This window comes from Actinomadura sp. BRA 177 (assembly GCF_013372625.1).
GTDB lineage: Bacteria > Actinomycetota > Actinomycetes > Streptosporangiales > Streptosporangiaceae > Spirillospora.
This window is the reverse complement of the sequence record NZ_JABXFD010000078.1, coordinates 1-54277: the sequence shown is the minus strand read 5'-3', so window position 1 is coordinate 54277 and position 54277 is coordinate 1. Positions and strand designations below refer to the sequence as shown.

At 70.1% G+C, this 54277-nt stretch carries 60 protein-coding genes and 2 pseudogenes (1 of these 62 cut by a window edge); 37 read left to right on the top strand and 25 right to left on the bottom strand.

Annotation, left to right across the window (positions count from 1 at the left end):
* Nucleotides 1–314, bottom strand: a pseudogene (locus HUX53_RS01610) (M24 family metallopeptidase); its annotated part reaches 268 nt to the left of the window's first position; the annotation flags it as partial.
* Between the two features lie 71 nt (nt 315–385).
* Nucleotides 386–2233 carry an ATP-dependent DNA ligase gene (locus tag HUX53_RS40620; protein WP_176401380.1) on the bottom strand — a complete coding sequence of 616 codons (1848 nt, stop codon included), beginning with the start codon at nt 2231–2233 and terminating at the stop codon, nt 386–388.
* Nucleotides 2234–2325: 92 nt separating this feature from the next.
* Between HUX53_RS40620 and HUX53_RS01600 the strand changes: the two genes are divergently transcribed.
* Nucleotides 2326–3090, top strand: a complete 765-nt coding sequence (locus tag HUX53_RS01600; protein ID WP_176401379.1) for a hypothetical protein — start codon at nt 2326–2328, stop codon at nt 3088–3090.
* 338 nt (nt 3091–3428) lie between these two features.
* Here the strand turns inward: HUX53_RS01600 and HUX53_RS01595 are convergent, their stop codons facing one another.
* Nucleotides 3429–3893, bottom strand: a complete 465-nt coding sequence (locus HUX53_RS01595; protein WP_255204812.1) for a diiron oxygenase — start codon at nt 3891–3893, stop codon at nt 3429–3431.
* Here HUX53_RS01595 and HUX53_RS40615 point away from each other — a divergent pair.
* Both HUX53_RS40615 and HUX53_RS01590 read left to right on the top strand, forming a co-directional pair.
* Nucleotides 3870–4223 (top strand): hypothetical protein, encoded by a 354-nt coding sequence (locus HUX53_RS40615; RefSeq protein ID WP_255204820.1) that lies wholly within the window; start codon nt 3870–3872, stop codon nt 4221–4223. The two genes, HUX53_RS01595 and HUX53_RS40615, sit on opposite strands and share 24 nt — an antisense overlap.
* Entirely contained in the window at nt 4216–4467 is a 252-nt protein-coding gene (locus HUX53_RS01590) for a hypothetical protein (protein ID WP_176401377.1), read from the top strand. The genes HUX53_RS40615 and HUX53_RS01590 overlap by 8 nt, the downstream gene beginning before the upstream one ends.
* A gap of 8 nt (nt 4468–4475) precedes the next feature.
* Here the strand turns inward: HUX53_RS01590 and HUX53_RS01585 are convergent, their stop codons facing one another.
* On the bottom strand, nt 4476–5339 hold the full coding sequence (locus tag HUX53_RS01585; RefSeq protein ID WP_176401376.1) for an SDR family NAD(P)-dependent oxidoreductase: 864 nt from the start codon (nt 5337–5339) through the stop codon (nt 4476–4478).
* 41 nt (nt 5340–5380) lie between these two features.
* Nucleotides 5381–6487, bottom strand: a complete 1107-nt coding sequence (locus HUX53_RS01580; protein ID WP_176401375.1) for a ferritin-like domain-containing protein — start codon at nt 6485–6487, stop codon at nt 5381–5383.
* A 107-nt stretch (nt 6488–6594) separates the two neighbouring features.
* Here HUX53_RS01580 and HUX53_RS01575 point away from each other — a divergent pair, with 107 nt between their 5' ends.
* Nucleotides 6595–7272, top strand: coding sequence for a TetR/AcrR family transcriptional regulator C-terminal domain-containing protein (locus tag HUX53_RS01575; RefSeq protein WP_309236994.1), 678 nt, complete (start codon nt 6595–6597; stop codon nt 7270–7272).
* On the opposite strand, the gene HUX53_RS01570 is transcribed toward HUX53_RS01575, so the two are convergent.
* Nucleotides 7208–7864: a TetR/AcrR family transcriptional regulator gene (locus tag HUX53_RS01570; RefSeq protein WP_309236993.1), complete on the bottom strand. Its 657-nt coding sequence runs from the start codon at nt 7862–7864 to the stop codon at nt 7208–7210. The two genes, HUX53_RS01575 and HUX53_RS01570, sit on opposite strands and share 65 nt — an antisense overlap.
* Before the next feature lie 83 nt (nt 7865–7947).
* Here HUX53_RS01570 and HUX53_RS01565 point away from each other — a divergent pair, with 83 nt between their 5' ends.
* Nucleotides 7948–9411 (top strand): NAD(P)/FAD-dependent oxidoreductase, encoded by a 1464-nt coding sequence (locus HUX53_RS01565; protein ID WP_176401373.1) that lies wholly within the window; start codon nt 7948–7950, stop codon nt 9409–9411.
* A 42-nt stretch (nt 9412–9453) separates the two neighbouring features.
* Here the strand turns inward: HUX53_RS01565 and HUX53_RS01560 are convergent, their stop codons facing one another.
* From HUX53_RS01560 to HUX53_RS01545, 4 genes are all read right to left on the bottom strand, one after another.
* Nucleotides 9454–10101 (bottom strand): TetR/AcrR family transcriptional regulator, encoded by a 648-nt coding sequence (locus tag HUX53_RS01560; protein WP_176401372.1) that lies wholly within the window; start codon nt 10099–10101, stop codon nt 9454–9456.
* A 101-nt stretch (nt 10102–10202) separates the two neighbouring features.
* The gene (locus HUX53_RS01555; protein WP_176401371.1) at nt 10203–10871 is read right to left on the bottom strand and encodes a TetR/AcrR family transcriptional regulator; all 669 of its coding nucleotides are present in this window, start codon (nt 10869–10871) and stop codon (nt 10203–10205) included.
* Between the two features lie 35 nt (nt 10872–10906).
* The gene (locus HUX53_RS01550) at nt 10907–11743 is read right to left on the bottom strand and encodes a lytic transglycosylase domain-containing protein (protein WP_176401370.1); all 837 of its coding nucleotides are present in this window, start codon (nt 11741–11743) and stop codon (nt 10907–10909) included.
* Nucleotides 11744–11815: 72 nt separating this feature from the next.
* Nucleotides 11816–12388 (bottom strand): MarR family winged helix-turn-helix transcriptional regulator, encoded by a 573-nt coding sequence (locus HUX53_RS01545; protein ID WP_255204811.1) that lies wholly within the window; start codon nt 12386–12388, stop codon nt 11816–11818.
* A gap of 282 nt (nt 12389–12670) precedes the next feature.
* On the opposite strand from HUX53_RS01545, the gene HUX53_RS01540 reads away from it, so the two are divergent.
* From HUX53_RS01540 to HUX53_RS01495, 10 genes are all read left to right on the top strand, one after another.
* A complete protein-coding gene (locus tag HUX53_RS01540) occupies nt 12671–13474 on the top strand; it encodes an ABC transporter permease (protein WP_176401369.1) in 804 nt (267 codons plus the stop codon).
* Complete coding sequence (locus HUX53_RS01535) at nt 13474–14328, top strand: ABC transporter permease (RefSeq protein WP_176401368.1); 855 nt, start codon at nt 13474–13476, stop codon at nt 14326–14328. Before HUX53_RS01540 ends, HUX53_RS01535 begins: the two co-directional genes overlap by 1 nt.
* On the top strand, nt 14325–15401 hold the full coding sequence (locus tag HUX53_RS01530) for an MlaD family protein (RefSeq protein WP_176401367.1): 1077 nt from the start codon (nt 14325–14327) through the stop codon (nt 15399–15401). Before HUX53_RS01535 ends, HUX53_RS01530 begins: the two co-directional genes overlap by 4 nt.
* Nucleotides 15398–16477, top strand: coding sequence for an MlaD family protein (locus HUX53_RS01525; protein WP_255204810.1), 1080 nt, complete (start codon nt 15398–15400; stop codon nt 16475–16477). The genes HUX53_RS01530 and HUX53_RS01525 overlap by 4 nt, the downstream gene beginning before the upstream one ends.
* Nucleotides 16477–17499: an MCE family protein gene (locus HUX53_RS01520; protein WP_176401366.1), complete on the top strand. Its 1023-nt coding sequence runs from the start codon at nt 16477–16479 to the stop codon at nt 17497–17499. Before HUX53_RS01525 ends, HUX53_RS01520 begins: the two co-directional genes overlap by 1 nt.
* A complete protein-coding gene (locus HUX53_RS01515; RefSeq protein WP_176401365.1) occupies nt 17500–18522 on the top strand; it encodes an MCE family protein in 1023 nt (340 codons plus the stop codon).
* Entirely contained in the window at nt 18522–19577 is a 1056-nt protein-coding gene (locus HUX53_RS01510; protein WP_176401364.1) for an MlaD family protein, read from the top strand. The genes HUX53_RS01515 and HUX53_RS01510 overlap by 1 nt, the downstream gene beginning before the upstream one ends.
* Nucleotides 19577–20872 (top strand): MCE family protein, encoded by a 1296-nt coding sequence (locus HUX53_RS01505; RefSeq protein ID WP_176401363.1) that lies wholly within the window; start codon nt 19577–19579, stop codon nt 20870–20872. Before HUX53_RS01510 ends, HUX53_RS01505 begins: the two co-directional genes overlap by 1 nt.
* Before the next feature lie 24 nt (nt 20873–20896).
* Entirely contained in the window at nt 20897–21880 is a 984-nt protein-coding gene (locus tag HUX53_RS01500) for a hypothetical protein (RefSeq protein ID WP_176401362.1), read from the top strand.
* Nucleotides 21881–21981: 101 nt separating this feature from the next.
* Complete coding sequence (locus HUX53_RS01495) at nt 21982–22461, top strand: MarR family transcriptional regulator (RefSeq protein ID WP_309236992.1); 480 nt, start codon at nt 21982–21984, stop codon at nt 22459–22461.
* Here the strand turns inward: HUX53_RS01495 and rpsD are convergent.
* The gene (gene rpsD / locus HUX53_RS01490) at nt 22458–23063 is read right to left on the bottom strand and encodes a 30S ribosomal protein S4 (RefSeq protein ID WP_176401360.1); all 606 of its coding nucleotides are present in this window, start codon (nt 23061–23063) and stop codon (nt 22458–22460) included. The two genes, HUX53_RS01495 and rpsD, sit on opposite strands and share 4 nt — an antisense overlap.
* A 66-nt stretch (nt 23064–23129) precedes the next feature.
* Between rpsD and HUX53_RS01485 the strand changes: the two genes are divergently transcribed.
* Together HUX53_RS01485 and HUX53_RS01480 are read left to right on the top strand one after the other, a co-directional pair.
* Nucleotides 23130–23891, top strand: coding sequence for a DUF2470 domain-containing protein (locus HUX53_RS01485; RefSeq protein ID WP_176401359.1), 762 nt, complete (start codon nt 23130–23132; stop codon nt 23889–23891).
* Between the two features lie 325 nt (nt 23892–24216).
* Entirely contained in the window at nt 24217–25398 is a 1182-nt protein-coding gene (locus HUX53_RS01480) for a PLP-dependent aspartate aminotransferase family protein (protein WP_176401358.1), read from the top strand.
* Here HUX53_RS01480 and HUX53_RS01475 read toward each other — a convergent pair.
* Nucleotides 25395–26537 carry a DUF5925 domain-containing protein gene (locus tag HUX53_RS01475; RefSeq protein ID WP_176401357.1) on the bottom strand — a complete coding sequence of 381 codons (1143 nt, stop codon included), beginning with the start codon at nt 26535–26537 and terminating at the stop codon, nt 25395–25397. The genes HUX53_RS01480 and HUX53_RS01475 overlap by 4 nt on opposite strands.
* A gap of 42 nt (nt 26538–26579) precedes the next feature.
* Nucleotides 26580–27353: a 1-acyl-sn-glycerol-3-phosphate acyltransferase gene (locus tag HUX53_RS01470; protein ID WP_176401356.1), complete on the bottom strand. Its 774-nt coding sequence runs from the start codon at nt 27351–27353 to the stop codon at nt 26580–26582.
* Nucleotides 27354–27488: 135 nt separating this feature from the next.
* Between HUX53_RS01470 and HUX53_RS01465 the strand changes: the two genes are divergently transcribed.
* Nucleotides 27489–28349 carry a hypothetical protein gene (locus HUX53_RS01465; protein ID WP_176401355.1) on the top strand — a complete coding sequence of 287 codons (861 nt, stop codon included), beginning with the start codon at nt 27489–27491 and terminating at the stop codon, nt 28347–28349.
* On the opposite strand, the gene HUX53_RS01460 is transcribed toward HUX53_RS01465, so the two are convergent.
* Nucleotides 28346–29023, bottom strand: a complete 678-nt coding sequence (locus HUX53_RS01460; RefSeq protein WP_176401354.1) for a uracil-DNA glycosylase — start codon at nt 29021–29023, stop codon at nt 28346–28348. The genes HUX53_RS01465 and HUX53_RS01460 overlap by 4 nt on opposite strands.
* Nucleotides 29024–29286: 263 nt before the next feature.
* Between HUX53_RS01460 and HUX53_RS01455 the strand changes: the two genes are divergently transcribed.
* The gene (locus tag HUX53_RS01455) at nt 29287–30732 is read left to right on the top strand and encodes a wax ester/triacylglycerol synthase family O-acyltransferase (RefSeq protein ID WP_176401353.1); all 1446 of its coding nucleotides are present in this window, start codon (nt 29287–29289) and stop codon (nt 30730–30732) included.
* Here the strand turns inward: HUX53_RS01455 and HUX53_RS01450 are convergent.
* Nucleotides 30719–31771 carry a transcriptional regulator gene (locus HUX53_RS01450; protein ID WP_176401352.1) on the bottom strand — a complete coding sequence of 351 codons (1053 nt, stop codon included), beginning with the start codon at nt 31769–31771 and terminating at the stop codon, nt 30719–30721. The two genes, HUX53_RS01455 and HUX53_RS01450, sit on opposite strands and share 14 nt — an antisense overlap.
* Before the next feature lie 210 nt (nt 31772–31981).
* A complete protein-coding gene (locus HUX53_RS01445; protein WP_176401351.1) occupies nt 31982–32890 on the bottom strand; it encodes an NAD(P)/FAD-dependent oxidoreductase in 909 nt (302 codons plus the stop codon).
* 64 nt (nt 32891–32954) lie between these two features.
* On the opposite strand from HUX53_RS01445, the gene HUX53_RS01440 reads away from it, so the two are divergent.
* Together HUX53_RS01440 and HUX53_RS01435 are read left to right on the top strand one after the other, a co-directional pair.
* Complete coding sequence (locus HUX53_RS01440; RefSeq protein WP_176401350.1) at nt 32955–33527, top strand: helix-turn-helix domain-containing protein; 573 nt, start codon at nt 32955–32957, stop codon at nt 33525–33527.
* A gap of 70 nt (nt 33528–33597) precedes the next feature.
* The gene (locus HUX53_RS01435; protein ID WP_176401349.1) at nt 33598–34812 is read left to right on the top strand and encodes a nitrate/nitrite transporter; all 1215 of its coding nucleotides are present in this window, start codon (nt 33598–33600) and stop codon (nt 34810–34812) included.
* 1 nt (nt 34813) lies between these two features.
* Here HUX53_RS01435 and ddaH read toward each other — a convergent pair whose 3' ends face one another.
* Complete coding sequence (ddaH, locus tag HUX53_RS01430) at nt 34814–35656, bottom strand: dimethylargininase (protein ID WP_176401348.1); 843 nt, start codon at nt 35654–35656, stop codon at nt 34814–34816.
* Nucleotides 35657–35918: 262 nt separating this feature from the next.
* Here ddaH and HUX53_RS01425 point away from each other — a divergent pair, with 262 nt between their 5' ends.
* The 3 genes from HUX53_RS01425 (at nt 35919) to HUX53_RS01415 (ending at nt 37632) form a co-directional block, all read left to right on the top strand.
* The gene (locus HUX53_RS01425) at nt 35919–36545 is read left to right on the top strand and encodes a DedA family protein (protein ID WP_176401347.1); all 627 of its coding nucleotides are present in this window, start codon (nt 35919–35921) and stop codon (nt 36543–36545) included.
* 76 nt (nt 36546–36621) lie between these two features.
* Nucleotides 36622–37188 (top strand): DUF2157 domain-containing protein, encoded by a 567-nt coding sequence (locus HUX53_RS01420; protein ID WP_176401346.1) that lies wholly within the window; start codon nt 36622–36624, stop codon nt 37186–37188.
* A 21-nt stretch (nt 37189–37209) separates the two neighbouring features.
* On the top strand, nt 37210–37632 hold the full coding sequence (locus HUX53_RS01415) for a hypothetical protein (protein WP_176401345.1): 423 nt from the start codon (nt 37210–37212) through the stop codon (nt 37630–37632).
* On the opposite strand, the gene HUX53_RS42395 is transcribed toward HUX53_RS01415, so the two are convergent.
* Nucleotides 37622–39142 carry a helix-turn-helix domain-containing protein gene (locus tag HUX53_RS42395; RefSeq protein ID WP_176401344.1) on the bottom strand — a complete coding sequence of 507 codons (1521 nt, stop codon included), beginning with the start codon at nt 39140–39142 and terminating at the stop codon, nt 37622–37624. The genes HUX53_RS01415 and HUX53_RS42395 overlap by 11 nt on opposite strands.
* A 132-nt stretch (nt 39143–39274) precedes the next feature.
* Between HUX53_RS42395 and HUX53_RS01405 the strand changes: the two genes are divergently transcribed.
* The 6 genes from HUX53_RS01405 to HUX53_RS01380 all read left to right on the top strand — a co-directional run bounded on the left by HUX53_RS01405 (nt 39275) and on the right by HUX53_RS01380 (nt 44117).
* Nucleotides 39275–40528 carry an FAD-binding oxidoreductase gene (locus HUX53_RS01405; protein ID WP_176401343.1) on the top strand — a complete coding sequence of 418 codons (1254 nt, stop codon included), beginning with the start codon at nt 39275–39277 and terminating at the stop codon, nt 40526–40528.
* Between the two features lie 86 nt (nt 40529–40614).
* Entirely contained in the window at nt 40615–41520 is a 906-nt protein-coding gene (locus HUX53_RS01400) for a DUF2637 domain-containing protein (protein WP_176401342.1), read from the top strand.
* 54 nt (nt 41521–41574) lie between these two features.
* A complete protein-coding gene (locus tag HUX53_RS01395) occupies nt 41575–42177 on the top strand; it encodes a hemerythrin domain-containing protein (protein ID WP_176401341.1) in 603 nt (200 codons plus the stop codon).
* A gap of 93 nt (nt 42178–42270) precedes the next feature.
* Entirely contained in the window at nt 42271–42723 is a 453-nt protein-coding gene (locus HUX53_RS01390; protein ID WP_176401340.1) for a helix-turn-helix domain-containing protein, read from the top strand.
* Nucleotide 42724: 1 nt separating this feature from the next.
* On the top strand, nt 42725–43291 hold the full coding sequence (locus HUX53_RS01385; protein ID WP_176401339.1) for a PIN domain-containing protein: 567 nt from the start codon (nt 42725–42727) through the stop codon (nt 43289–43291).
* A gap of 259 nt (nt 43292–43550) precedes the next feature.
* The gene (locus HUX53_RS01380; protein ID WP_176401338.1) at nt 43551–44117 is read left to right on the top strand and encodes a hypothetical protein; all 567 of its coding nucleotides are present in this window, start codon (nt 43551–43553) and stop codon (nt 44115–44117) included.
* Nucleotides 44118–44163: 46 nt separating this feature from the next.
* Here HUX53_RS01380 and HUX53_RS01375 read toward each other — a convergent pair whose 3' ends face one another.
* The 3 genes from HUX53_RS01375 to HUX53_RS01365 are packed head-to-tail and all read right to left on the bottom strand — an operon-like array spanning nt 44164 to nt 45403.
* Nucleotides 44164–44343, bottom strand: coding sequence for a DUF397 domain-containing protein (locus tag HUX53_RS01375; RefSeq protein WP_176401337.1), 180 nt, complete (start codon nt 44341–44343; stop codon nt 44164–44166).
* Nucleotides 44340–44552 (bottom strand): DUF397 domain-containing protein, encoded by a 213-nt coding sequence (locus HUX53_RS01370; RefSeq protein ID WP_255204809.1) that lies wholly within the window; start codon nt 44550–44552, stop codon nt 44340–44342. The genes HUX53_RS01375 and HUX53_RS01370 overlap by 4 nt, the downstream gene beginning before the upstream one ends.
* Complete coding sequence (locus tag HUX53_RS01365) at nt 44549–45403, bottom strand: helix-turn-helix transcriptional regulator (protein ID WP_176401336.1); 855 nt, start codon at nt 45401–45403, stop codon at nt 44549–44551. The genes HUX53_RS01370 and HUX53_RS01365 overlap by 4 nt, the downstream gene beginning before the upstream one ends.
* Nucleotides 45404–45548: 145 nt before the next feature.
* Here HUX53_RS01365 and HUX53_RS01360 point away from each other — a divergent pair, with 145 nt between their 5' ends.
* Nucleotides 45549–45962 (top strand): ATP-binding protein, encoded by a 414-nt coding sequence (locus HUX53_RS01360; protein ID WP_176401335.1) that lies wholly within the window; start codon nt 45549–45551, stop codon nt 45960–45962.
* A gap of 154 nt (nt 45963–46116) precedes the next feature.
* Here HUX53_RS01360 and HUX53_RS01355 read toward each other — a convergent pair whose 3' ends face one another.
* From HUX53_RS01355 to HUX53_RS01345, 3 genes are all read right to left on the bottom strand, one after another.
* Nucleotides 46117–46656 carry a hypothetical protein gene (locus HUX53_RS01355; protein ID WP_176401334.1) on the bottom strand — a complete coding sequence of 180 codons (540 nt, stop codon included), beginning with the start codon at nt 46654–46656 and terminating at the stop codon, nt 46117–46119.
* A 75-nt stretch (nt 46657–46731) separates the two neighbouring features.
* On the bottom strand, nt 46732–48135 hold the full coding sequence (gene lpdA, locus HUX53_RS01350; protein ID WP_176401333.1) for a dihydrolipoyl dehydrogenase: 1404 nt from the start codon (nt 48133–48135) through the stop codon (nt 46732–46734).
* Nucleotides 48136–48249: 114 nt separating this feature from the next.
* Nucleotides 48250–48420, bottom strand: coding sequence for an Arc family DNA-binding protein (locus HUX53_RS01345; protein ID WP_176401332.1), 171 nt, complete (start codon nt 48418–48420; stop codon nt 48250–48252).
* A gap of 50 nt (nt 48421–48470) precedes the next feature.
* Here HUX53_RS01345 and HUX53_RS01340 point away from each other — a divergent pair, with 50 nt between their 5' ends.
* The 3 genes from HUX53_RS01340 to HUX53_RS01330 all read left to right on the top strand — a co-directional run bounded on the left by HUX53_RS01340 (nt 48471) and on the right by HUX53_RS01330 (nt 51962).
* The gene (locus tag HUX53_RS01340; protein ID WP_176401331.1) at nt 48471–49676 is read left to right on the top strand and encodes an RNA-guided endonuclease TnpB family protein; all 1206 of its coding nucleotides are present in this window, start codon (nt 48471–48473) and stop codon (nt 49674–49676) included.
* Nucleotides 49677–49947: 271 nt separating this feature from the next.
* Nucleotides 49948–50511 carry a hypothetical protein gene (locus HUX53_RS01335; protein WP_176401330.1) on the top strand — a complete coding sequence of 188 codons (564 nt, stop codon included), beginning with the start codon at nt 49948–49950 and terminating at the stop codon, nt 50509–50511.
* 74 nt (nt 50512–50585) lie between these two features.
* A complete protein-coding gene (locus HUX53_RS01330) occupies nt 50586–51962 on the top strand; it encodes an MFS transporter (RefSeq protein ID WP_309236991.1) in 1377 nt (458 codons plus the stop codon).
* Nucleotides 51963–51969: 7 nt separating this feature from the next.
* Here HUX53_RS01330 and HUX53_RS01325 read toward each other — a convergent pair whose 3' ends face one another.
* Nucleotides 51970–52107, bottom strand: a complete 138-nt coding sequence (locus tag HUX53_RS01325) for a hypothetical protein (RefSeq protein ID WP_176401329.1) — start codon at nt 52105–52107, stop codon at nt 51970–51972.
* 283 nt (nt 52108–52390) lie between these two features.
* Here HUX53_RS01325 and HUX53_RS01320 point away from each other — a divergent pair, with 283 nt between their 5' ends.
* The 3 genes and pseudogenes from HUX53_RS01320 to HUX53_RS01310 all read left to right on the top strand — a co-directional run.
* The gene (locus HUX53_RS01320) at nt 52391–53833 is read left to right on the top strand and encodes a family 2B encapsulin nanocompartment shell protein (RefSeq protein ID WP_176401387.1); all 1443 of its coding nucleotides are present in this window, start codon (nt 52391–52393) and stop codon (nt 53831–53833) included.
* Complete coding sequence (locus HUX53_RS01315) at nt 53820–54053, top strand: hypothetical protein (RefSeq protein ID WP_176401328.1); 234 nt, start codon at nt 53820–53822, stop codon at nt 54051–54053. Before HUX53_RS01320 ends, HUX53_RS01315 begins: the two co-directional genes overlap by 14 nt.
* A 14-nt stretch (nt 54054–54067) precedes the next feature.
* Nucleotides 54068–54277: pseudogene (locus tag HUX53_RS01310) on the top strand (polyprenyl synthetase family protein); the annotation flags it as partial.

Sequence of the window (54277 nt, the reverse complement as noted above, 5' to 3'; positions counted from 1 at the left end):
TCCACCGCCTCGGGCGTCGCACCCGGCCGGACGGCCTCGCACGACGCGCGCTGCGCCTCCTCCAGCACCGCGTAGTAGGCGGCGTAGTCGGCGGGCGGCTCGCCCACGCAGTAGTTGCGGGTGGAGTCCGAGCAGTAGCCGCTCGGCATCGTCCCGCCGATGTCGACCACGACGGGCTCGCCGGGCCGGATCACGCGGTCCGACAGCTCGGCGTGCGGGTTGGCGCCGTTCGGGCCGGAGCCGACGATGACGAAGTCGACGCGGGCGTGGCCCTCGGCGATGATCGCGTCGGCGATGTCGCGGCCGACCTCCCGCTCGGCCCGACCAACGACCCACCCTGACCACCACGTCCGGCGTCGCCCGGGACCCTGCCCGTACCGTCGCGCTAGTCCAGCACCGGGGCGACGGCGCGGACGGTGTCGATCGTGTCGGCCTCACTGGCGGACTTGTCGGGCCGGTACCGCAGCACGCGCGCGAACCGCAGCGCGATGCCGCCCGGGTAGCGCGGGCTGTGCTGGACGCCGTCGAACGCGATCTCCACCACCAGCTCCGGCCGGACGTGCACCGTCCAGTCGTCCTCCCGGACGGCCAGCTCGCGGAGCTTCTCCGTCTGCCAGGCGAGCAGCTCGTCGGTGAGCCCCTTGAACGTCTTGCCGAGCATCACGAACCCGCCCGTCTCAGGATCACGCGCGCCCAGATGCAGGTTGGACAACCACCCCCTCCGGCGCCCATGCCCCCGCTCAACGGCCAGCACCACAAGGTCAAGCGTGTGCCGCGGCTTCACCTTGATCCACCCCGCCCCACGCCGTCCGGCCGTGTAGGGCGTGTCGAGCGACTTGACCACCACGCCCTCGTGCCCCTGCGCGACGGCCTCGTCAAAGACCTCCTTGGCCCGCACCGGATCGTCCGTGACCACCCGAGGCATCCGCAACTCCTCCGGCACGACCCGCACCAGAGCCGCGTTCCGCTCCACCCCCGGCACATCGAGCAGGTCCCCGGGCTCGCCGCCCAAAACCGACCCACCACCAATGTCCTGAGGACTTCCGGTCGCCCTCCCGACATCGACTGGTGATTGTTCAGCGCCATCTGCGCCGACCGGACCATTCGAACTCGACCGGTCCTGTCCGGTTGAGGCGTCTGCGGCCGAGTCTGAGGGGGCCGGCCGTGTTGAGTTCGATCGGGCCTGCCCGCGCAGGATCTCCGTGGCGGTCGGGCGTTCTGAGGGCGGTCCGTCCACACCGCCCGGCTTGTCTGAGGTCGCGTCTAGGACGGCCGGGCGGTCCTCGGCGTTGCCTGGGGTGTCTGCGCTGATCGGGGCTTCGTCGAGGTAGAGGACGTCGAAGAGGAAGACGCTTAGGGGGACCGGGTCCGTGTTCTTTGTGGTGCGGGTGGCCGTGCGGGCGGCGGTCACCTGGAAGGGGTGGGGACGGCCGTCGGGGCGCAGGGCGATGAGTTCGCCGTCGAAGACGGCCGCGCGGACGGGCAGCGCACGGACGGCCTCGACCACCTCGGGGAGGCGCGAGGTGATCTCGTCCAGGGTGCGGGTGAAGATGCGCACCGCGTCGCCGGCGATGTGCACCTGGGCGCGGATGCCGTCGAGCTTCCACTCGACCGCCGCCTCCGCCCTGAGCTTGGCGAAGGCGTCGTCGATGGACGGGGCCGAGGCCGCCAGCATGGGCTTGATGGGGCGGCCGACCTTCAGGGTGAAGGCGCGCAGGCCGGCGACGCCGTCGGTGAGGGCGGCGGTGGCGACCGGGCCCAGGGAGCCGCGGAGCATGAAGGCGCGGCGTACTTCGGCGGGTTTCACCTCGGCCGCCGCGGCGATCGCCTCGGCCATCACGCCGTCCAGCGCGCCCTGGCGCAGTTCGCCCGCGAGCAGGCGGATGAGGAAGTCCTGCTCGGCGTGGGTGGCGCGGGCGAACAGTGCGGCGAGCAGGTCGCGGCGGCGGGCTACCGAGCCGGGGCCGGAGACCGCGCCGATCTCGGTGAAGGCCGCGTCCACCTCCGGGACGGTCAGGGACGGCTCGGCGGCGGGCGGCGGAACGTCGCGCAATGCGGCGTATCCGACCCCGATCTGGCGTTGCGGCAGCTCACCGGACAGGTAGGCGACCACGATGGCCGCCTCGCCGGCGTCGGCCCGGCGCAGGCACTCCGCGAGCGCGGTTACCTTGGCCTTCCGGCCCGAGGTGCCCGCCACCGCCCCCGACGTCCGCGCGATGTCAGCGATCAGCACCCCTCCAGTGTGACCCCGGGGTCTGACAATCAGTACTGCCAGGGGGCCTGGTCAGGGGCGGCGCGCCTGACTACGTTGACGGGAGGCGGGCCATGACGCGACGGGGGAGTGAGGAGCGGGACGTGGGGCTGCAGCGTCCGGTCGAACCGTTCCACCGGCCGTACGCCGGGCCGGAGCCGCCGTCTCCGGCCAGGCGGCCGAGGCGGCTGCTGGCGGTGCTGGTGGCGGCCGCTGCGTTCGCCGCGGCGGCGGTGGCGGTGTTCCTGGTGGCGCCGGGCAAGGGCGGCGGCACCGACCGGGCCGCCGTGACGCCGAGCCGGAGCACGCCGCAGACCGCGTCGTCCGAGGCCGCGCAGCAGATCGTCCGGGCGCTGCCGCCGCCGTGCGGGACGGTGTCGGACGGCACCGTGGCGAAGGCGGTTCCCAAGGCGGCGAAGCGGCAGAGCGCGAACTCGACGCTCACCACGTGCACGTACTCCTCGACGGGGTCGGCGTTCCGCTGGCTGCGGGTGGAGGCGCGGCTGTACGCGCCCGCGAACACCGCGACGCCGGTGCGGGACGCCGAGGGCTACTACGACGCGCAGTGGGCGCAGGCGCACGACGCCCCGCTGACCCGGACGATCGCGCTGGAGCGCGAGGGCGGTGTCGGGGACGAGGCGTACCGCTGGTTCAAGGCCGACGAGGGGCAGCCGACCGTGGTCGGGCAGGTCACGGCCCGGGTCCGCAACGCGGTCTTCACGGTCAGCTACAGCGAAGAGGCGCCCGCGCGGGCGAAGCAGGCGGAGCGGGAGCACGCGATCCTCGCCACGGCGACGTCCGCCGCCCGCGAAGTGCTCACCGCGCTAAATGATTTCTGACCTGATTCGGCCGATCATGGCCTATTTCCTGTCAAGACCTTCTAAGGTGATTCGGTAAAGGGGAGGCGGTATGTCGATCATGCTCCCGCGCCAGGCACCCGATCGGCATGCTGGAAACGCCTGGGAGGAGGAGGCGACGACGTGACCGTGCAATCGGTTGGAGTGTCCTGGGTGTGAGATAACCCCAGGCAGGCGCAGTGTTCGTCGACGGGCCGCGGAGTGGACCCCGCTCCGCGGCCCTTTCCGTTGCCGCCGTCCGGACCAATGCGTCCGGCATTGGTGAACTGAATTCTAAAAGCGTTTCGACGTCAAGATAATGGCTGTGAAAGTAGAACCGGTTACGATTCCAGCAGGCCCGCGCGGAGCCACACGTCACGCGCCCGGCCGTCCAGGAAACCGACCTCGTCGAAGAACGCGGTGCACTTGCGGAACGCCCACGCCATCGTCGCCCGCCGGTGCGGGCTGCGCGCCGCCACCCGCCGCGCGAGCTTCGGGTCCAGCCCCACCGCCGTGTAGCAGGACGGGTGGATCACCTGCGTCGCCATCAGCCGCGTCGCCTGCGCCATGCCGTAGGCCGCCGCCCGCCGCCGCACCGCGGGGATCTCCGCGACCAGCCGTTTCATTTCCTCCCGCGCGTACTTGATGTGCCGCGCCTCCTCGATCACGTGGATCCGGGTGACCTGCCGGATCATCGGCTGGACGTCCTCGTCCGGGAACGTCGGTGGAGTGTCAGAGGGGGCGGCTATCCTGGCCACAGGCCACGAACGGAAGGGTGTCGCATGGTCGCGCAGCGTGACGGGCATGAGGAGGAACTGATCCCCATGCCGGAGTTGACATGGCCCGCGCTCCGCAAGGCGGTGGCGATCGTGGCTCCGTCGCGCCTCCCCGAGTTGTTCGAGGACATGCAGACCGCGTTCGGGGCGGCCAGTGAGCAGAACAGTGTCAACCCGATCCGATTCTTCTTCCTGCACTGGGGGATGGTGGTCGAGATAGAGCGGCATCCTGAGACCGCTCGGAGGTTCCACGCGGCCGAACAGGCCATGGCCAGCTACGAGGACGAGGTCCGGGATCGGGCCATCCGGGAGATCGGTGACATCGTCCGTGCGGCCAACCGAGCGGTCGCCGGTGAGTGACTGGAGTTGGGAGTACGAGCCGGACGACCTTCTGGACGGGCTACCACCCGAGGTGATCGCCGAGGTGGAGCAGATCGCCCGCGAGTTGGCCGTCCGGGACTCGATGCTTTTCCCTGATGGGATCGCACATGCTGGGGACACACCAGGGCTGCGGCGTGTCGAACGACCGTCGCTCATGCTGTACTACCTGACGGACGTCCGACAGGAGAGAGTCGTCATCACTCTGGTGAACTGGCTCGGTTAGCGGGGGCGTCAGCCCTGGGGGGTGGGGATTCTGGCGAGGAGGCGGACGGAGGCGGGGGAGATCCTGGACAGGGCGTGCAGGAGGTGGCCCTCGAAGTTGACCGGGACCACGGCCTTGTTCTTGATGATCGCGTTGACGACCCGCTCGGCGACCTTCTCCGGCGGGTAGTTGCGGAGCTGGATGGCCTTCTGGCCGCGCTGCCGCAGCTTCTCCGGGGAGCCGATGTTCCCCTCGACGTAGGTTCCGTTCTTGACGATGTCGGTGCTGACGAAGCCGGGGCAGACGGCGGTGACGCCGATGCGGGAGCCGGCCAGCTCGGCGCGCAGGCATTCGCTGAGCATCAGGACGGCCGCCTTCGTCGTGCAGTAGGCGGGCATCACGCGCCACGGCGCGAACGCGGCGGCGGACGCGATGTTGACGATGTGGCCGCCGAAGTTCGGCTTGTCGGGCTTGTTGGGCAGGGCGTTGACGCGGTCGCGCATCTGCCGTCCGAACAGCCGGGACCCGTGGATGACGCCCCACAGGTTGACGCCCATGACGCGGTCCCAGTCGTCCAGTTCGGTGTCCAGGAGATCACCGGCGACCGCGATGCCGGCGTTGTTCACGACGATGTCGGGGACGCGGTGCGCGTCCTTCACCTCGGCGGCGAACGCCTCCATCGCGGCGGCGTCCGCCACGTCCACCTGGTAGGCGGTGCCGCCCGTGCCGACGGCCTTGGCCTGCGCGATGGTCCGCTCCGCGGCGGGCAGGTCGATGTCGGCCGCGATGACGCTCGCGCCGCTCTCGGCCAGCCGGAGCGCGATGGCGCGGCCGATCCCGCTGCCCGCTCCGGTGACGACGGCGAGCGCTCCATCGAAATGCGCGAGTGGCATCAAGACCTCCGAGGTGTGCGGATCGAGTGGTCCAAACGTACTCAGCCCGTCGCGGCGTCCGCGATGACGGCGTCGACCTCGGCCTTGCGGGCGGCCTCCTCGGCGGCGAACCGCTCGGTGTCGAGCTTGTCGGCGATCTCCTCGTCCTGGTTCATCAGCGCGTCCAGGTCGGCCTTGGACATGTCGAGGACGCCCATGTCGTCGTAGGTCCGCTGGACGCGCTCGCTCCACAGCCCGATGTCCTTCACGCAGGGGACGATCCGGCTGAACAGCAGGCTCTGGAACATCCGCATGTAGGGGGAGTTCTCCACCATCTCGTCGACCTCGGCGGGGTCGATGCCGAAGTTGGTCCAGATCTCCCGGCCGCGGATGCGGTCGCGCATCAGGTAGCAGCCCTCGATGACGAAGTCCTCGCGTTCGCGGAGCTCGGCCGGCGAGAGCTGCTTGTAGTAGTCGCGCAGCGCGAGGCGGCCGAACGCGACGTGCCGGGCCTCGTCCTGCATGACGTAGGCGAGGATCTGCTTCGGCAGCGGCTTGGTCGTGATGTCGCGGATGACGCCGAACGCGGCGAGCGCGAGGCCCTCGATGAGCACCTGCATGCCGAGGTAGGGCATGTCCCAGCGGGAGTCGGTGAGGGTCTCGTCCAGCAGGTCCTGCAGTTTGGTGTTGATCGGGTAGACCATCCCGACCTTCTCGTGCAGGAACCGGGTGAACAGCTCGACATGCCGCGCCTCGTCCATCGTCTGGGTGGCGGAGTAGAACTTGGAGTCGAGGTCGGGCACCGACTCCACGATCCGGGCGGCGGTGACCATGGCGCCCTGCTCGCCGTGCATGAACTGGGAGAACTGCCAGGACGTGGAGTGCCGCCGCAGCTCGCCGCGCTCCTTTTCTGACAGCTTGTCCCAGTACTTCGTCCCGTAGATGGCGAGGGACTGGTCGGGGACGCCGAGGACGTTGTGCGGGTCGACCTCAAGGTCCCAGTCGATGCGCTTGACGGAGTCCCACTGCTTGTCCTTGCCCTTCTGGTAGAGGGCGAGGAGGCGGTCGCGGCCGTCGTCGTACTCCCAGGTGAACCTGGTGTCGCCGGCCATCGGCACGGTCCAGGTCCCGGCCGGGACGGGGTCGGTGTAGAGGTCGTGTGTCGACAAGGGCACTCCTCCCCGAAGCGCGGACGTACGGTGTACGTCTCACGTACAATGTACGTACGGTGTCATGGGACACTTACCGGTGTCAACGACGCAGAGAGGAGCGGCGGGTGACGTCCGGCACTCCCCGTCCCGCGCTGACCCGGGACCGCATCGTCCAGGCGGCGGTGGCGCTGATCGAGCGGGAGGGCGCGGACGCGCTGTCCATGCGCCGCGTCGCGGCCGAGCTGGACGTCGCCGTGATGTCGCTCTACAACCACGTCCCGAACAAGACCGCGCTGCTCGAAGGCGTGGCCGAGCACGTCGTCGCCGGCCTGGACCTGGGCCATGACCCGGCCGTCTCCTGGCAGGAGGGTGCGCGCGCCCTCGTCCGCGCGTTCCGCAAGGTCGCGCACGAGTACCCGCGCTGCATGACGATCGTCCTCACCCACAAGGTCGACACGGCGGCGGGGCTGCGGCCGATGGAGCGCGCGCTCGCGCTGGCGGACGCGGCCGGCTTCGACGCGGAGGCCGCCGTGCGGATCATGCGGGCGCTGCTCGCCTATGCGATCGGCGCCCAGATGCGCGAGGCCGGCATGGAGAAGATGCTCGGGCACCTGGAGGAGACCGGCGTCGAGTCGTGGAACCACCTCGACGCGGACGAGTTCCGGCACGTCATCGCCTACGGCCCCCAGCTCGCCGCGCACGACCCGGAGAGCGACTTCGAGTTCGGCCTCGACCTGCTCATCGCAGCTCTGGAGGCACTTCCGCGCCGGCCGGCGGCGGAGCCGGGGTCAGGTAGGGGCTGAGGCCCTGCCGGCAGAAGTCGGTCATGTAGCGGGCCGCGTCCTCGGCCGACACGTCGGGACGGGTGGTCTGCCACAGCGCCATCCGCTCGCTCGCCCCCATGATGATCTGCGTGTACGCCTCGATGACGTCGGCGGGCGCGGACGGCGCGAACGTCGCCAGCACCCCGGCGATCAGCGTGCTCTGCTGCCGCCGGGTCGCCTCGACGGCCTCGGTCGTCTCCGGGGACGCGGCCGTCGGCTCGCGCAGCAGCATCGCGAACGACTTGCTGTGCGAGTCGATGAAGGTGAAGTAGGCGGCCATGCCGCGCCACAGGATGTCCTCGGGGGTGGCGGCGCCCGCCATCGCCTTCTGCGTGACGTCGAGCAGTTCCGCCTTGGACCGGCCCACGCACGCCACGAGCAGCCCGTCCTTGGAGCCGAAGTACTCGTAGAGCATCGGCTTGGAGACGCCGCAGCGCTCGGCGATCTCGTCCATCGAGGTGGCCTGGTAGCCGCGCTCGCCGAACACCTCCTCCGCCACGTCCAGCATCTGCTGCTCGCGCGCGGCCCGGGACATCCGCCTGCGGCGGGGAGACGGTGTGGCGGCACTCACAGGGGAAACCTCTCTGTTGGACCTACCGTCAGTAACCTACTCCAGGTAACTTACCTCAAGTAGGTTACGCGAGAGGATGGGTTATGAGCGAGCGTGCCCCGGCGATCGTCATCATCGGCTCCGGCTTCGCCGGCCTCGGCATGGCGATCCGGCTCAAGCAGTCCGGCTTCCACGACTTCACCGTGCTGGAGAAGAGCGAGGCGCTCGGCGGGACGTGGCACGACAACACCTATCCCGGCTGCGCCTGCGACGTCCCCTCGCACATGTACTCGTTCTCGTTCGAGCTGAACCACGGCTGGACGCGGATGTTCGCCCCGCAGCCCGAGATCCGCTCCTACATGGAGCGCACCGCCGACAAGTACCGGGTCCGCGACCACATCCGGTTCGGCGCGGCCGTCGACTCCATGGAGTACGACGACGACGCGAAGCGCTGGAACGTGACGCTCGCGGACGGGACGGTCCTCACCCCGAAGGCCATCGTGTCCGGCATCGGCGCCCTGCACGTCCCGTCCTTCCCCGACCTGCCGGGCATCGAGCGGTTCCAGGGGACGGCCTTCCACTCCGCCGAGTGGGACCACTCCTACGACCTGGCCGGCAAGCGCGTCGCCGTCATCGGGACGGGCGCGTCCGCGATCCAGTTCGTCCCGAAGGTCGCCAAGCAGGCCGCCGACATGGTCGTCTTCCAGCGGACGCCGCCGTGGATCCAGCCGAAGCCCGACGTGGCGATCCCGGCGCCGGTGCGCAAGGCGTTCGAGAAGGTACCGGGTGCCGCCCGCGCCTTCCGCAACGGCATCTACTGGGCGCTGGAGGCCCGCGCCGTCGGCTTCACCATCGACCCGCGGCTGTCGACGCCACAGGAGAAGATCGCCCGCCGGCACATCGAGAAGCAGATCGCCGATCCAGAACTGCGGGCCAAGGTGACGCCCGACTACACGATCGGGTGCAAGCGGATCCTGCTGTCCAACGACTACTATCCGGCGCTCACCCGTCCGAACGTGCACGTGGAGACGTCCGCGGTCGCCGAGGTCCGGGAGAACTCGATCGTCACCGCCGACGGCCGCGAATACGAGGTCGACTGCATCGTCTACGGCACCGGCTTCAAGGTGACCGATGCCCTCACCGACCTGCGCGTCACCGGCCGGAACGGCACCAAGCTCCAGGAGATCTGGGCGGACGGCATCGAGGCGCACCGCGGCACCACGATCCCAGGCATGCCGAACTTCTTCATGCTGCTCGGCCCGAACACCGGCCTCGGCCACAACTCCGTCGTCTTCATGATCGAGGTGCAGATCCAGCACGTGCTGAGCTGCCTGCGCCTGCTCCAGGACGCCGGCGCCGACGCGATCGAGCCGAAGCCGGAGGCCGCGCGCCGCTTCAACGACCGGATGCAGAAGCGGCTGCGCCGCGCCGTCTGGAACGAGGGCGGCTGCAGCAGCTGGTACCTGGACGACCAGGGCGTGAACCGCACCCTCTGGCCGGGGCACACCTTCGAGTTCTGGGCGGGCTCCCGCAAGGCTGACCCGGACGAGTACCACCTCACCCGCTGACCGCCACCGTCCGGGGCGCCGTCCGGCGCGCGTCCCGGACGCCTACTTGTCGGCGGCGAACATGGGGCGGAAGCCCGCGACGAGCTGCCGGATCACGGGGCGCTGCTCGGCCGGGCTGCGGCCGCGCAGGTCGAGGACCGGGTCGAGGCCGTCGTAGTACGGGGCCAGCGCCAGGAACGGCAGCAGGGTCATCAGCCACGTGGCGAGGACGTCGAGGTCGGCGTCCTCGCGGATGGCGCCCTCCGCCTTCCACAGCTCCAGCGTCGGGTGGATGACCTGCAGGTAGTGCTGGTTCGCGGTGTCGCGGACCACGGACCGGACGCTGTTGTCGAGCTCGAAGTTCGTCGCCGCGGTGACCCCGCGCTCCAGCGGATGGTCGGCCATGTACTCGGTCCAGTCGCACAGGACGTCGAACAGCCACTCGTCGAAGGCCTGGTCGAAGTCGATGCGCTCGATGCGGCGCTCCATCTCCTCGCGGACACGGCGGGACGCCTCGTCGCACACGAACGCGAAGAACTCCAGCTTGTCGCTGAAGTACTGGAACAGCGAGCCCTTGGCGATACCCGCCTCGCGGGCGATGGTGTTCAGGCTGCCGGTCGAGTAGCCGTGCTCCCCGAACTCGCGCATCGCCACCTCGAGCACGCGTTCGCGCTTGGCGACGTTGAGGCGGAACCAGGTGGACGTCGGCATGGACTCCTTCGACTTTCCGTCAGGAACCGGTAACCAGAAGGTCAGGATAACGGTCCGTGGCGTCCCGTGTGACCCAAAACGACACCCGCGTGCCACCCGGGTCAGCGGGCGAGGCGGATCAGGATGCGGCACACCTCGTCGATGACCTCCGCGGCCTCGGCCTCGTTCTCGGCCGTGGCGATCTCCCGTCCGGCCTCGCCGATGACGGTGGTGAGGACGAGGCTCAGCACCTGCTCGGCGCGGCCGGCGGGCTCGCCGGGCGCGGGGCCGCGCAGCAGCTTGGTGTTCTGCGCGAGCCAGTGCTGGGCGCGGCTGCGGCGCATCAGCGACGACCCGGACGGGCCCTCGCCGCCGAGGAACAGCCGGGCGGCCTCCCGGCGCTCCCAGCACACCCGCAGGTAGGCGCGGGCGCCGGCGGTGAACAGCGCGATCGGGTCGGACTCGCCGTCCTTGCGGGCGGCGGACACGGCCTGCGCGGCGCTCGCCTCCTGCTCGGCGGTCAGCTCCTCCCACAGCGCCACGTACAGCCCGGCCTTGCCGCCGTAGTGGTGGTAGAGGCTGCCGACGCTGATCCCGGACCGCTCGACGATCTCGGCGATGCCCGCGTCGGCGTAGCCGCGGTCGGCGAAGACGCCCTGCGCCGCGCTCAGCAGCGCCTGCCGGGTGGCGTCCGCGCGGGCCCACTGCCGCCCGTGGCCCGCCGAGCCGCCGCCCGCCGGTCCGTCGCCGTTCGCGGTGTCGTTGCCCTGGCGCGCCCTGCTCGTCCGCATCCCTCCATGGTGCCAGGCCGCGGCCGGGATACCGGCTAGTACCAGTTGTGCGCCTGCCACCATGACCAGGCGCCGCACGGGTCCTTGTAGCGGGCCTTGATGTAGCCGAGGCCCCAGGCGATCTGGGTGGGGGAGCTGGTGCGCCAGTCGGCGCCGGCGCTGGCCAGCTTGGAGCCGGGCAGCGCCTGCGGGATGCCGTAGGCGCCGCTGGACGGGTTCTCGGCCCGCTCGTTCCAGCCGCTCTCGTGGTTCCACAGGGTGAGCAGGGACGGCCAGCAGCGGTCCCAGCCCTTGAGGGCGTTCATCTTCTTGCCGTACTTCTTGTTCTGCGCGGCGCTCGGGTTCGACTTGGCGAGCCGCTCGCGCTCCTGCTCGGCCTTCAGCTTGGCCCGCGCTATCGCGTCCTTCTTGGCCTGCACCTTGAGCGCCTTCAGCTCGGCCTGGTGCTTCTTGTAGGCGCGTTCCTTGGCGTGGGCGATCGCGTCGGCGGCGACCTTGTCCATGTCGGACGCCGACGTCAGCTTGGCGAGCATGTCGTTGGTCGACAGGCCGGCCGCGGCGGCCTGCGGCGGCTTGGTGTCGTCGCCGGTGAACCGGTCGAGGTCGACCAGCACGACCGCCGAGCCGAGCGCGGCGATCGCGACGGCGGTGATGGTCACGTTGCTGGTGAGCACCCGCCGCACGCGGCGCTTCTTCTCCTTGGGCAGGGCCGGCGGCTCGTCGAACCGGTCGTGGTCGATCCGGTCGAGGTGGTCCCGCGGGCCGTAGGGGCCGTACGCGTCCGGCGCCTCACGCGGTGCGGGGACCCGCTCGGAACGGGCGCGCCGGCGGCCGCCGGGGGGACGTCTGCGAGTGCCGTGACTCTGTGGCATAGGAGAAGACTGCCTTATCGCCCGGGTGCTGTGTCGTCGGAGTGAAGGTACGCGGCCCGCATGGTACGCGGTTCACCGCCGCCGCGCTTCCGTCTCATCGTTGCCGCGTTCCACCGGCTCCATGTCGCCGGCGGCGAGGCGGGCCGGCTGCAGCGCCTCGAACAGGTCCCGGTGCATGCCGCCGAACGGGGCGAGGGCGCCGCCGGGCGACTCCAGCGCCAGGCCGACCTCGTTGACCCGGTCCCGCCCGTCCGCGGTGATCTCGACGAGCGTGGCGCGCCGGTCGCGGGGATGCCGGGTGCGGCCGACGAGCCCGGCCGCCTCCAGCTGGTCGACGGTCAGCTTCACCGTCGTCGGGTGCATCATCAGGAACCGGCCGAGCGTGCTCAGCCGCGCGCTGCCGCGCTTCATGAGGGCCAGCGTGGTGAGCAGCAGGTAGCCGGTCCGGGTGAGGTCCAGCCGGTCCAGCTCGCTGTCGAGCGCCTTCTTGATGAGCTGGTTGAGCCGTCCCACCGAGCAGATCGCCATGAACGGCCACGGCTCGCCCTGCAGGCCCTGCGCGTCCCAGCGGTCGCGGACGCCCATGACCAGCGGGTCCGCGCCGCCGTCCGGGTCGTCCGCCATCTCGTGTCCAGCTTCGATCATCGTGCGCCGATCGTAGCTTCGGACAAATCCAGATGTAAGTACTCGCTTCTTAGACCTTCTTCCAATAGAGTGCCACGGATCACATGCGGTGCCCGAGTGCTTGCTTGGGACCGCGGTGATCCCAGGTCTCTGCCGAGACCACGGTGGCGCGCATCGGAGCAAGGACGTTGGCGCCGCCTGTGGGCCGGCGGGATCCGGAGTATCGGATGGGCGCCGACGTCCGAGACAGAAGGAGGCTGGCATGTACCTTCACCCCGTCCCCCCGGGGGAGGTCACCGGCTGATGGCCGTGAGCCTGACCAAGGCCCCGGACCTGGCACGCAGACGCGTCGGGCGAGCGCTCGACGAGACCGGACTCCTGTGCGTGACCCTCCTGGAGGGGCTGCGCCGCTCCTGGGACCTGCGCCAGTGGTGGGGCGAGTTCATCGAGCAGTGCTGGTTCCTGGCGCGCGTCACGAGCGTCCCCGTCATGCTCATCGCGGTGCCGCTCGGCGCGACGATCTCGCTGCAGGTGGGCGACATCGCCCGGCAGCTCGGCGCCCAGTCGGGCACCGGCGCGCTGCTCACCGCCGCGATGATCCAGCAGGTCGCGCCGCTGGCGGCCGCGCTGCTGGTGTCCGGCGTGGGCGGGTCGGCGATCACCGCCGACATGGGCGCCCGCAACATCCGCGACGAACTCGCGGCGATGGAGGTCATGGGCATCAACCCGATCCACCGCCTGGTCACCCCCAGGCTGTGGGCGGCGAGCATGGTGTCCGGGCTGCTGTGCTCGGTGGTGATCCTGGCGGGCGTGGTCGGCGGTTACTACTTCAACGTCATCCAGCAGGGCGTCAGCCCGGGCGCGTTCTTCGACGGCGCGACGACCCTGCTGCAGTTCTCGGACCTGGTCATCACCCTGTTCAAGGCGTGGGTGTTCGGCTTCATCGCCGCCGCCGTCGCCTGCTACATGGGGATGAACTGCGACTACGGACCCGTCGGCGTCGGCCGCGCGGTGAACAAGGCCGTGGTCGTCACCTCGATCGTGGTGTTCGCGACGAACTACATCCTCACCATGATCTACCAGGTTCTCTTCCCCCCGAGGTTCTGATGGTCGCCATAACTCCCGTACGCAAGCTGGGCCGGGCCGTCAGGGGCCGGACCGCCGGCCTCGCCGCCTCGGCCAACCTGCCGATCTTCCTCGGCCGGGTGCTCTACCACCTGTTCTTCGACATCATCCTGAAGCGCAAGTACGGCAAGACGCTCGCCAAGCAGGTCAGCGACATCACCGTCGGCGTCGGCGCGCTCGTCATCGGCGGCGGCATGATCTTCGTGATCGCGACGATGTCGCTCGCCACCGGCGCGATGGTCGGCCTGCAGGGCTACCCCGGGCTGGAGCGCATCGGCGCGGAGGCGTTCACCGGCCTCGTCGCGAGCTACTCCAACGTCCGCGAGGTCACCCCGATCATCGCCGGGGTGGCGCTGGTCGCGCAGGTCGGCACCGGGTTCACCGCCGAGATCGGCGCGATGCGGATCTCCGAGGAGATCGACGCGCTGGAGGTCATGGGGATCAACTCCCTCGCCTACCTGGTGTGCACCCGGGTCGCCGCCGGCGTCATCGCGCTCGTGCCGCTGTACCTGGTGTCGCTGTTCATGGCGTTCTTCGCCACCAGGTTCATCACGATCCAGTACTTCGGTCTTTCGCCCGGCATCTACGACTACTACTTTCACCTCTACCTGCCGCCGATCGACGTGTTCTACAGCGTGATCAAGGTGGCGGTGTTCGCGTTCATCATCATGTTCATCCACTGCTACCGCGGCTACTACGCGGCGGGCGGCCCGGTCGGCGTCGGCGTCGCCGCAGGCCGCGCGATCCGGGAGTCGACCATCCTGATGATCCTCATGAACCTGGTCCTGTCCTACATCTTCTGGGGCCACGGCAGCACAGTGAAGTTGACCGGATGAGCGACGAGACACTGTCCCAGCGCTCCCGGACGATCTTCGGGCTGGTCGGCGCGGGCGTCATCGCGGCAGCGGCGGCGTTCGTCGCGATCGGCTCCACGCCGGATCATTCGGGTTCCACGTACTACGACGCGACGTTCAGCCGGGCGGGGCAGGGCCTCGACCCGGGCAAGTCCGAGGTGAAGGTGCGCGGGATCTCCGTCGGCACCGTCGACCGCCTCGACCTGGACGACAACGGCCGGGTGACCGTCCGGATCCGGGTGGACGAGGGCGTCAAGGTCGCCGACACGGCGGTCGCGACGGTCGAGCCGGTCTCGGTGTTCGGCCCGAAGGACATCAGCCTCGACCTCGGCGCGCACGAGCTGTCCGGCCCGTACCTGAAGGACGGCGGGACGATCGCGAAGACGCAGGACCCCGAGGACCTGTCCGACACCGCCTGGCCCGCCTACGAGCTGACGAAGGCGATCAACCCCGACGACGTGGCGGCCATCCTGCACACCTTCGGCTCCGGGCTGTCCGGGCAGGGGCAGGCGCTGCGCCGGACGATCGACAACGGCGCCATCGTCGTCAATGCGACCCACCGGGACCGCGCGGCGATCAACGCGCTGCTGAACGACATCAACGGCCTGTCCGGCACGCTCGCGTCCCGCGGCGACACGCTCGCCGCGTTCACCGGCGACTTCAACCGGCTGTCGCAGGTGATCAACGAACGTCCCGACAAGGTCTCGCAGCTGCTGGACGAGTCGAGCAAGCTCGGCGACACGCTCGGCCGCAACCTGCAGCAGCACGGCCGCAACCTCGGGAACATCATCGACAACGGCGGCGACGTGGTGTCGGTGTTCGACAACCAGCGCCGCAACATCCCGGTGCTGCTGGACAGCCTGAACGGGTTCTTCAACCTGCTGGCGCAGATCATCCGCATCCCGGGCCCGGACGGCACCGTCATCGCCCAGGCGCGCGACGACCTGCCGCTCGACATCTGCCAGATCTTCATCGACGCGTGCACGACGCCGCCGCAGAAGACGGCGTTCGAGATGCGGCTTCCGGGGCTGACCAAGACCGGGGGGCGGCCATGAGCCCGCGGATGCGCCGCAAGACGGCGCGCGGGCCCGAGTACGCCACGATCCTGAAGACCCTCGCGTTCGTGGCGATCACCGGGCTGCTCACCTTCTACATCGGCCAGCAGATCCTCGGCACGAGCTTCAACGCCCGCTACAAGCTGACCGCCACGTTCGACGACGTGACCGGCCTGCTGGAGGGCGACGACGTGAAGGTCGCCGGCACGCCGGTCGGCCAGGTCGACAGCATCGAGGTGGTGCGCGGCAAGGCCGTCGTGAAGATGGCCGTCGACAAGGACGTCAAGCTCCCCTCCGACTCCACCGCCGCGATCCGTTGGCGCAACGTCATGGGGCAGCGGGTCGTCTACCTGGAGCCCGGGTCGAGCCAGAGCAGGCTGGGCGACGGCGACCGCGTCCCGCACACCCGGTCGGTGGTGGACCTCGGCGACGTCGTCAACGCGCTCGGCCCGCTCACCCGCAACCTGGACCCGAACCAGCTCAACAAGATCCTCTTCGCCTTCTCCCAGGCCCTGGACGGCAACGAGCAGAACATCTCGCTGCTGACCGACAACCTGGACCTGCTGCTGCAGACGTTCGCGGCCCGCAAGAAGACGATCGAGGGGATGATCGACAACTACGAGACGGTGAGCGGCGCGGTCGCGACCCGCGACAAGCAGATCGCGGCGAGCATCGACAACCTGGAGTCGCTCACCAAGGTGTTCGCCAACAACCGCAAGCTGCTGGAGAACGCCATCGTGGAGATCGGCGGCGTCACCACCAACCTGAACCACGTGCTCGGCGGCAACGACGCGCAGCTCGCCCGCATCATCGGCAACCTCGGAAAGTTCGCCGAGACGTTCCGGCTGAACGTCGACCAGCTGGAGAAGATGGTGCAGCAGCTCCCGCTGACGCTGCGGCAGCTGTTCTCCACCGCGAACGGCGGCCACTACCTGCGCACGAACGCGCTCTGCCTGAACGTGATGCAGGGGCCGTGCCCGTTCCCGATGGAGCTGCCGAAGGCGCCGGGCACCGGCCAGCCGTCCAAGGACGACCTCGCCAAGCTGAGGAAGATGCTGCAGGGGGGTGGCGGCTGATGGCGCTGAAGTCCCTGCGCGACGTCAACCAGAAGCTCGTCGCGATCGTCACGCTGTCCGCGCTCGGCGCCGCCTGCGTGTTCGCGTTCGCCATCGGCCAGCTGCACCTGTTCGACCGCGGCTACACGATGAGCGGCGAGTTCAGCGACGCGGCCGGGCTGAAGAAGGGCCAGGACGTACGGGTCGCCGGCGTGAAGTCGGGCCGCATCACCGGGGTGGAGCCGGACTTCAAGCACGGCAGGATCATCGTCACCTGGCACATCAACGCCGGGATCGACCTCGGGCCGAAGACCCGGGCGGAGATCCAGACGACGACGCTGCTCGGCGGCCGGTACCTGCGGCTGTCCGGCCCGGTGTCCAAGCCGTACATGGCGGACGTCCCGGAGTCCAAGCGGCGCATCCCGCTGTCGCACACCAGCGTCCCGTTCACCGTCCCGGACGCGCTGGAGGGCGCGCAGAACATCGTCGGCAAGCTGGACGAGAAGAGCATCGACAAGCTGCTCACCGAGGTCAACAAGATCAAGTCGCCGGGCGCGGAGAAGCTGCACCGGATCCTGTCCAACATCCAGGACCTGTCCCGGATGCTGAACGACTCCTACCCGCAGATCCAGCGGCTGATCGAGAGCAGCAAGACGATCACCGGCACGCTGGCGAGCAAGGACGACGAGCTCCGCGAGATCATCAACTCCAGCCAGGTGCTGCTGGACACGCTGGTGCGGCGCCGCAACGAGCTGGCCGCGACGATCGGGCAGGGCAACCGCACCGTCCGGACGCTGTCCAACGTGATCTCCAAGAACCAGAAGCAGCTCGACACGCTGCTGAGCAACCTGCACCTGCTGACCACCCGGCTCGCGCCCAACATGGACGCGCTGAACACCGACTTCTCGCTGCTCGGGCCGACGTTCCAGCAGGTCGCCAACCTCAAGGGCAACGGGCCCTGGATCGAGGGCGTGCTCACCGGGCTCGGCCCGCTGCAGCCGCCCGGCCCGATCTCCACCCGGCGCGGCCAGGGAGGCAACTAGATGGGCAGAGTGAAGGGGATCGCCATCGCCCTGGGCCTCACCCTGACGGCGTCGATGGGCGGCTGCTCGCTAGCACCGTCCGCGAGTGACCGCACGATGGTCGTCTACGTGCCGAAGGCCCGCTCCTTCTACCCGGAGTCGAAGGTCAAGGTGATGGGCGCCGACGTCGGTCTCGTCGACAAGGTCGAGAACCAGGGCGACAAGGTGAAGGTGACGTTCCACCTGCGTGACGACGTCCCGCTGCCGAAGGGCGTGCAGGCGTCGATCGTGCCGCTGAACCTGATCGGCGAGCGCAACCTCGTCCTGCACCCGGCGTGGAAGCCCGGGCAGCCGAAGGAGACCGCGGACGTCATCCCGATCGAGCGCACCCACGTGCCGGTCGAGGTGGACGACGCGCTCAGCTCGTTCACCAACCTGGCGAACGCGCTCGACCCGACCAAGATGCAGTCCGCGCTCGGCACCGCGGCCGACACGCTGAAGGGCAACGGCAAGGAGTTCAACGCCACGCTCGAACAGAGTGCCCGCCTTATCGAGAACGTCGCCGGGCAGGACAAGGACCTCATCGAGGTCGCGCAGAACCTGGACCGGCTGGCCGGGGTGGTGCGCGGCCGCGAGCAGGTCCTCGGCACGATGATCCGCGACTTCGGCGAGGCGAGCCGGGTGCTCAGCTCCGAGCGCGGCGAGCTGCAGCAGCTGATCAGCGGCATCCTCGAACTGGCCAAGAACGGCGACAAGCTGATCCAGAAGTACAAGGGCAACCTGCCCTACGACCTCGCCGTCCTCACCCGGGCGGCGCTGGTCCTCAAGGGCAACGCCAAGCAGATCGCGCAGCTGCTGAAGGTGCTGCCCGGCATCGGCGACGCCCTCATCGGCGGCTACAACCCGAAGAACAAGTCGCTGCAGATCCGGTTCGCCACGGACGCGTTCCTGCGCACGTGGCTGAAGGGCCTGATGAACACCGACGACGTCGGCTGCCCGCTTCCCAAGCCGAACTCCAACTGTCCCTGGGACGGAGGCAACTGATGGGCAGGAGAATCCTCCTCGTCATGGTCGCCGCGGTCCTCGCGGTCTCGGGCTGCTCCTACAAGACGGCGGGCGCGCCGAAGGGCGACCTCACGCTGACCGCCACGTTCGACGACGCGCAGGGCCTCGTCGCCGGGCACAGCGTGCAGATGTCCGACATCACGATCGGCACCGTCACCAAGGTCGAGCTCGTCGGCTACAAGGCGAAGGCGACGCTGTCCATCGAGGACGACGTCAAGATCCCGAAGGGCACCCGGGCCGAGATCAAGGTGACGTCGCTGCTCGGCGAGAACTACGTCGACCTGCAGCTGCCGCCCGGCGCGAGCATGGACCGCGGTCCGTTCCTCGCCTCCGGCTCGGCGATCACCGACACCCGCGTCCAGCCGGCGTTCGAGGACGTCGTCGGGCAGGCCGGGCCACTGATCCAGGCGCTCGCCGGCGACGACGTGGCGACGGTCGTCAACGCCGGCGCCACCGCGCTGGACGGCAACGGGCAGAAGCTCAACAAGACGATCGCCCAGGCGGGCGACCTGGTGAAGCTGTTCGCGCAGCAGCGGATCGAGCTGGGCGAGTCCGTCGACCGGTTCGCGAAGCTGGGCCGGTCGCTCGCCAAGGGCAGCGACGCCCTGAGCGAGGCCCCGGGGCAGCTCGAACGCACCACCCGGCTGCTGAACGACGACAAAGAGAAGATCATCAAGGCGGTCGACCGGCTCACCAAGATGGCGCACGAGCTGAACGACAAGGTCCTGGAGGGCCGCATCCGCCGGTTCAAGAAGCTGCTGAACGACCTCGACCCCGTCCTGCAGCAGCTCGGCGGCAACCGCAAGCGGCTCACCTCGCTGGTGGACGGCATCGTGGCGTTCTCGTACAAGATCCCGCTGGCCAGCTACGACGGCCAGCTGCTGCTCTACCCGATCGTCCGGGTCACCTGGCCGGACGGGCGGCCGATCTTCCCGGGCCTCAGCGAGAAGCCGAAGAAGACGAAGTCCACCGAGATCCCCAAGCAGCTCGAAGACGCTCTGCCGGACCTCGAGAAGCTCCTCGGAGGGCGTTGATGACCAGGCGGCTGACGATCAACCTGGTGGCCTTCGGCGTGCTCGCCGTGGTCATGGTCGTGTGGGCGTTCAACAACGTCGTCCGGTTCGACTTCATCGACCGGCCGTACCACATCACGGTGGAGTTCGAGTCCTCGCCCGGCCTGCACCCGAACTTCGAGGTCGACTACCTCGGCCTGCGGATCGGCAAGATCGACTCGGTGGACCTGGAGAAGGACAAGGTCATCGTCCGGCTGGACATCGAGCGCGGCGTCAAGATCCCGCAGGGGGTCACCGCGGCCGCGGCCCGCAAGTCCGCGGTCGGCGAGCCGGTCGTCGAGCTGACCCCGGGCGCCGGCAAGGCCGACGCGCCGCCGATGAAGGCCGGCGCCGTCATCCCGGTGTCGCAGACGTCCGTCCCGCCCAAGTACGGCGACCTGTTCGGCGCGGTCATCGACTCGCTGAAGGCCATCAACCCCGAGGACGCGAAGGTCCTCACGCACGAGCTGGCCGAGGGCTGGTCGGGACGCGAGGACTCGCTCCGGCAGATCATCAACGGCGGGGACGACCTGACCAAGACGTTCGCGGAGAACACCGAGCTGCTCGACGGGCTGACCAAGGACCTCGGCCGGATCACCCACGTGCTGAACCAGAACCGCGGCTCGCTCGGCGCCGGCATCGACAACCTGGCCGCGCTCACCGCGGCGCTCAGCCAGGTCCGCGGGCAGATCGCCGAGCTGCGCGACCGGGGCCCCGACCTGCTCAACACGGTCAACGGGCTGCTCGGCAAGACCGAGGCCGACTTCGGCTGCACGGTCGACATGCTCGGCAACTGGGGCGTCGGCAAGTACAACCCCGGCTACCTGCGGGACCTGAACAAGACGCTCGGCGCGGCGCCGCAGCTGAAGAACGTCCTCGACAACGTGATCGGGATCGACCAGGGCAAACCCGTCCTGAACGTCGTCTTCCAGGTCACCCTGAACACGCCCGCGACGCTGGAGTACAAGTACCCTCTCGGGCAGCCGGCGGTGGCCAAGGTCCCGACCTGCCCCGGCGGGCGGATGCCGGCGGTGACCAAGCAGAAGCCCTACAAGGCCAAGAACCCCGGCGAGACGATCCCGACGCACGATCCGGCGCTCGACCGGCAGGACGTGCAGGCCAAGAAGGCCGCGAACAACAGCGACTCTTCTGGCGGGCCGCCGATCTGGCTAGTGTACGTTCCCCCGGTCATCGCCCTGCTGGTGCTGATCAGGGTCATGATGGGCTCGGTGCCCGTGGTGTCCCGCCTTGGCCGGTTCCGCCGGCGCAAGGACTGACCCGATTTCCGAGGAGTTCCCCAAGTGACAGCCAAGACCGGCAAGGACCAGGCCGACGAGGTCGAGGCGGTCCCGGCCGAGGAGCGGGCGGAGACCGCGGAGGCCGCGGCGCGCCCGGCGCGTCCCGCCGCCGCCAAGCGCAAGCGCCGCGTGCGGGTCATCGAGGTCATCGACGACGAGGACCTCGACGAGGTCCTGGAGGCCCTCGACGCCGAGGACGACGAGGCGGAGGAGACCACGGCCGCCAAGGCCGCCACGGCCGAGGAGGTCGCGGAGGTCGCGGAGGCCGAGGAGGAGGCGCCGCCCAGCCTGGCGAAGCCCGCCGCGAAGCCGCGTCCGTCCCGCATCGAACCCCCGGCGGAGAAGGCCGAGGAGGCGCCGCCGGCCGGTCCGGGCGCGGGCTCGCCCATGGCCCGGCCCGGCCTCTTCGGGCTGCCCGTCGTGGCGACCGTGGTGTTCGTCGTCCTCGTCGCGCTGCTGGCGAGCCTGGCGATCTGGAAGTGGACGAGCGCGAGCTCCCTGTCGTCCAAGCAGGACGACCGGGAGGCCGTCGGCGAGGCCGCCTCCGCGTACGGGAACGTGGCGCTCAACTACAACGCGCAGAACTACCAGTCGCAGATGGACAAGGCGCAGAAGCTCATGGGCGGCGACCTGCTGGAGAGCTTCAAGACCAACACGCTGCCCAGCCTCGGCGACACCTTCAAGAGCAACCCTGAACTGGCGCTCACGTCCAAGACGAACCAGGTCTTCGTCGGCAGCGTCGACGGGAAGTTCGCGACCGCCGTCGTCATGGTCGACATCACCGTCCGGACCAAGGAGGGCTCGACCGCGGCCCCCGCCACGCTGCTCCGGCTCGCCCTCGCCAAGGTCGACGGCACGTGGAAGATCACCAAGCAGTACGCGTCCGGGACCAACGACCAGAACCAGCCGCAGCAGACCCAGCTCCCCGGGACCACCCCGGGCGATGGCGCGTCGAAGGCGCCGAAGAGCGAGAAGCCGAAGAACTGACGTTCGGCCTGCCGCGCCCCGTACGGAAGCGTGCGGGGCGCGGGCACGTTATGCGAACGACGACCGGGGTCGCGAGACGAAGGCGGGGCATCATGGCGGCCGTGACGGAGCAGGACGGGCAGGACGCCGGCGTCGCGGACGAGGTGGTCCACGAGTTCGGCGCGCTGCTCGGCGCCGCGTCCGTGCTGGAGCGGATCGCGGGACGGGAGCTGGAGCGCCGCTGCGGCATCCGGCACGCGGTCTTCGAGGTGCTGCTGCGGCTGTCCCACGACGGCCCGCGGTCGATGGGCGGGCTGGCCGGCGAGCTGATCCTGACCAGCGGCGGCATGACCCGCATCATCGACCGGATGGAGGAGGCCGGCCTCGTCCGCCGCGAACCGGCCCCCGGCGACCGGCGCCGCCAGCTGGTCGAGCTGACCCAGGCGGGCCGCGCGAAGCTGGACGAGGCCCTGCGCGTCCACGCCGAGACGCTCCGCGAGCACTTCGCGGGCCCGCTCACCGCGCGCCAGCGCCGCGTCCTCGTGGACGCCCTCCGCACCCTGCGCGCCTCGGCCCGCGAGGAACTCGGCGACCTGCACTAGCGCGAGTAGTGCTCCACCACGAGCTGCTCGTCGCAGATGACCGGGATCTCCTTGCGTTCGGGGAGCCGGGTGAGTTGCGCGGCGAGGGCGTCGTGCCGGACGTCCAGGTAGGGCGGGACGTTCTCGGCGTGCCCGCCGGCGGCGGCGATCTGGAACGCGTCCATGCGGCGGCTGCGCTCGGCGATCGTGATGACGTCGCCGGGCTGGAGCCGGTAGGACGGGCGGTCGACGCGGCGGCCGTTCACGAGAACGTGCCGGTGCACGACGAACTGACGCGCCTGGTAGATGGTGCGGGCGAACCCGGCGCGCAGGACCAGTGCGTCCAGCCGGCACTCCAGGTCGGAGAGCAGGACGTCGCCGGTCTTGCCGCCCGCCTTGTCGGCCTTGGCGAAGGCGTTGCGGAGCTGCGCCTCGCGGATGTTGTACTGCGCCCGGAGCCGCTGCTTCTCCCGCAGCCGCACCTTGTAGTCGCTCTCCTGCTTGCGCGCACGCCCGTGCACACCGGGCGGATACGGACGCGCCTCGAAGTACTTCACGCTCTTCGGCGTCAGCGGCACCCCGAGGGCCCGCGACAGCCGCACTTTCGGACGGGGGTTGTTCATCACTCTCCCTAGTGGTTAGGTGAACCTAAGTTAGGTAAGCCTAACCTTTAACGTCAAGGAGGCAGGGTGCGGCGAGCGAAGACGACCACTGTGGAGGGGCCGGCGGCGGCGGAGCGGGCGCGGAGTCTCGCGTACGGGATCGCGGACGGGGTGCTCGCTGTGCCGCAGGTGCCGGACACGCCCGTTCCGGCGCACGCCACCGACCGCGACGGAAGGCCGCTGCTGCTCGTCCCGTCCGCCGCGCCGGCCGTTGCCGCGCTGGCCGCCGAGCCCGACGACATGCCCGCCACCCTGCGGATCTCGGACGTCGCGCCGGTCACGTTCGCCGACCGGATCCGCGGCCGGGCGTGGCTGCACGGCTGGCTCAGCCGGGTGCCGGACGCCGAACTGCGCGCCGCCGCGCTGCGCCTCTCGCACGTCCACCCGCGTCCCGAACTGCTCGACCTCAAGGGCGGCGAGTGGACGATCCTCGCCCTCGAAGTCGCCCAGGTCGAGATCGACGACGCGTGGGGGAGCGCCGCCCTCGAGCCCGAGGAGTACGCGGCCGCCGCGCCGGACCCGTTCGTCGCCGTGGAGGCCGGCGTCCTCACGCACCTGGACTCCGCGCACCGGGACGAGCTGGCCGCGCTGCTGCCGGACTCCGTCCCGTCCGGGCCCGTCCGGCCGCTGAAGCTCGACCGGTACGGGATGTGGGTGCGCTGCACTCCGCCGTCGCCGGACCCGCCGGCCTCGTTCGACGTGCGGGTCGCGTTCGCCGAGCCGGTAAGTGATCTCCACGGTCTCCGCTGCGTCTACCGGCGGCTGTTCGCCCGCGCGACCCAGGGCTGACCCGTACGTACGTACCGTCCCGTACCCGGACGGGCGCCCCGATTTGGCGGTGATCTCCCGGATGGTGCGGAGGGGGTCCGCCGGGTGATGCTCGGGTCTCCGGCCGAGGGACGCCGAAACGGCACCTTTGTCCGGGACGATCCCGATCGCCGGCCGGCCCTCGCGGGGTGGGCAGGCCGGTGACGGGAACCGTACCGGCAGGGGGCCGGCGCCCCCGGCCGGGCCGGTGGTCCGGCGCCGCGAAGCACGACTCGGGGGGCGTGGTCCGGGCCACTGGTCGCAATTGGCCGTTCCGGGTTCGGCGATCCCGCCGCAGGCTGGAGACATGACCGGACACCATCCGCAGACCCGCGCCGTGCACCCGCCGGTGATCGCTCCCGAGGGCAGCCGGCCCATGGCGGTGCCGATATACCAGGGCCACCTGTTCGCCTTCGACGCCGCCGACGACCTGGCCGCCGCGTTCTCCGGGCCGGACGAGGCGTTCTTCTACGCCCGCATGGGCAACCCGACCGTCCGCTCCCTGGAACGGGCCGTCACCGAACTCGAAGGCGGCGCAGGGGCGCTCGCCACCGCGTCCGGCATGGGCGCCATCAACGCGGTGCTGACGAGCCTCCTCCGCAGCGGCGACCACGTCATCGCGCAGACCGCCCTCTACGGCGGCACCTACGGGTTGCTGAACGACCTCGCCGACCGCTGGGGCGTCGAAGTCACCTTCATCGCGGGCGACGACCCGGCCGAAGTACGTGACGCCCTGCGTCCCACCACCCGGATCCTCTACCTGGAGACGGTCGCCAACCCCACCACCCATGTCACGGACCTGCCGGCCCTCACCGCCGCCGTCCAGGGCACCGACGTGCTGACGGTCGTCGACAACACCTTCACGCCGCTCCTCTGCAAGCCCATCGAGCACGGCGTCGACATCGTCGTCCACTCGGCGACCAAGTACCTCAGCGGGCACGGCGACGTCATCGGCGGCGTCGCGGTCTTCGCCGACCAGGACGTCCACCGCCGCGTCTGGCACCACGCCCTCGACCTCGGCTGCACCGCCGACCCCTTCTCGGCCTGGCTGACCGTGCGCGGCCTCGCCACGATGCCGATGCGGGTGGCCCGCCAGAGCGCCTCAGCCCTAGACCTGGCCATGCGCCTGGCAGACCACCCGTCCGTAACCCGCGTCCACTACCCGGGCCTGCCCGATCACCCGCAACACGAGGTGGCCCAGCGCCTTCTCCCGGACGGTGCCGGCGGCGTCCTGGCCTTCGAACTGACCGGCGGCCGAGACGCGGGCCGAGTCTTCTCCGAAGCGGTCGAACTGATCTCGCTGGGCCCTTCCCTGGGCAACATAGCCAGCCTGGTCATGCACCCGGCCAGCACGTCCCACCGCCAGATGGACGCCGCCTCCCTGGCAGCCGCCGGCATCGGCGAGGGAACGGTCCGCCTCTCCATAGGACTGGAACACCCGGACGACCTCTGGCCCGACATAACCCAGGCCCTGGCGAAGGCGACCTAGAGGTAGAAGCCGGTCGCGGTGGTCGGGGCGTGCTCGTTCTGGGGCCGCTTCTCGCCCTTGCGGAGGGCGGCCAGCTCGGCGAGGGTGGCGCCGTTGGGGGCGATCTCCGCGGGCTGGACGTCGGTGTCGTCCAGCCAGGTCAGGGACTCGGAGCGGGTGAGGCGGCCGACCTCGATCTGGGCGAGGCAGCGGCCGGGGCGGACGACGGCCGGGTGCAGCATGGCGAGGTCCTCGTTGGTGGTGATCGCCACGAGGACGTCGCGGCCCTGGCCGAGCATGCCGTCGGTGAGGTTGAGCAGGCGGGACAGGCCCTGGCCCGTCGACTGCTTGGCCTCGCCGCGGATCAGCTCGTCGCAGTCCTCCAGGATCAGCAGCCGCCAGCGGCGGTTCTCGTCCTCGTCGTCGCCGACGGCCACCTCCATGAGGTAGCTGGGGTTGCCGAAGAGGGCCTCCGGGTCGAGGACGCAGTCGGCCTGGCACCAGTCGTGCCACGCGCGGGCGAGGGCGCGGAGCGCGGTGGTCTTGCCGGTGCCGGGCGGGCCGTGCAGGAGCAGCAGGCGGCCCGCGACCTCGTCGCGGGTGAGGTTCATCACCGCGTCCAGGGACTCGGCGACCGGCGCGGTGTAGTTGCGCCGGATGTCGTCCCAGGAGTCGGACGTGATCGCGCGCTCGCTGCGGACGGGGCCGTGCGACCCCATGTGCCAGAAGCCCATCTCGACTTTGGTCTCGTCGGTCTTCTGCGGCTCGGTCGCGTCCTTCACGGTCGCGTCGAGGATCGCCTCGGCCAGCTCGTCGGTGATGGCGGACACCGCGACATAGGCGTTGCCGCTCTTCCAGCGGTTCACCAGCAGCGTCCAGCCGTCGCCCTCGGCGAGCACCGACTCCTTGCCCTTCTCATGCGCGACCCGGACGAGGCGGGCGCCGTCCGGGCGCAGCGGCGCGTCCGCCTTGACGTGCTCCAGCCGCGTCGAGCGCGACCAGGGCTGCTCGCCGGACGCGAACGGGCGCAGCGACAGCACGTCCATCACGTCGGCGGGCGAGTTGTCGTCGGACAGCTGGAAGACCACGGGCAGCGCCGAATCCGGGCCCGTGTCCGGCAGGGGCTCGATGAGATGCAGGACTTCCTGCGGCGTGGTCATGCCAAGAATGATCACGCGCGGTGATGGGCGGCGTCCAACGAATTACGCGCCGGACTCCTTGGCCTCGCGGGCGGCCTTGCGGGCCTCGGCCTCTTCGAGGTCGAGCTTCTCGGCCTCCTCCGGCGTCGGCGCCGTCCCGCCGAGGTAGGAGGGCTGCCACCAGGTCTCGTCCGAGCGCGGGACGTCCGGGTACTCGCGCTGCGCCTTCTCCAGCAGCTCCGCCATGCGCGCGCGCAGCTCCTGCGTGACGGCCTCGTAGTCGTCGCCGCGCTTGGGGTACATCGGCTCGCCGACGAGGATCGTCACCGGGACGTTGCGCTGCAGCAGCCGGCGCTTGCGGCCCTTCGTCCACATCCGCTGCGGGCCCCAGAGCGCGACGGGGATCAGCGGCACCTTGCCCGCGACCGCCATCCGCACCGCGCCGCTCTTGATGTCCTTCACGGTGAACGACCGGCTGATCGTCGCCTCCGCGAACACGCCCACGATCTCGCCGCTCTTCAGCGCCTTCAGCGCGGCCGCGTAGGACGAGGCGCCCGCGTTCCGGTCCACCGGGATGTGGTGCATCCCGCGCATGAGCGGCCCGCCGACCCGGTTGTCGAAGATCTCCTTCTTCGCCATGAACCGCACCAGCCGCTTGGCGGGATGCGCGGCGAGACCGGCGAAGATGAAGTCGAGGTAGCTCACGTGGTTGCTGACGAGCACCGCGCCGCCAGTGCTGGGGATCTGGTCGGTCCCCTCCAGACGGAACTTGATGTTCAGGGCCTTGAACACACCGACAGCCGTCTTGATCACCGGTGGGTACACGAGTTCGCGCATGTAGGCACCGTACTTGAGCGGCTCATGATCAGCGAGTGTGCGACCAGGATCGCGATGGATCACACAACGGGCCGAAGTTCTGAGAAGGTTGGGGGGTGACGTGATCCGCCGACGGCTGAGGGAGGATGAGCTTTCATGGAACCGTTGGACGCGGCGGCGGACGTGCACGCGCTCATCCGCGACGTGCTGCCCGCCCTGGTGCCCAGCGCCTGGTTCGACCCCGGCACGTCCGAGGTGGTACTGCCCGTCGGCCGGTCCGAGGCGCGGGCCTCCAGCTGGACGGTGCTGGAGCGGTGCGTCCGCGAGCCGCGCTCGGTATGGCCCAAGGTGGTGGACGAGTGGGTCCGCGAAGTCGGCGACCGCGCGTTCCTCGCGATCGGTGAGATGGAGCTGTTCGGCGACGTCCGGGAACTGCTGCGGCTGCGCATAGTGCCGAAGCTCGCGCCCGGCGACCGGGAGGGCCTCGTCGTCGTCCCCGCCGGCGACCACTTCGACGCGATGGTGATGATCGAGCATCCGCGCTACGGCGGGCCGCTCACCAAGGCCCGCGCGGGGCTGCTCGGCCTGCACAAACTCGGCTATGTGATGACGAACACCCACGACCGGGAGCTGGCGGACGTCTCCGTCCACGACCAGCCGCTCCTGCCGGGGCGTGACGTCCGCGTCGTGAACAAGCCCGGCAGCCGGTACGTGTCGGCGCTGCTCAGCGAGGTCGACCAGTTCCTTCCGTGGCCGAACGAGCACGGCGCCCTGGTCGGCGTCCCGTGCCACAGCACGCTGCTGCTGTATCCGATCACGTCCACGGCCGTCCGCGAGGTGCTCCCGGTGTTCGCGGACGTGGTCCGGGAGATGCACGACATAGCGGACGACCCGTGCGCGCCGGGCGTCTACTGGAGCCACGGCGAGCGCCGGCTGACCCCGCTCGCCGCCGACGCCCCCACGGAGGGCACCGGCGAGTTCGCCACCCTCCTGCGCCACCTCCCCGAAGAGGGCTAGGGCAGCTTCCAGTCGACGGGGCTCGCGCCCTGCTGTTCGAGGAGCTGGTTGGCGCGGGAGAACGGGCGGGAGCCGAAGAAGCCGCTGTTGGCCGAGTAGGGGCTCGGGTGCGGCGACTCGACGCAGGGGACGCCGCCGAGCATCGGCTTGAGGCTGCGGGCGTCCCGTCCCCACAGGATGGCGACGAGCGGGCGGTTCCGCGCGGCGAGCGCGCGGATGGCCTGCTCGGTGACCTCTTCCCAGCCCTTGCCCCGGTGCGAGCCGGAATTGCCGGGCATGACGGTCAGCGACCTGTTGAGCAGGCAGACGCCGTGCTCCGTCCACGGGGTGAGGTCGCCGTTGGACGGCTCGGGGTGGCCGAGGTCGTCGCAGTACTCGCGGTAGATGTTGATCAGGCTCGCGGGCAGCGGCCGGACGTCGGGCGCGACCGAGAAGCTGAGGCCGACCGGGTGCCCGGGCGTCGGGTACGGGTCCTGGCCGACGATGAGGACGCGGACGTCGTCGAACGGCTGGGTGAACGCGCGCAGGACGTGGTTCCCGGCGGGCAGGTAGCGGCGGCCGGCGGCGACCTCGGCGCGCAGCCAGTCGCCCGCGGCGGCGATCGTCCCGGCGACCGGCTGCAGCGCGGCGGCCCATCCCGCTTCGACGATCTCCGAGAGTGGTCGTGCCGTCATGGCGCACCAGCGTAGTCCGATGATCACGCCGGCGTGGCCAATTGCCCCCGTTGATCGCCTTTGTGAAATTTCTTGACCGATATCGGTCGGGGCCGGTGAAAATCTTCTCCACGCGCCCCCCAAAACGCCGCATGAACTGGGTGAAACGCCCCGTTAAATCCCTGTTGCTTCCTTCTGGCCCACGTTGACCTGCCGCCGCTGAGCGCATAACTCCTAGAGAGGCAGGGGCAGCCGAACGACGAGCGGACGGGACGAGAGAGCACATGGGCCAGCTGACGACCGTGGACGCCACCTTCCTCCACGCGGAGACCGATACCACCCACGCCCATATCGCGGGCCTGGGCATCATCGACGCCGGGACGTGCCCCGGCGGCCGGCTCACCGTCCCGATCGTCGCCGAGCTGATCCGCGACCGCGCGCACCTCGCGGCCCGCCCGCTCCGGCAGCGGCTCGTCCAGGTGCCGTTCGGCCTGGACAACCCGTACTGGGAGGACGATCCGGACTTCGCACCCGAGCGGCACATCACCGAGATCGGGCTCCCCGCGCCCGGCACCGAACGGCAGCTCGCCGACATCGTCGGGATGCTCCACGAGCAGCCGCTCGACCGCACCCGCCCGCTCTGGGAACTGGTGCTGATCCAGGGCCTCCAGGGCGGGCTGACCGGCGTCTACGTGAAGGTGCACCACGCCGCCATCGACGGCGTGATGGCCGCCGAGACGCTCGCCGCGCTGCTCGACCTGACGCCCGAACCCCGCGACGTCCCCGCCGACGAGGCCGCCCCCGCGACCGCCCCGAGCATGCTCGACATGGTGGGCACCGGGCTGCTGCGGGCGGCGCTGCACCCCGTCCGGTCGGCCGTGTCGGTGGCGCGCACCGCCCCCTACCTGGACGAGGTGCCGGGCCTCTCGTCCGTCCCGGGCATCGGGTGGGTGTCGTCGGCCGTGCAGGGCGCGCTGCGCCGCCCGGCCTCGCCGCGCGCGCCCCGGATGAGCGCGCCGCCGACCCCGTTCAACAACCCGATCGGGCGCCGCCGCTCGGTCGCCTGCGGGGAACTGCCGCTCACCGAGATCAAGGAGATCCGCCGCGGCCTCGGCGGCAGCGTCAACGACGTCGTCATGGCGCTGTGCGCGACCGCGCTGCGGCAGTGGCTCGACAAGCGCGGCGACCTGCCGGACCGTCCCCTGGTCGCGGCCGTCCCGGTATCGCTGCGGCGCGGCGGCGCGGTGGCCGAACCGGGCAACCAGCTGTCGATCATGACGGCGCCGCTGGCCACGCACGTCCCGGACCCGGCCGAGCGGTACACCGCCGTCCGGCACGACATGGACGTCGCGAAGCGGCGGTTCACCCGCTCGTCCGGCGCCTGGGTGCAGGACATGAGCGGCCTGCTGCCCGCCCCGCTCGCCGCCGCCGCGACCCGGCTCGCGCTGCAGGCCGCGCCCGCCCTGTCGCTGCGCCCCATCAACCTGATGATCTCGAACGTGCCCGGCCCGCAGTTCCCGCTGTACCTGTGCGGGGCGAAGGTCCTCGGCTACTACCCCATCTCCGTCGTGACGGACGTGAGCGGCGGCCTCAACATCACCGTCTTCTCCTACAACGGCAAGGTGCACGTCGGCATCGTCGCGTGCCGCGACCTCGTCCCCGACCCGTCCGAGATCGTGGACCACCTGGTGGACGCCCTGGACGAGCTGAAGGCGCTCAGCCGCGAATGAGCGCCTCCCGGTGCCGCCACGCGAGCGCCAGCGCGGCGGCACCGGCCGGCTGCATCGGCCGTGGGACGCTCCCGTCGAACGGCGCCATCGACACCGTCCCCTCATCATTGACGGCGACCAGCCCGCCGAAGAGCTCACTGAACAGGTCGTCCTCGATCACGACGACGGTAAGAAGATCAAGCGCAAACGTCAGCGGATCGACACCGAGCCCAAGAAAGTACGCCCGCAACCGCCCCTCCTCACGAGCGCCGGTCATCCTCCGATGGAAGGCCCACTCCTCCTGGACGAAGCCGACCGGATAGTCCTCGGCCTTACCAAGGAGTTCCTCGGCGTACTCCCGCACCATGCACTGCCACAAGTCGGGCGCCTCGTCGCGAAGCGGCTGAAAAACCCCAACCGGCATCACCTGATGAAGCCCACCGGCATGCGCGACCCTGGCCGGGTCGCGCCCGTGCAGCACATAGCCCCCGGACGTGGTAACGGTCACCGTCGTAACCGCGCAGAGTGCGGCCCGGCGGCCAAGGTCGCACGGATCCCCAACCCGCTCCCGCACCGCCAGCCCGCCCACCCCGCTCGCGAACTCGCTTGCCCGGGCCGCCGCCTCGTGTGTCCTGGTGGCCAGCCCGTCCGCCCCGGCCGCCAGTTCGTGGGCGACGGACTCGCCGACGTTCACGCCGTCGAAGTACCGCGCGGGGCCGAAGCGCAGCACGGGGAGTCGGGCATCGAGCAGCCGGTAGGACGGACGGTCCTCGAACACCTTCGGCGGAGCGAGGGCGGCCATGGCCTCGGCGTACGTCCGGTACCCGTCCGGCAGCCCATCGGCCGGGTCGGCGACGGCCGGCGGGACGGGCCGCTCATCCCATTCGAGTCGGATGTCCGCCAAGGGAACCGGCGCGTCCGGCACCCAGCCCTCCCGGCACAGCAGCGGAGTTCCGGCGACGCGCGGCACGTCCGGGTACAGCGCGCTCGCCACCTCGCCGAGCCGCGCGCGGCCGTTGTTCAACACCGCTCGCGCCGCACACCAACCCCGCTCGTCCACCCGCCCACCCTAGGCGCGACAGTGATCAGTGCTGTTCAGATCACTCGGCACTACCGCCCGACCGCACGTCCGTCGACGTCCGCCCGCGAGGTCGACGAGCGTCCACCAGGGGATGTGATCGGTTTCGCGCAGCCGCGACATCCGGTGCTGCGGCGTGCCGGTGTCCCGCATGAGACCGGCACGCCACGAGTCAACGTGGTCGGCGTTAAGTCAGGCGGCGAGCCTGTGGGTGATCTCCTCCTCGATGAGGTCGGCGTTGATCATGGCGGCGGCCATGGAGCCGGCGGAGGCGGCGATGATGACCTGGCCTCCCGGGAAGGTGACGTTGCCCGCCGCCCAGACGCCGGGGACGGTGGTGCGGCCGGTTTCGTCCACCTTCACGAAGCCGTTGTCGCCGAACTCGCAGCCGAGGTCGGTCAGCGGGCCGTCCTTGGCGACCCATGTCGGCGCGACGAACACGGCGTCGCAGGGGAGAATCGAGCCGTCCGCCAGTTCGAAGCCGGTGACGCGGTCGTTCTCGATGATGAGGCGCCGTGCCTCGCCCTCCACGACGCGGACGTCGCGGGCGGCCAGGCGGGCCGCGTCGTCGCCCGTCGGGGCCTCGGCGGCGAGGAACGTCACGTCCGGCGACCACTGCTTCAGCAGCGACGCCTGGTGGACGGACATCGGCGACGAGGCCAGCACGACGAGCCGCTGGTCGCGGACCTCCCATCCGTGGCAGTACGGGCACATCTGCACTTCGCGTCCCCAGCGGTCCTGGAGGCCGGGAATGTCCGGCAGGACGTCGGTGACGCCGGTGGTGACCAGCAGGCGGCGGCCCCGCAGCCGGGTCCCGTCGTCGAGCGTGAGGACGAAGCCCTCGGCCGCGTGCTGCACGGTCCCGTCGATGATCTCGGCGCCGTAGCCGCGTGCCTCGGTGCGGCCGATCTCCAGCAGGCGCGCGGGCGGCATGCCGTCCCGGGTGAAGAAGCCCTGCATGTGCTCGGCGCGCGCGTTGCGGGGCTCGCCGGAGTCCACCACGGTGACGCTGCGGCGGGCCCGGGCCAGGACGAGCGCGGCGCTCAGCCCGGCCGGCCCGCCGCCGATGATCAGTACGTCTCGTTCGTTGTTCTCAGTCATGCCGTGAGGATGCGCCGAGACTCCCGGAATTGACAAACTTCTTTGCCGAACCTGCAATAGGGGCATGGAGAGCACCGAGGACGTCCTCGCCGAAGTCGGGCCCAGGCTCAGGCGGCTGCGGCAGGAACGCGACATCACCCTCACCGCGCTCGCCGAGGCCACCGGCATCTCCGTGAGCACGCTGTCGAGGCTGGAGTCGGGCAAGCGGCGGCCGAGCCTGGAGCTGCTGCTGCCGCTCGCGCAGGCCCACGGCGTCCCGCTGGACGAGCTGGTCGGCGCCCCGGAGGTCGGCGACCCGCGGATCAGGCCGCGCCCGCGGAAGATGGGCGACATGACCGTGCTGCCGCTGACCAGGCGGCCCGGCGGGGTGCAGGCGTTCAAGATGATCGTCCCGGAGCGGCGGTGGACGGACGACCCGCAGACCCACGAGGGCTACGACTGGCTGTACGTGCTGAACGGGCGGCTCCGCCTGTACCTGGCGGGCCGCGAGCTGATCCTGGAGGCGGGCGAGGCCGCCGAGTTCGACACCCGGCTGCCGCACTGGTTCGGCGGCGCGGGCGGGCCGGCCGAGGTGCTCAGCCTGTTCGGGCCGCAGGGGGAGCGGATGCACCTGCGGGCCAGGCCCCGGCAGAAGTGACATAAGTTGGTTATCCGTGCAGACCGCCCAACCTCCCCAGGAATGCCCGGATCGCCCGAAGGTCGCCCCCATGGCCTGGGCGCTGTGGGGCGTCGGCGTGCTCGCCTACGCGGTCGCGGTCCTGCACCGGACGTCGTTCGGCGTCGTCGGCCTGGACGCCGTCCACCGGTTCGACGCGTCCGCCGGGATCCTCGCGTCCTTCACCGTCCTGCAGCTGCTCGTCTACGCGGGCCTGCAGATCCCCGTCGGCCTGCTGCTCGACCGCGTCGGCCCGCGCCGGATGGTCGCGGGCGGCGCGCTGCTCATGGCCGGCGGGCAGGCGCTCATGGCGGTCTCCACCGACATCGGGACGGCCGTCGCCGCCCGCGTCATGGTCGGCGCGGGCGACGCGATGACGTTCATCAGCGTCCTCGGCATCGTCGCGACCTGGTTCCCCGGACGGTACATCCCGGTCGTGACGCAGCTCACCGGGCAACTCGGGCAACTCGGCCAGGTGCTCAGCGCGATACCGCTCGTCGCGCTCCTGCACGGCCCCGGCTGGGGCACCGCGTTCGGCTCGGCGGCGGCGCTCGGCGTCCTCATGGCGGTCCTGTCGATCGCCGTGCTGCGGGACGGGCCGGGCCACACCGACGTCCCCACCCTCCGCGAAACCGGGACGAACCTCGTCGAAGCGTGGCGTCACCCCGGGACGCGCCTCGGTCTCTGGTCGCACTTCGTGACGCAGTTCTCGTCCAACACGTTCGCGCTGATGTGGGGCTACCCGTACCTGGTGTCGGGGCAGGGCATGAGCCCGGCGGCGGCGTCCACGCTGCTGACGCTGTTCGTGCTGGTCAACGTCGTGTCCGGCCCGTTCATCGGACGGCTCGTCGCCCGCTACCCGCTGCGCCGGTCGTGGCTCGTCCTCGGCATCGTCGCGATGAACGTCACGGCGTGGGCGGTCGTCCTCGCCTGGCCGCCGCCCGCGCCCGCGTGGCTGCTGGTCCTGCTCGTCCTGTGCGTCGCGCCCGGCGGCCCCGGCTCGATGATCGGCTTCGACTACGCCCGGACGTTCAACCCGCCCGGACGGCAGGGCACCGCGACCGGCATCGTCAACGTGGGCGGCTTCATCGCCTCCCTCGTCACCATCCTGATGATCGGCCTCGTCCTGGACGCCCTGTCGCCGGCCGGCGAGTTCACGCCTGGAGCGTTCCGAGCCGCGTGGACCGTCCAGATCGGGATCTGGGCGATCGGCATCACCGGCGTGCTGCGGACCCGCACCCTGGCCCGCCGCCACCTCGGCCTGTAGCTCAGGCGCGCAGCTCCAGCGTGCAGCACTTGGGCCCGCCGCCCGCCTTGCGCAGCTCGGACAGATCCACCGGAACCGGCTCGTATCCATGGGCCTTGAGCGTCCTGATCAAACCGGTGGCCTCGGCGTTGATGACGACGTTGCGCCCGTCGCACACCGCGTTCAGGCCGAGCACCGCCGCGTCGTCCTCGCCCGCGAGGATCGCGTCCGGGAACAGCCGCTCCAGCACCGCCCGGCTGCCCGGCGAGAACGCGCCCGGGTAGTAGGCGACGTTGCCGCCGCCGAGCGGGAACAGCGCCGTGTCCAGGTGGTAGAAGCGCGGGTCGACGAGCCGGAGCGTCACCACAAGACGTCCGAGGAACTCCTGCGCCTCCTGGTGGGCGGCGATCTCCGTCCGGAACCCCGTCCCGGCCAGGATCACGTCGTCGAGCGTGAGGAAGTCGCCCTCGCCCTCATTGGTGTGCTCGGCCTCCAGTACCTCGGAGAACCCGTTCTCCAGCAGCCACTTCGCATACGCGGGGCCTTCGGCATACCGCTCGGGATACGTGAACTTCGCCCCGTAGACGCGCCCGCCCACGACCAGCGCCCCGTTCGCCGCGAACACCATGTCGGGCAGCCCCTCGATCGGCTCGATGAGGCTGACCTCGTGGCCGAGCGTCCGGTACACGTCCCGCAGCGCCTCCCACTGCTGGACGGCCTTTCCGGCGTCCGCCCCGGCCACCGGGTCCATCCAGGGGTTGATCGCGTAGGTGACGGCGAAGTGCTCGGGACGGCACATCAGGTAGTGCCGCCGCAGCGCGCTCCGCTCGACGGTGCTCGGCTTCATTGCCGGCATGACGGTCATAGGTGTCTCCAGGGACATCCGAGAGGGGGATCGACTAATCGGAAGCCTAGGAACGAACCGCACGCAATCCAATGCGCCAACCTTGCCCTCACCTGGCGCTTCGTTGCGTCTTTCCGCCCCGCGCCCGCTATTCGTTGCGCCGACTCGGAGCGTCCCGCCTCAACGCCCTGGCGCGGGGTAGTGGTGGAGGGGGACCGGCGTATGCGCTCGGGATGCCGCCGGTGTCGTCCTGCCTTGGGCTGCGGGTTGGGGGCGCGGAGTGGTGTTCGACTCGGTCACGTCGTGGTTGGGGAGCCTGTCCGGGCCGGTCGCGTACGGGGTCGTCGCCGGGCTGGTGTTCTGTGAGGACGCTCTGTTCTTCGGGTTCGTGCTGCCGGGCGAGACCGCGGTCGTCCTTGGCGGGGTCCTGGCAGGGCAGCAGAAGGTCTCGATCGTGTGGCTCTGTGTGGCCGTCGTCCTCGCGGCGATCGTCGGGGACTTCGTCGGCTACCAGATCGGACGTTGGGCCGGGCCGACGATCCTCGACTCCCGTCCGCTCCGCCGCCACCGCGACCGCGTGGACAAGGCCCGTGACCTGGTCCAGCGCAGGGGCGGCGTCGCCGTGTTCCTCGGGCGGTTCATCGCGTTCTTTCGCGCGGTCATGCCTGCGCTGGCGGGGATGTCCCGCATGCCGCGCCACGTGTTCCTGCTCTTCAACGCCGCCGGCGGCCTGGTCTGGGGTGTGGGCTACGCCCTGCTCGGATACTTCGCCGGAAACGCCTACACCCGGATCGAGCACGACGCCGGACGGGTCGTAGCGATCGTCGTCGCCTGCGCGGCCGTCCTCGCCGTCATCGTCTGGCGGGTGCGCCGCAGACGCACCCAACGTCCCCACGACGACGGCAACTGAGCAGCGTGGACTACTCAGCCTGGTTGAGTAGGAGTGCTCAGGGCAAGGGCGCCGCGGTCGTTCAGACTCGGCGGGTATGGAGATAGCGCATATCCCGCCTAAGAGGTTGGTCTGGTTGCGGGGCGAGGTGGCGGCCTGGCAGGCGGACGGGCTGATCGACGGCGAGACGGCGGCGCAAATTGTGGCCCGGTACGCGCAGAGCCGCCGATTCGCCCTGGAAAGACTGGTTCTGTTCCTCGGCTCGGCGTTCGTGGGAGTCGGGCTGATCTGGACGGTGGCGGCGAACTACGAGCGGCTCTCGCCGATGGCGCGGTTCGCCGGGATCGTCGTGATCTGGCTGGCCGCGGTGGTCGGCGCGGAGCTACTCGCCTCCCGGGTCTCCGGTGCGCTGCCGTCCGCCGCGCGGGAGGGTTCCACTGCTCGTCGCGGCGGGGCTCGGTGTCGGCTGGTACGCCTGGTGGGCCGCCGAGAACGCGGAAAGCCACGGCGCGGTGGCGTGCGCGATGCTCGTGGCCGCCGCCTTCACGACGGCCCTGGCGCTGCTGCACGAGAGGTGGACACCGGCCTTCGCGGAGGTCTGGCGGCCCGTCGGCGTGCTGCTGGCACTGGTTGGGCTCTACATCGCGGCCATCCCCGACCGTGATTTCCGGATGACGAGCGCGCTGTGGGCGGGGGCGCCGTCACCGTCGTCCTCGGCGCCGTCGTCGCCGTTCGGCTCGGTTCCGGACGCGGACAGGTCGCCGCGATGCTGGGGATTCTCGCCGCGGGAGCGCTGCTGGCGGTCTGGGAACCGGGCGGTTCGATGACGTCGCCCAGCGGCGAGGCGCTCGTCCGTGCCATCGCGGGGATCGTCTGCTACATCCTGGCGGCCGCCTGGTTCGCGGTCCTCGGGACGTCCCGGTCGCTGCCCGGACTGGTGCCGATGGCCGCCGGGGCGCTGGTCGTCTTCGTGACCACGCAGAGCTTCGCCGTCTTCGCCCCGCTGTTCTCGGGCGCGGCCCTCTTCCTGGTGCTCGGCGCCGTCTTCCTCGGCACCGGTGTGCTCGTCTACCGGAGCCGCCGCCTGATCACGAAGGTCACCTCATGAGGGCGTTGAGCTGGAGGCGGAGGGCCAGGCGGAGTTGGGGGGACGAGAGGTCGATCGGGGTCACCTCCGCCATGCGGCGCAGGCGGTAGCGGAGGGTGTTGGGGTGGACGTCGAGGGCCTGCGCGGTGCCTTTCGTGTCGCCGTAGTGGTCGAGCCAGGCGGCGAGGGTCGCGAGGAAGGCCGTCCCGTGGGTGTCATCGTGGGTTTTGAGGACGGGGAGAGGACCGCCCAGCAGGCCGGTGTCGATACCCGTCGCCTTACGGGCGCGTTCGACGATCACGGCGTCCCAGACGTCCTCCAGCAGGACGAGGCCGGGGGAGAGGCGGCCGGACGTGACGAGGGCGTCCAGCTCGGCGGCCTCGGCGCGGGAGCGGGGCAGGTCGGCGGGGGCCTCCGCGAGGCCGCCCGCCGCCGCGTAAAGGGCACGGTCGTGCGTGCGGACCTCGGTGAGGACGGTGCGCAGCCAGGGCATCGACCCGGCGTCCGGCTCCCGGCCGGGGCGGGGCGGGTCGGTCAGGACGGCGAACAGCGCGCCGTCCAGGTCGGCGAGCAGCGGGCGGTGCCAGCCGAACCGGTGCGTGATCGCCTCCCACAGGTCGAGCCGCCCGCGGATGTCGCCGGACTCCCCGCCGCCGAGGATCACCGCCCGCCACGGGGCCGGCGTCGGCACGGCGGCGCCGTCCCGCAGCGCGGCGCGCAGGTGGTCGGCCGACAGCCGCCGCGCGACGCCCGCCTCGGCGCGCAGCCGCAGCAGGTGCAGGGCGAGGACGGACGCGAGGTCGCGGAGCCGCCGGACGCGGTCCTGCGGGATCGGCGTCCGCGCCACCACCCAGATCGAGCCGAGCCATTCACCGCCGGCGCGGACCGGGATGACGAGCCGGGGCAGCATCTCGTCCGGCCCGGCTGGGACGATGATCGGCTCGCTCGACCGGGCCAGCTTGCGGAACACCCCGCAGGCGCGCAGATGCGCGATGACCTGCGGCGGGACGCGGCGTCCCACGATCGTGGAGACGCGGGCCGGGTCGGTGGTGTCCTGGCGGCCGGAGTAGGCGAGGACGCGGGAGCGGGCGTCCTCCACGGTGACCGGGGCGCCGGCGATCTCCGCGGCGGTGTCGGCGAGGGAGAACAGGTCGTCGTGGCCGCCGGACGGCTGCGGCGCGTAGGCGCGGTCGATGGCGCCGCGCACCAGCCAGATGACGTGCGTCCACGAGGTGTCGGGCTGGAGTTCGATGAGCGCGGGCTTCAGCCGCCGCGCGGTCTCGACGACCGCCGCGTCGCGGGCCAGCGGCGCCTTGAGCACGACCCCGTCCGCCCCGGCCGCGGCGGCCCGCTCCAGCAGCGCCGCGGCGTCCGCCGGGCCGGGCACGCCGACGCCGAGGACGATCTCGCCCGGCTGCCCCGCCGCCTCGCCCGGCTCCGCGAGAACGACGTCGTGCACCTGCCCGCCCCTGCCCGGCGTCACCAACCGAAGCAGCCCCAGCGAGTCGACGAGGTCGGCCACATCGATCACGGTTCCAGTCTGGCCCACCGATTGTGCCGTTCGCACGATGGCGTCCAGCCGGATTGGGCGAACAGGACAGACACGTCCCCGCGCGGCTGAAGCACCATCGAAGGGAGGCTTTTGACGAGGAGAGGAGTGGCCATGGCTCTCGACGCAGCGCCGCGCCGAGTCGCCGTCGTGGGCGCCGGCATGGTCGGGCTGTCCACCGCGTGGTTCCTGCAGGAGCACGGTGCCGACGTCACCGTGTTCGACCGCCACGACGTCGCCGCCGGCGCGTCCTGGGGCAACGCCGGCTGGCTGACGCCCGGCCTCGCGACCCCGCTGCCCGAGCCGGCCGTCCTCTCCTACGGCGTGAAGGCCGTGCTCAGCCCGTCCTCGCCGGTGTACGTCCCGCCGAGCGCGAACTCGCGCCTGCTCCGCTTCCTCGCCGGATTCGCCCGCAACAGCACGGCGGCCCGGTGGCGGCGCGCGATGGAGTCGCTCGTCCCGATCAACGGCCGGGCGCTGCCGAGCTTCGACGCGCTGCTGGACGGCGGCGTCAAGGCCACGACGAACGACGCCGGGTCCTTCCTCGCCGCCTACCGGACGGCGCACGAGCGCCGCGTCCTGCTGGAGGAGATCGAGCACATCCGCGCGGCCGGCCAGGAACTGGAGTACGAGGCGCTCACCGGGGACGAGGCGCGCCGGCTGGAGCCCGCCCTCTCGGACGAGATCGGCGCCGCGATCGTGCTGCGCGGCCAGCGGTTCATCAACCCGGGCGCGTTCGTGCACGCGCTCGCCGACTCCGTCCGCGACCGGGGCGGCAAGATCCGCGCGGGCGCGGCCGTCACCGAGATCGGCCACCAGCGGGGCAGCGTCTCCGTCCGCACCACGGGCAGCGACTTCGAGAAGTTCGACACCGTCGTGCTCGCGAGCGGCGTGTGGCTCGGCGAACTCGCCCGGACCTACGGGGTGCGCTCCCTCGTCCAGGCGGGCCGCGGCTACAGCTTCAGCGTGCCGATGGACCGCGTCCCGGACGCCCCGGTCTACTTCCCGTCCCAGCGCGTCGCCTGCACGCCCCTCGGCGACCGGCTGCGCGTCGCCGGGATGATGGAGTTCCGCCGCCCGGAGGCGCCGCTCGACCAGCGCCGGATCAAGGCGATCGTCGAGGCCGCCCGCCCCCTCCTGCGGGGCGCCGACCTGGACTCCCGGCAGGACGAGTGGGTCGGCTCCCGCCCCTGCACCCGCGACGGCCTCCCGCTGATCGGCGCGACCCGCTCGCCCCGCGTCTTCGCCGCCGGCGGCCACGGCATGTGGGGCATCACCCTCGGCCCCGCCACCGGACATCTGCTCGCCGAGCAGATCGTCACAGGTCAGCGCCCGAGCGAACTCGACCCCTTCGACCCGCTCCGCTGACGACTGGGGAATATTGCCGGTTTCGTCCGGGACGGCGCGCTACCGTGCCGGGGGTGATCTAGCACCCCTGTGACGGGAGGGACGCCATGGACCGGACGACCATGCCGCTGACCCGGGCCCAGCGTGTCCTGGCCGGGGTCGGCGGCGTCTTCTTCGCCGGCCTCGCGGGCCTGGGCGGTTACGGCTCCTTCGCGTCCGTCCGGGACGTGGCCGAGCCCTGGTTCGGCGCCCAGGCCTGGATCGTCCCGGCCGGAGTCGACCTGGGCATCCTCGCCCTGGTCTCCGTCGCGCTCCTCCTGGAATGGCTGGCCATGCCCATGCCGGCCCTGCGCTGGATGGCCTTCGCCTTCACCGCCGCCACCGTCTGGCTCAACGTTTCCGCCGCCCACGGCGACATCACCGGCATGGTCATGCACGCCGCCATGCCGATCCTTTTCATCACCTTCATCGAGGCCGTCCGCCACGCCATCCGCCGCCGCGCCGGAATAGCCGCCGGGACCGTCCGCGAAGGCGTCCCCATAGCCCGCTGGCTCCTGGCCCCCTTCTCGACCTTCCGCCTATGGCGCCGCATGATCCTGTGGCAGATCACGTCCTACCCCGACGCCCTCCAGGCCGAGCAACGCCGCCGCCACGCCCTGGCCCTCCTGGACGACCACTACGGCCGCAAATGGAAGAGGAAAGCCCCGGCCGACATCACCTGGATGCTCAAAGATGGCGTAATGCTCGACCAGGCCCTAACCCGAGTAACCGACCTGACAACACCAGAACCACCGCCCCCGCCACCGGCTCCGCCCCAGCCCTCGGCCCCACCGAAGCCGAAGAAGCAGACCGTCCCCCGAAGCGTCGCAACCGACAACGAGGCCCGAGCCCTGGCCCTCATCGACGCCGAACCGAACATCACCGGCGCAGAACTGGGCCGCCGCCTGAACATCAGCTCCCGCCAGGGCCAACGCCTCCTGAGCCGCCTCTCCAGCCCGGCCCCGACGTCCTAGCCGGTCACGTTCTCCCCTCCCGCTCCGTCTATGCCATGAACGGAAGGGGAAACCATGTACGACTGGACCGCGATGTACGTCATGCACAACGCGCTCAGGCGAGAACTGGAGCACCTAGCCAAGGTCGCCACCCACGACGACGACGAAGCCCACCGCATCCTCGCGGAAGCACCGGGCTGGGACCTGTTCAAAACGGCCCTCCACATCCACCACACCGCCGAGGACGAGGCCCTCTGGCCCCCGATGCGCAAGGCCCTCGCCAACAACCCGGACGCCTTGGCCCTAATGGACGCGATGGAAGCCGAACACGCCGCCATCGACCCGGCCATAGAAGCAATAGACGCCGGTAAAGAACCACTCAGCGCCCTGGTAGACACCCTGACCACGGCCCTAACGACCCACCTGAGCCACGAAGAGGAAGCCGCCCTACCCCTCATCGACGAAACCCTCACCCCCGACCAGATAGCGACCTTCGGCCAAGTCCACGGCGCAAAACTGGGCCCCAACGCCCCCCGCGTAATCCCCTGGCTCCTGGACGGCGCCGACGACCAGTCCGCCGCCACAATGCTGGCCGTCCTCCCAGAACCAGCCCGAACCGCCTACGAAACCACCTGGCACCCCACCTACACGTCCCTCAACCGCTGGCCGACCCTCTGACCGCCCACCGGCGTGCCCGCTTCGGCGGGCGCGCCACCGCCCATCGTTGCGATTATTGCGTTCGTTGCGCATAATGCGGTTAGGGGGTGGGTGATGGCAGTGCAGATCAGATCATTGGAGCCGGGCGCGATAGACGCCGAGGCCGCCGCGCGCGCGGTTCGGCGCATCAAGGACTACCTCATGCGGCATCCGGAGGAGGAGACGATCCCGGTCGCCGGTGAGACCGGTGACGATGAGGCGCTGGTCCTGCCACGTCCCGCCGTGAGCCTGTTCGCCTACATCCTGGCGCAGGCCGCCGAGGGCAAGGGCATCTCAGTCATTCCCTCCCGCGCCGAACTGACCACGCAGCAAGCGGCGGATCTGCTGAACGTGTCCCGCCCGTTCCTGATCGGCCTGCTCGAATCCGGGACGATCCCGTACCGCATGGTCGGCCGGCACCGCCGCATCACCGCAGAGGACGTCATGGAGTACAAGCGCCGCGACGACCGCGACCGCCGCGCCGCCGCCGACGACCTCTCCGCACTAGGCCAGGACCTCGGACTCTGACATGGCCTTCGTCGTCATCTACGACGCCAACGTCCTGTACGGCAACACGCTGAGGGACCTGCTCATCCGCATCGCCCAGGCAGGCATGGTGCAGGCCAAATGGACGAACCAGATCATGGACGAGATGCTCGGGAACCTCGCCGCCGATCGTCCCGACATCCCCGCCGAGAAACTGTCGCGGCTGCGAGCGCTCATGAACGCTGCCGTCCGTGACTGCCTGGTCGAAGGACACGAGTCCTTGATCGAAGGGTTGAAGCTGCCCGACCCGGACGACAGACACGTCCTCGCAGCGGCCATCAAAGCCGGTGCGCAGGTCATCGTCACATCAAATCTCCGCGACTTTCCCACATCCGACCTGCAAACATGGGGTGTGGAAGCGAGGTCACCCGATGACTTCGTGCTCGACCAGATCGACTTGGACGACCGGGTCGTTTGGGCCTGTGTCCAGCAGATCGTCGACTCCCGAGTCAACCCACCGGAGACGATTGAGGACGTCCTCGATGCCTTGGAACGAGCCGGACTCGTCGAGTCCGTCGCCGCACTGAGCAGCGGCCCCCAGGCATCTTGACCCAACCGTGGTGGAGTTCACGGCGTTAGGCCGACCATCGTCGACGAGTCCAGTTAAGAAGGCCCGCTCCTCACCCTCGTGGACAAGACCACCATCGACTCGCCCGAGATGCCACTGCTCGTGATCGACCTCCTGGACGAGTCCCGGGGTGTAGCCACCGAGTTCTGGGGATCGAGAACAAGCTCTCGCTCGCCAACATGGACTTCCACGAATTCGCCGACGCCGTCGACCCAGACGGGATCTTCCGAGGCTTCTGAGCATGAGCACCATCCATGGGCCCGACCCCACCCGCGTGGACTGGCACCAGTTCGGACTCGCCGAACCTGAGACCCCTCCCTCGCTCTCGCCCGGCGGCCTCACCAACGGCCTGATCACTCCCGCCCAGGAAGGTGGAGCGATCATCCACACCGGCATCGCCAACGGCTGCGTCGCCGTCAGCGTGGAGTTGCGCGACGAGGCTGCACCGCTCGGTGTCCCGTCCTGGCAGGAATGGGAGGAGATCGGCGAGGTCACAGTGCATGCACCGACCGGACGACTGGGGGTACGGGCCCTGATGGACGACGCGCCCGACCTCCCACTGCTCACCCCGCACGGCGCGGGCGCCTACCGGGTGCGTGTGCACGCCCGCGGCCGCGACATCGCCTACGACGCATCGCTGATCGATGAGATAGTCGAGGACTATTTCATCCAGGTCTGGCCCGCACCACCGGCCCCCGAACTCACCCACAAGCAGACCGACAAATGCGGCGCCGGCCTCCGCCACTCCGCCGCTCTCAACGTCGCGTGCCTCGCCAAGCAACACCTCGACCGCCCAGGGCGAAGATGATCGAGAGAAGCGCTTCACCCGCACTAACGTCCGGTGGCGACGGGGTTCACGAGGCCTGAAGACTACCGACGAACACACGCCAGGCGTCACGGCTCATCATGAGCACGTCGGTCGGCCGTTCGGAGTCGCGGACGGCGATGTGGTCGTCAATGGTGGCGACTTCGACACAGTTATCACCGGAGGGGCCGCTGTGGCGGCTCTTGTGCCAGTTCGGGGAGCGGTTCATGCGGTCTTGAGCCCGTTGATGAGCTTGCGCCAGTCTCCGGGGCTGATCATGATGGCCGGCGCGCTCGGCTTCTTGGAGTCGCGTACGGCGATCCGGTCTTCCAGCGCGGCGACCTCGACGCAGTTGCCGCCGTCGTGGCCGCTGTGGCTGCTCTTACGCCAACGTGGTGTAGTGGGGACGGGGGGCATGCTGTTGTCTCCGATCTTCATGATCTGCGAATGATGTTGCTGATAAGCGTGGTCGAGTCTTCACGACTCAACGATCTCGCTCGCAGATGGTCAAGAACCAGGTGGTATTGGACGATTTCGTCTGGCTCCTCCAAGAAGGCTCGGCCTGTTAGGTATTCCACGTAGATGATCCCCGCGTCCTGGGACGTCGGAAACTCCAGGAGAACGAACTCACCGTGTGTGCCCGGGTGGGATCCCGCCGCGAAGGGCAGTATGTGGATCGAGATCTTGGGGTTGGTGGCGAGATCTAGCACGTGAGTCAGTTGTCGATGCAGTGCGTCGCGGCCGCCGACCTGTCGGTATAAGACGGCTTCGTTGAGGATCGCCAGGACGGTCGGTCCACCGGCTTCGGTGAGGCGTTGCTGGCGTTTCATTCGTACTGCAACGCGTTTGTCGATCTCGTCGTCCGGCTCCTGGGTAGGAGCTGCGCCTATCTGGGCACGCGCGTAGTCCTCGGTCTGGAGGAGGCCCGGGACGAGCTCCGGGCTGTATGTGGCGATCTTGCTTGCCTCGGATTCGAGATCGACGTAGGTGGCGAACCCGGGCGGTAGCACGCTTCCGTATGGCTGCCACCAGCCGCGTTGCCTGGCTTCGCGTGCGAGGGTGATCAGTGCTTCCCGCTCTCGCCCGGTTATCCCGTAGAGATCCGCGAGGGCGCGGACGTCGTTGGGATGTGCACCTCGCTGGCCCGTCTCGATGCGGCTGAGTTTGGCGCCGGTCCAATCCACTTGCCGAGCCGCCTGGTCCAGAGTGAGGGCATGCTCCTCGCGCAACTGCCGCAAAATGGCGCGAAGCCGACGACTCCGAAGTGTCGGGCTGTAGTTGAGCGGCATTCACCCTCCGGTGATCAAGGCTGTAAAGAATCTTGGTAAGTTGCAGCCGATCTCATTGCCATTCTTGCGCACGCAGGTCATCATGTACAGCGGGTAGTGGGTCGCTCTCGGTACGTCCCTAGTGGACGGGAGAGGGGCTTCGCGAATGTTGCCGATCGAGGCCGCTGCGGCGGCCGTGGCGATCAGCAGGCAGTTGGAAAGCGGGTACCACGCGCCGCTGGTGTGGCGGTGGCCGTTCGCAGGGGAGCGGGAGGAAGGCGCGACCGCGCGTCGTTTCGTCCGCTATCTGCTGACCGGGTTCCCGGCCGTGAACGACGTTGAGCAGGTCGCCGGTGAGTTGATCGCCAACGCGCTCACGCACACGCGGAGCGGTGCGCCCGGCGGGCGGTTCGTCGTGGAGGTCCGGCGCTGGCCGGAGGTCGCCGCGCTCACCGTTACGGACCAGGGCGGCCCGAACGAGCCCCCGCCTGGGGGACGGAGCGGTCGCCGAGCACGGGTACGGACTGCTGACGGTGCGGGCGCTTGCTTGCTGGTGGGGCTGGTACGGCGACACGCGTAGTCGGGCCGTGACCGCCGTCTTCGCCGGCCGTTGAGACCGGCGCGGCGGTGCGGGCGGTCCGCCATGGCGGCCCACTACCCAAATCCCGCACCGCCGCGTCCTCCAGCATCGCCCCTTCGGTCGCGTCGCGTCACGCGTTCTGTGTGAGTGCTCGTCAGATGAGCTGGTGCAATGCGAGTGCCGGGAGGAAGGACGCATACACCAGTGCGAAGAGCAGGAGAGGCCGCCGCCACCAGAGGCGGGTTTCCACGTGGACCTCGGTTGTCGGGGGCTCTTGGCCGTACGTCGCCTTCTCGTGTGCGGCTTTCAGGGCATTCCGGGCATCCTGGTGCGAGGGGTATCCGGTGAACTCGCCGAGCAGGGAACCTCCGAACTGGATGGAACTCAGCTTCCGCGAGTCTCGTAGCACGATCGTCAGGCCGTCCTCGTTGGACACGCTCCTGACATCCGTCCAAGCCACTCGGGTGGTGAGCAGGAGGTTGGTCACGGACACGTGCGTCGGGCCGTACCGGATGGCGTTGCCCCAGCCGAGCGTCCAGAAGAACGTGATCATCGCGGCCACTACCAACGCGCCGAGCCACGCGCCGGTCACTTCCTCGGCCGCCAGCAGGATCCAGAAGAAGAGCCAGACCACGGTGGCGAAGGTCAGCGGAAACCACGAGAACAGCGGGCGGCGCAGAGTGAATTCCCCCATTTGGCCGCGAAGCTATCGCCTGGTGTGCCCAGCGGGCGTGTTCGCCCCCTTGGGAGGCGAACACGCCGGGGTGTTCTAGAGGTTGATCATGTGGCCGGCGAGGCCGTGGACGGCTTCCTTCATCGCCTCGCCCAGGGTGGGGTGGGCGTGGACGTTGCGGGCGACCTCGTTGACCGTGAGGTCCCACTGCTGGGCCAGGGTCAGTTCGGGGAGGAGTTCGGTGACCTCCGGGCCGATCATGTGGGCGCCGAGGAGCTCGCCGTACTTGGCGTCGCTGATGACCTTGACGAAGCCGTCGCCCTCGCCCATGCCGAGCGCCTTGCCGTTGGCGCTGTAGGGGAACTTGGCGGTCTTGACGTCGAAGCCCTGCTCCTTGGCCTGCGCCTCGGTGTAGCCGAACGAGGCGACCTGCGGCTGGCAGTAGGTGGCGCGGGGGATCATGATGTACTCGAGTTCCATCGTCTCGGCGTCTGCGATGGTCTCGGCCGCGACGATGCCCATGGCCTCGGCGGCGTGCGCGAGCATGAGCTTGGCGGTGACGTCGCCGATGGCGTAGATGTGCGGGACGGACGTCCGGCAGCGGCCGTCCACGTCGATCGCGCCACGCTCGGTCAGGGCCACGCCGGTCTTCTCCAGGCCGTAGCCGTCCACGTTGGGCTGGAAGCCGATCGCCTGCAGGACCTTGTCGGTCTCGATGGTCTGCTGGGCGCCGTCCTTGCCGGTGACCGTGACCTTGACCTTGTCGCCGGAGTCGTCGATCGCGTCCACGCGGGTGGCGGTGAGGACGTCCACGCCGAGCTTGCGGTAGCGCTTGGCGAGCTCCTTGGAGACGTCGACGTCCTCGTTCGGGACCATCCGGTCGAGGAACTCGACGATCGTGACCTTCACCCCGTAGTTGTGCAGGATGTAGGCGAACTCGACGCCGATCGCGCCCGCGCCGGCGATGACGATGCTCTCCGGCAGCTCCGAGCTGAGGATCTGCTCCTCGTAGGTGACGACCCGCTCGGACAGGGACGTACCGGGCAGCAGCTTGGTGTGCGCGCCCGCCGCGATGATGCAGTTGTCGAACGTCACCGTCTCGGACGAGCCGTCCTGCCGGGACACCTGCAGCGTGTTCGGGTCGGTGAACGTGCCGCGCCCGTCATAGGACGTGATCTTGTTCTTCTTCATCAGGAACTGGACGCCCTTGACGAGCTTGTCCGACACCTGCCGGCTGCGCTGGAACGCGACGCCGTAGTCGAAGGACACGCTGCCCTCGACGTTGATCCCGAAGGTCTGCTGCTCCTGCGTGAAGATGTGCGCGAGCTCCGCGTTGCGCAGCAGCGCCTTCGACGGGATGCAGCCGACGTTGAGGCACACCCCGCCCCAGTACCTCTCCTCGATGATCGCCGTCTTCAGCCCGAGCTGTGCCGACCGGATCGCGGCGACATATCCACCCGGGCCCGCGCCGAGGACCACGACGTCAAAGTGTTCGCTCATATCAATGGACACTATTCGGCGCGGCCACGTCCTCGCATCCCGGACCGGCAGGCCGGGCGCACGGACGGTCCCGGAGAGTCCAGCGTCACTGGATCTCCCCGAGGATGCCCACCGTCAGGCGGGGGAGGAGTCCGGCCTCCCGCGGAACGGATCGCTGTCGTCCAGAACGGTCTCCAGCAGGTGAACGATCTCGGCGTTGAGCGAGCGTCGGTCCCGCGCGGCTCGTTCGACGAGACGGGCGTGGACATCTGCGGGGATCCGCAGCGTGATGCGCTTGTCGTCCATGACTTCACAATAGGGGCAGCTAGACCTCTAGTTGGTGTATTTTCAGTGTCATGACGACACCAACACGCCGCAGGGGTGACATTGGGCACGCCCGGTTCACTTACCGGCTGCGGCTGTCGTCGACCGCCGAGCGGGCGCTGCTGGCCGAGTGGGGCCGCTGCCGGTGGGTGTGGAACGAATGCGTCACCCGCTCCAGGGCCGCCCACGCGGCCGGTGAAACGTGCGGGCCCGCGCGGCTGGACAAGATGCTGACCGGCTGGCGCGCGGACCTGGCCTGGCTGGGTGAGGGCGCCTCGGTCCCGCAACAGCAGACCATCCGCGACTTCGCCAAGTCCCGGACCAAGGCGATCAAGGACATCGCCAAGCGGCTGCCGGTCACGCGGCGCGCGGGGATGCCGCGGTTCAAGAAGAAGGAGTTGGCGGCGCCGACGCTGAATTACACCCGGCGCGGGTTCCGCCTCAAGGACGGGCGGCTGCACCTGGCGGGCGGTATCGCGGCGATTGTGGTGTGGTCGCGAGACCTGCCCGCCGAGCCGTCCTCGGTGCGGATCTACCGCGACATCCTCGGGCACTGGTACGCCTCGTTCGCCGTGCCCGCGCGGGTCGAGCCGCTGCCCGCCACTGGGCGAGTGATCGGGATCGACTGGGGTGTGACCGAGACCGCGACCACCACCGCCGACGAGTACGATCTGCCGCACGCCGAGCACGGGAAGAAGGCGGCCGCGCGGCTGGCGTACTACCAGCGGCAGATGGCGCGGCGCCGCGCTCCGAAGGGCAAGGCGCAGACAAAGGGTTACCGCCGGGCGCGGAAGCAGGCCGCCAAGACGCACACCAAGGTCGTCCGGCAGCGGCAGGACGACGCCCGCAAGTGGGCCAAGAAGGTAGTGCGCGGCCATGACGCCATCGCGGTGGAGGACTTCCGCCCGAAATTCCTGGCCAAGACCACGATGGCGCGGAAGACGGCCGATGCTGCGATCTCGGCCACCAAGCACGAACTGATCTGTATGGCGCGTAAGCATGGCCGGGATCTGCGGCTGGTGCACCCCGCGCACACCACCATGGACTGCGGGCAGTGCGGAGCGAGAGCCAAGCACGCACTCCCGCTGTCGGAACGCACCTATACCTGCACCGCGTGCGGAACCGTCTCCCCGAGGGACAAGAACTCCGCCCGTGTGATGCTGGACCGGGCGGGTCTGAACCCGGACGGTGCCGATGGCAGAAGACCTCCCGCCCCGCCGGGGCAGGAGGCGGCCTGAGCCGGAGATCCCCGCACATCTCATGAGGGGAGTAGGCCACAGAGGCCTTTCCCGTCAGCTAGGGGAGCAGTCAAGTACTGTTAGTGTTTTGGGCGGTCTTCTGGCGGTGAAGCATCCGCGGGGGGCGGTTCGAACCGAGAGGGCGGCGCGCCGTGGCGGTGCGCGCCTGGACCGTCCCGGCCGTGGAGCCCGGCGGTGTCCCCGAACAGCGATGGAACATCGTGCCGCGCGCCGGTCGTTGCCCACCCGAGCCGAGTGGAGGAGTCGCGGAGTGAGGATCCCCAAGCGCGTCAACACCGTCCTGGACTGGATGGAACAGCACCCTGTCGCGCTTGCGGTGGTCGTCGCGCTGGTCGTGGTCGCGGTCGTGGCCATGTTCGCGCCGGCCGCGGTCGGCCTCCCGGTCGCGGGCTTCGTTCTCGGCACGGCGGCGGGCGGGTTCGTCGTGCACGTGCGGCTCAGCCGCCGCATCTCCCGGGCCCGCGCGGACGTCGACAACCTGCTGCGGGAGAACGGCGCGCTGCGGCACCGCAACACCGTCCTCGCCAGCGGCGTGATCACCCGCGAGTCGCAGGAGACGCAGGCGCTCGTGTCGATCCCCGAGGACGACCTGCTGCAGGACGACCTGGGCGCCGACCCGCAGGGCACCGTCACGCTCGACGAACTCCTCGACGGCGATCCGCAGAGTACGGACGAGCTGCCCGGCGACGGGAGCACCTCGGATCTTCCCGAGATCCCCGAGGACGGCGACCCGCAGCGCACCACCGTCCTCACCGTCCAGCCCGAGGACGAGGAGGACACCGTCCGCACCGCGAAGAAGACCAAGAAGGCGTGACGGCGCGCTGACCCTGGGTCATCTCGGTCGGCGTTCCGGCGTTAGCTTCGCCGATCATCGGGCAGAGGCTACGCGTGAAAGACGACCCGGAGCGCGCCGACCACGGCGCGAGCCTGCCGGAGGACAAGGGCGGGGTCGGCGCCGTCCACAAGGCCGTCATCGCCTCCGCGATGGGGAACTGCATCGAGTGGTTCGACTTCGGTGTGTTCAGCGCCGGGGTGATGACCGCGATCATCGGGACGAAGTTCTTTCCCGAGGGCGCGGTCGGCAGTGCGTCGCTGCGCTCGTTCGCGCTGATCGCGGCGGCGTTCCTCGCGCGTCCGTTCGGCGGGCTGTTCTTCGGGCCGATGGGCGACAAGCTCGGCCGCAAGCGGGTGCTGGCCGCGACGATCATCCTGATGTCGGGCTCGACGTTCGTGATCGGGATCCTGCCCGACTACAACTCGATCGGGATCGCGGCGCCGCTGCTGCTGCTCGCCGTCCGGCTGATCCAGGGGTTCTCGACGGGCGGCGAGTACGGCGGCGCCGCCACGATGATCTCCGAGTACGCGCCGACGCACCGGCGCGGGTTCTTCGGCAGCTTCCTGGAGTTCGGCACGCTGACCGGCTACATCATGGGCGCGGGCCTCGTCTTCATCATGGACCTCGCGCTCAGCGAGGAGGCCATGCACAGCTGGGGCTGGCGCATCCCGTTCCTGATCGCGCTGCCGCTCGGCCTCGTCGGCCTCTACGTCCGGACGCGGATCGAGGACACGCCGACCTTCCAGCACATGGAGCAGGAGGGCAAGAAGGCCCAGTCGCCGCTGAAGGAGACGGTGCAGCACTACTGGCGCGTCATCGTGATGCTGATCGGCATCGTGTTCCTGCTGAACGTCGCGGACTACACGCTGCTCACGTTCATGCCGTCCTACCTCGTCGACTTCATCAAGATGGACGACGAGACGGCGCAGCTCATCACCATCGGCGTGGAGGCGGCGATGATGACGGTGATCCTGCCGCTCGGCGCGCTGTCGGACCGGATCGGGCGCAAGCCGCTGCTGATGACGGCGGCGATCGGCTACATCTTCCTGGCCTGGCCGGCGTTCGCGCTCATGCAGACCGACAACAAGCTCGGCGTGGCGGCCGGCTACGCGATCGTCGGCGGGCTGCTGGTGCTGATGCTGGCGGTGATCGGCGCGACGTTCCCGGCGATGTTCCCCACGAAGGTGCGGTACGGCGCGTTCGCGATCGGCTACAACATCTCGACGTCGCTGTTCGGCGGGACGGCGGCGGTGCTGGTCGGGTCGCTGATCGACGTCACGGGCTCGAACTACATCCCGGCGTACTACCTGATGCTCGCCGCGCTGGTGGCGCTGTGGCCGATCATCAAGATCCCGGAGACGGCGGGGGTGCCGATCGAGGTGGCCGGGAACGAGCGCGCCCCGGAACCGGCGGGTTCCGGGGCGGGGTGAGCGGCCGTCAGGAGACGCCGGTGTCGGCGGGCGCGGTGTCGGCGGGCGCGGGGCGGAAGTGCCGGCGGGCCCAGGCCGCCAGCGATCCCGCGATCACCAGTGCGGTGCCGGTCTCGATCGCCAGTGCTGTCCAAACTGCGGTCACTGGGGGCCTCCCCTCCGGTTCGGCCGGGCCGTCCTGTGCCGGGCCCGGGCTTCATTAGGTGTAACACCAGGGTGAGGTAGGTCTTTCCTTGTCAAAGCCGTCACAACGGGTGATTCGCCTCACGTGACGCCCCTTCTGACCTGCGGCGAAAGCTCGGTCTCAAAGGCACGTTCCGCCAGTGGCGTGCTGGTGCGAGTTCTGTGGCGGCATGGAAACCCGATGGCTCATTGCGATGGGCCGATTACCGTATGTAGTGTCACCGGTGGCCGGAGACGGCATCTTCATGGCGGACCTTCGACGAATCGGTGGTGTGGACGTGACGGAACAGCAGCAGCAGTTGAGCCTCGGTACCGCGGCGGCACGGAACCTGGCGACCACGACCAAGTCCGTCCCGCAGATGCAGGGCATCACCTCGCGGTGGCTGCTCAAGCTGCTGCCGTGGGTCCAGGCGGCCGGCGGCGCGTACCGCGTCAACCGGCGGCTCACCTACACGCTCGGCGACGGGCGGGTGACGTTCGTGACGACCGGCGCCGACGTCCGGGTCATCCCGCGCGAGCTGGGCGAGCTGCCGCCGCTGCGCGGCTACGACGACGACCTGACGCTGGACGCCATCGCCGGGCGCTTCACCCAGCAGGAGTACGAGCCCGGCGACGTCATCGTCGAGCGCGGCCGCCCGGTCGACCGGGTCATCCTCGTCGCGCACGGCAAGCTCAGCAGGATCGGCGCCGGGGAGTACGGCGCCGAGGCCGTCCTCGGGACGCTCGCCGACGGCGACTTCTTCGGCGAGCGGGCCCTCCTCGGGACGGACGAGGGCGAGGAGCCGGAGAAGTGGGAGAGCACGGTCAAGGCCGTCACCACCTGCACGGTCCTCAGCATGAGCGAGGCCGACTTCCAGGAGACGCTCGGCCAGTCCGCGACCCTCCAGGCCCACCTGGACGAGTACCGGGAGAGCCCGGAGCAGGCGAGCAACGCCCACGGTGAGGCGGCCATCGACGTGGCGTCCGGCCACGACGGCGAACCGGTGCTGCCGGGGACGTTCGTCGACTACGAGGGCTCCCCGCGCGAGTACGAGCTGAGCGTCGCGCAGACCGTCCTGCGCGTCCACACCCGCGTCGCCGACCTCTACAACCAGCCGATGGACCAGGTCGAGCAGCAGCTGCGGCTGACCATCGAGGCGCTGCGCGAGCGGCAGGAGAACGAGCTGATCAACAACCGCGACTTCGGGCTGCTGCACAACGCCGACCTGTCGCAGCGCATCCACACCCGCTCCGGCCCGCCCACCCCCGACGACATGGACGACCTGCTCACCCTCGTCTGGAAGGACCCCGCGTTCTTCCTCGCGCACCCGAAGTCGATCGCCGCGTTCGGCCGCGAGTGCAGCGCGCGCGGCGTCTACCCCGACAGCGTCGACGTCGGCGGCCACAAGGTCCCCGGCTGGCGCGGCGTGCCGATCTTCCCGTGCAACAAGATCCCGGTCAGCGGCACCAAGACCAGCTCGATCCTGCTGATGCGGACCGGCGAGGAGGCGCAGGGCGTCATCGGCCTGCACCAGATCGGGCTGCCCGACGAGTACCAGCCGGGGCTGTCCGTCCGGTACATGGGGATCGACGAGAAGGCGCTCATCAACTACCTGGTCAGCGCCTACTACTCGGCCGCCGTCCTGGTGCCGGACGCGCTCGGCATGCTGGAGTCCGTCGAGATCGCGCACGGCGGTGCCGACGCGTGACCACGCGGTCGACGAGCTGACCGACCGGTCGGAGGCCCTGCGCGCCCGCCCGGGGCGCGCCCGCCCCGCGCCCGAAGACGATCGCCGCGTTCGGCCGCGAGTGCACCCGGCGCGGGGTGCGTCCGGCCCGGCGTGGGGATCGAGGGACGCCGCGTCCAGGCGTGGCGCGGCGTCCCCATGTGCACTCGGCGTCCGGGTGAACGCCGAGATCGCCCGCTGAGGAAGAGGAGAGCCATGCCCGCCTGGAAGGACGACCCGGCCGTCGTCACGTGCGGCCACCGGCCGGACCACCGGGCCCGCCCGGCGGAGGCCGTCCTGCGCTGGAGCCGGCGGCTGCTAGACCCCGCCCTGCGGGACGCGGTCGAGGCCATGCCCGGCGAGGCCGCCCGCATCGCCGCCTACCACTTCGGCTGGCGGGACGAGCGGGGCCGCCCGGCCTCCGGC

Excerpts from the sequence above, each read along its gene's own strand:
- HUX53_RS01600 (WP_176401379.1), top strand. The coding sequence starts at position 2,326 with ATGACGCGACGGGGGAGTGAGGAGCGGGACGTGGGGCTGCAGCGTCCG.
- HUX53_RS40615 (WP_255204820.1), top strand. The coding sequence starts at position 3,870 with ATGGTCGCGCAGCGTGACGGGCATGAGGAGGAACTGATCCCCATGCCG.
- HUX53_RS01595 (WP_255204812.1), bottom strand. The coding sequence starts at position 3,893 with ATGCCCGTCACGCTGCGCGACCATGCGACACCCTTCCGTTCGTGGCCT.
- HUX53_RS01585 (WP_176401376.1), bottom strand. The coding sequence starts at position 5,339 with ATGCCACTCGCGCATTTCGATGGAGCGCTCGCCGTCGTCACCGGAGCG.
- HUX53_RS01565 (WP_176401373.1), top strand. The coding sequence starts at position 7,948 with ATGAGCGAGCGTGCCCCGGCGATCGTCATCATCGGCTCCGGCTTCGCC.
- HUX53_RS01560 (WP_176401372.1), bottom strand. The coding sequence starts at position 10,101 with ATGCCGACGTCCACCTGGTTCCGCCTCAACGTCGCCAAGCGCGAACGC.
- HUX53_RS01555 (WP_176401371.1), bottom strand. The coding sequence starts at position 10,871 with ATGCGGACGAGCAGGGCGCGCCAGGGCAACGACACCGCGAACGGCGAC.
- HUX53_RS01550 (WP_176401370.1), bottom strand. The coding sequence starts at position 11,743 with ATGCCACAGAGTCACGGCACTCGCAGACGTCCCCCCGGCGGCCGCCGG.
- HUX53_RS01545 (WP_255204811.1), bottom strand. The coding sequence starts at position 12,388 with ATGATCGAAGCTGGACACGAGATGGCGGACGACCCGGACGGCGGCGCG.
- HUX53_RS01540 (WP_176401369.1), top strand. The coding sequence starts at position 12,671 with ATGGCCGTGAGCCTGACCAAGGCCCCGGACCTGGCACGCAGACGCGTC.
- HUX53_RS01535 (WP_176401368.1), top strand. The coding sequence starts at position 13,474 with ATGGTCGCCATAACTCCCGTACGCAAGCTGGGCCGGGCCGTCAGGGGC.
- HUX53_RS01530 (WP_176401367.1), top strand. The coding sequence starts at position 14,325 with ATGAGCGACGAGACACTGTCCCAGCGCTCCCGGACGATCTTCGGGCTG.
- HUX53_RS01525 (WP_255204810.1), top strand. The coding sequence starts at position 15,398 with ATGAGCCCGCGGATGCGCCGCAAGACGGCGCGCGGGCCCGAGTACGCC.
- HUX53_RS01520 (WP_176401366.1), top strand. The coding sequence starts at position 16,477 with ATGGCGCTGAAGTCCCTGCGCGACGTCAACCAGAAGCTCGTCGCGATC.
- HUX53_RS01515 (WP_176401365.1), top strand. The coding sequence starts at position 17,500 with ATGGGCAGAGTGAAGGGGATCGCCATCGCCCTGGGCCTCACCCTGACG.
- HUX53_RS01510 (WP_176401364.1), top strand. The coding sequence starts at position 18,522 with ATGGGCAGGAGAATCCTCCTCGTCATGGTCGCCGCGGTCCTCGCGGTC.
- HUX53_RS01505 (WP_176401363.1), top strand. The coding sequence starts at position 19,577 with ATGACCAGGCGGCTGACGATCAACCTGGTGGCCTTCGGCGTGCTCGCC.
- rpsD (WP_176401360.1), bottom strand. The coding sequence starts at position 23,063 with ATGAACAACCCCCGTCCGAAAGTGCGGCTGTCGCGGGCCCTCGGGGTG.
- HUX53_RS01480 (WP_176401358.1), top strand. The coding sequence starts at position 24,217 with ATGACCGGACACCATCCGCAGACCCGCGCCGTGCACCCGCCGGTGATC.
- HUX53_RS01475 (WP_176401357.1), bottom strand. The coding sequence starts at position 26,537 with ATGACCACGCCGCAGGAAGTCCTGCATCTCATCGAGCCCCTGCCGGAC.
- HUX53_RS01470 (WP_176401356.1), bottom strand. The coding sequence starts at position 27,353 with ATGCGCGAACTCGTGTACCCACCGGTGATCAAGACGGCTGTCGGTGTG.
- HUX53_RS01465 (WP_176401355.1), top strand. The coding sequence starts at position 27,489 with ATGGAACCGTTGGACGCGGCGGCGGACGTGCACGCGCTCATCCGCGAC.
- HUX53_RS01460 (WP_176401354.1), bottom strand. The coding sequence starts at position 29,023 with ATGACGGCACGACCACTCTCGGAGATCGTCGAAGCGGGATGGGCCGCC.
- HUX53_RS01455 (WP_176401353.1), top strand. The coding sequence starts at position 29,287 with ATGGGCCAGCTGACGACCGTGGACGCCACCTTCCTCCACGCGGAGACC.
- HUX53_RS01445 (WP_176401351.1), bottom strand. The coding sequence starts at position 32,890 with ATGACTGAGAACAACGAACGAGACGTACTGATCATCGGCGGCGGGCCG.
- HUX53_RS01440 (WP_176401350.1), top strand. The coding sequence starts at position 32,955 with ATGGAGAGCACCGAGGACGTCCTCGCCGAAGTCGGGCCCAGGCTCAGG.
- HUX53_RS01435 (WP_176401349.1), top strand. The coding sequence starts at position 33,598 with ATGGCCTGGGCGCTGTGGGGCGTCGGCGTGCTCGCCTACGCGGTCGCG.
- ddaH (WP_176401348.1), bottom strand. The coding sequence starts at position 35,656 with ATGACCGTCATGCCGGCAATGAAGCCGAGCACCGTCGAGCGGAGCGCG.
- HUX53_RS01420 (WP_176401346.1), top strand. The coding sequence starts at position 36,622 with ATGGAGATAGCGCATATCCCGCCTAAGAGGTTGGTCTGGTTGCGGGGC.
- HUX53_RS01405 (WP_176401343.1), top strand. The coding sequence starts at position 39,275 with ATGGCTCTCGACGCAGCGCCGCGCCGAGTCGCCGTCGTGGGCGCCGGC.
- HUX53_RS01400 (WP_176401342.1), top strand. The coding sequence starts at position 40,615 with ATGGACCGGACGACCATGCCGCTGACCCGGGCCCAGCGTGTCCTGGCC.
- HUX53_RS01395 (WP_176401341.1), top strand. The coding sequence starts at position 41,575 with ATGTACGACTGGACCGCGATGTACGTCATGCACAACGCGCTCAGGCGA.
- HUX53_RS01390 (WP_176401340.1), top strand. The coding sequence starts at position 42,271 with ATGGCAGTGCAGATCAGATCATTGGAGCCGGGCGCGATAGACGCCGAG.
- HUX53_RS01385 (WP_176401339.1), top strand. The coding sequence starts at position 42,725 with ATGGCCTTCGTCGTCATCTACGACGCCAACGTCCTGTACGGCAACACG.
- HUX53_RS01380 (WP_176401338.1), top strand. The coding sequence starts at position 43,551 with ATGAGCACCATCCATGGGCCCGACCCCACCCGCGTGGACTGGCACCAG.
- HUX53_RS01375 (WP_176401337.1), bottom strand. The coding sequence starts at position 44,343 with ATGAACCGCTCCCCGAACTGGCACAAGAGCCGCCACAGCGGCCCCTCC.
- HUX53_RS01370 (WP_255204809.1), bottom strand. The coding sequence starts at position 44,552 with ATGAAGATCGGAGACAACAGCATGCCCCCCGTCCCCACTACACCACGT.
- HUX53_RS01365 (WP_176401336.1), bottom strand. The coding sequence starts at position 45,403 with ATGCCGCTCAACTACAGCCCGACACTTCGGAGTCGTCGGCTTCGCGCC.
- HUX53_RS01360 (WP_176401335.1), top strand. The coding sequence starts at position 45,549 with ATGTTGCCGATCGAGGCCGCTGCGGCGGCCGTGGCGATCAGCAGGCAG.
- HUX53_RS01355 (WP_176401334.1), bottom strand. The coding sequence starts at position 46,656 with ATGGGGGAATTCACTCTGCGCCGCCCGCTGTTCTCGTGGTTTCCGCTG.
- lpdA (WP_176401333.1), bottom strand. The coding sequence starts at position 48,135 with ATGAGCGAACACTTTGACGTCGTGGTCCTCGGCGCGGGCCCGGGTGGA.
- HUX53_RS01345 (WP_176401332.1), bottom strand. The coding sequence starts at position 48,420 with ATGGACGACAAGCGCATCACGCTGCGGATCCCCGCAGATGTCCACGCC.
- HUX53_RS01340 (WP_176401331.1), top strand. The coding sequence starts at position 48,471 with ATGACGACACCAACACGCCGCAGGGGTGACATTGGGCACGCCCGGTTC.
- HUX53_RS01320 (WP_176401387.1), top strand. The coding sequence starts at position 52,391 with ATGGCGGACCTTCGACGAATCGGTGGTGTGGACGTGACGGAACAGCAG.